At 50.2% G+C, this 48,977-nt stretch carries 42 protein-coding genes and 1 pseudogene (1 of these 43 only partly in view); 22 read left to right on the top strand and 21 right to left on the bottom strand.

Annotation, left to right across the window (positions count from 1 at the left end):
• On the bottom strand, nt 1-334 hold the start of the coding sequence (locus AB1757_23575; GenBank protein MEW6130036.1) for a 2-dehydropantoate 2-reductase. The gene continues 716 nt to the left of window position 1, outside the view; the window shows 334 of its 1,050 coding nt (coding positions 1-334); it begins with the start codon at nt 332-334; its stop codon lies off the left edge, out of view.
• A gap of 96 nt (nt 335-430) precedes the next feature.
• Here AB1757_23575 and AB1757_23580 point away from each other — a divergent pair, with 96 nt between their 5' ends.
• Nucleotides 431-1,120, top strand: coding sequence for a dienelactone hydrolase family protein (locus AB1757_23580; GenBank protein MEW6130037.1), 690 nt, complete (start codon nt 431-433; stop codon nt 1,118-1,120).
• 191 nt (nt 1,121-1,311) lie between these two features.
• Here the strand turns inward: AB1757_23580 and AB1757_23585 are convergent, their stop codons facing one another.
• Entirely contained in the window at nt 1,312-3,006 is a 1,695-nt protein-coding gene (locus AB1757_23585) for a glycosyltransferase family 39 protein (protein MEW6130038.1), read from the bottom strand.
• A gap of 316 nt (nt 3,007-3,322) precedes the next feature.
• On the opposite strand from AB1757_23585, the gene AB1757_23590 reads away from it, so the two are divergent.
• Nucleotides 3,323-4,540 (top strand): LeuA family protein, encoded by a 1,218-nt coding sequence (locus AB1757_23590; GenBank protein ID MEW6130039.1) that lies wholly within the window; start codon nt 3,323-3,325, stop codon nt 4,538-4,540.
• 111 nt (nt 4,541-4,651) lie between these two features.
• Nucleotides 4,652-5,881, top strand: a complete 1,230-nt coding sequence (locus tag AB1757_23595; GenBank protein ID MEW6130040.1) for a M20/M25/M40 family metallo-hydrolase — start codon at nt 4,652-4,654, stop codon at nt 5,879-5,881.
• Nucleotides 5,882-5,895: 14 nt separating this feature from the next.
• Here the strand turns inward: AB1757_23595 and AB1757_23600 are convergent, their stop codons facing one another.
• From AB1757_23600 to AB1757_23630, 7 genes are all read right to left on the bottom strand, one after another.
• The gene (locus tag AB1757_23600; protein ID MEW6130041.1) at nt 5,896-6,525 is read right to left on the bottom strand and encodes a hypothetical protein; all 630 of its coding nucleotides are present in this window, start codon (nt 6,523-6,525) and stop codon (nt 5,896-5,898) included.
• 66 nt (nt 6,526-6,591) lie between these two features.
• Nucleotides 6,592-8,724 (bottom strand): SpoIID/LytB domain-containing protein, encoded by a 2,133-nt coding sequence (locus tag AB1757_23605; protein ID MEW6130042.1) that lies wholly within the window; start codon nt 8,722-8,724, stop codon nt 6,592-6,594.
• Nucleotides 8,725-8,812: 88 nt separating this feature from the next.
• Nucleotides 8,813-9,898 (bottom strand): AAA family ATPase, encoded by a 1,086-nt coding sequence (locus AB1757_23610; protein ID MEW6130043.1) that lies wholly within the window; start codon nt 9,896-9,898, stop codon nt 8,813-8,815.
• Between the two features lie 429 nt (nt 9,899-10,327).
• Nucleotides 10,328-11,938, bottom strand: a complete 1,611-nt coding sequence (locus AB1757_23615; protein ID MEW6130044.1) for a D-aminoacylase — start codon at nt 11,936-11,938, stop codon at nt 10,328-10,330.
• Nucleotides 11,939-12,098: 160 nt separating this feature from the next.
• The gene (locus tag AB1757_23620) at nt 12,099-13,529 is read right to left on the bottom strand and encodes a hypothetical protein (protein MEW6130045.1); all 1,431 of its coding nucleotides are present in this window, start codon (nt 13,527-13,529) and stop codon (nt 12,099-12,101) included.
• Between the two features lie 180 nt (nt 13,530-13,709).
• Complete coding sequence (locus AB1757_23625; GenBank protein ID MEW6130046.1) at nt 13,710-14,186, bottom strand: flavin reductase family protein; 477 nt, start codon at nt 14,184-14,186, stop codon at nt 13,710-13,712.
• 70 nt (nt 14,187-14,256) lie between these two features.
• Nucleotides 14,257-15,276, bottom strand: coding sequence for a hypothetical protein (locus tag AB1757_23630; protein MEW6130047.1), 1,020 nt, complete (start codon nt 15,274-15,276; stop codon nt 14,257-14,259).
• A gap of 233 nt (nt 15,277-15,509) precedes the next feature.
• Between AB1757_23630 and AB1757_23635 the strand changes: the two genes are divergently transcribed.
• Entirely contained in the window at nt 15,510-16,676 is a 1,167-nt protein-coding gene (locus AB1757_23635; GenBank protein ID MEW6130048.1) for a tetratricopeptide repeat protein, read from the top strand.
• 113 nt (nt 16,677-16,789) lie between these two features.
• On the opposite strand, the gene AB1757_23640 is transcribed toward AB1757_23635, so the two are convergent.
• The 3 genes from AB1757_23640 to AB1757_23650 all read right to left on the bottom strand — a co-directional run bounded on the left by AB1757_23640 (nt 16,790) and on the right by AB1757_23650 (nt 18,325).
• Nucleotides 16,790-16,945, bottom strand: coding sequence for a hypothetical protein (locus tag AB1757_23640; GenBank protein ID MEW6130049.1), 156 nt, complete (start codon nt 16,943-16,945; stop codon nt 16,790-16,792).
• A gap of 49 nt (nt 16,946-16,994) precedes the next feature.
• Nucleotides 16,995-18,074 (bottom strand): aldose 1-epimerase, encoded by a 1,080-nt coding sequence (locus tag AB1757_23645; GenBank protein ID MEW6130050.1) that lies wholly within the window; start codon nt 18,072-18,074, stop codon nt 16,995-16,997.
• Nucleotides 18,075-18,151: 77 nt separating this feature from the next.
• Nucleotides 18,152-18,325, bottom strand: a complete 174-nt coding sequence (locus AB1757_23650; protein MEW6130051.1) for a hypothetical protein — start codon at nt 18,323-18,325, stop codon at nt 18,152-18,154.
• Nucleotides 18,326-18,436: 111 nt separating this feature from the next.
• On the opposite strand from AB1757_23650, the gene AB1757_23655 reads away from it, so the two are divergent.
• On the top strand, nt 18,437-18,913 hold the full coding sequence (locus AB1757_23655; GenBank protein ID MEW6130052.1) for a DNA N-6-adenine-methyltransferase: 477 nt from the start codon (nt 18,437-18,439) through the stop codon (nt 18,911-18,913).
• Here AB1757_23655 and AB1757_23660 read toward each other — a convergent pair whose 3' ends face one another.
• The 3 genes and pseudogenes from AB1757_23660 to AB1757_23670 form a co-directional block, all read right to left on the bottom strand.
• The gene (locus tag AB1757_23660; protein ID MEW6130053.1) at nt 18,914-19,114 is read right to left on the bottom strand and encodes a hypothetical protein; all 201 of its coding nucleotides are present in this window, start codon (nt 19,112-19,114) and stop codon (nt 18,914-18,916) included. It abuts the gene before it with no gap.
• Nucleotides 19,111-19,884, bottom strand: coding sequence for a DpnI domain-containing protein (locus tag AB1757_23665; GenBank protein ID MEW6130054.1), 774 nt, complete (start codon nt 19,882-19,884; stop codon nt 19,111-19,113). Before AB1757_23665 ends, AB1757_23660 begins: the two co-directional genes overlap by 4 nt.
• Nucleotides 19,884-20,054, bottom strand: a pseudogene (locus tag AB1757_23670) (DNA adenine methylase). Before AB1757_23670 ends, AB1757_23665 begins: the two are co-directional and overlap by 1 nt.
• Before the next feature lie 107 nt (nt 20,055-20,161).
• On the opposite strand from AB1757_23670, the gene queC reads away from it, so the two are divergent.
• Nucleotides 20,162-20,866: a 7-cyano-7-deazaguanine synthase QueC gene (gene queC, locus AB1757_23675; protein MEW6130055.1), complete on the top strand. Its 705-nt coding sequence runs from the start codon at nt 20,162-20,164 to the stop codon at nt 20,864-20,866.
• Nucleotides 20,867-21,023: 157 nt separating this feature from the next.
• Here queC and AB1757_23680 read toward each other — a convergent pair whose 3' ends face one another.
• From AB1757_23680 to AB1757_23695, 4 genes are all read right to left on the bottom strand, one after another.
• Nucleotides 21,024-21,815, bottom strand: coding sequence for an RDD family protein (locus AB1757_23680; GenBank protein MEW6130056.1), 792 nt, complete (start codon nt 21,813-21,815; stop codon nt 21,024-21,026).
• 108 nt (nt 21,816-21,923) lie between these two features.
• Nucleotides 21,924-22,652, bottom strand: coding sequence for a hypothetical protein (locus AB1757_23685; GenBank protein ID MEW6130057.1), 729 nt, complete (start codon nt 22,650-22,652; stop codon nt 21,924-21,926).
• A 245-nt stretch (nt 22,653-22,897) separates the two neighbouring features.
• Nucleotides 22,898-24,187: an alpha-L-fucosidase gene (locus AB1757_23690; GenBank protein MEW6130058.1), complete on the bottom strand. Its 1,290-nt coding sequence runs from the start codon at nt 24,185-24,187 to the stop codon at nt 22,898-22,900.
• Between the two features lie 164 nt (nt 24,188-24,351).
• The gene (locus AB1757_23695) at nt 24,352-25,170 is read right to left on the bottom strand and encodes a glycosyltransferase (protein MEW6130059.1); all 819 of its coding nucleotides are present in this window, start codon (nt 25,168-25,170) and stop codon (nt 24,352-24,354) included.
• Here AB1757_23695 and AB1757_23700 point away from each other — a divergent pair.
• Nucleotides 25,147-25,440: a hypothetical protein gene (locus AB1757_23700; protein ID MEW6130060.1), complete on the top strand. Its 294-nt coding sequence runs from the start codon at nt 25,147-25,149 to the stop codon at nt 25,438-25,440. The genes AB1757_23695 and AB1757_23700 overlap by 24 nt on opposite strands.
• Nucleotides 25,441-25,643: 203 nt before the next feature.
• On the opposite strand, the gene AB1757_23705 is transcribed toward AB1757_23700, so the two are convergent.
• On the bottom strand, nt 25,644-26,246 hold the full coding sequence (locus AB1757_23705; GenBank protein ID MEW6130061.1) for a hypothetical protein: 603 nt from the start codon (nt 26,244-26,246) through the stop codon (nt 25,644-25,646).
• A gap of 181 nt (nt 26,247-26,427) precedes the next feature.
• A complete protein-coding gene (locus AB1757_23710) occupies nt 26,428-26,790 on the bottom strand; it encodes a tRNA-binding protein (GenBank protein ID MEW6130062.1) in 363 nt (120 codons plus the stop codon).
• A gap of 95 nt (nt 26,791-26,885) precedes the next feature.
• Here AB1757_23710 and aroC point away from each other — a divergent pair, with 95 nt between their 5' ends.
• From aroC to AB1757_23785, 15 genes are all read left to right on the top strand, one after another.
• Nucleotides 26,886-28,058 carry a chorismate synthase gene (aroC, locus tag AB1757_23715; GenBank protein ID MEW6130063.1) on the top strand — a complete coding sequence of 391 codons (1,173 nt, stop codon included), beginning with the start codon at nt 26,886-26,888 and terminating at the stop codon, nt 28,056-28,058.
• 95 nt (nt 28,059-28,153) lie between these two features.
• Entirely contained in the window at nt 28,154-28,459 is a 306-nt protein-coding gene (locus tag AB1757_23720; protein MEW6130064.1) for a hypothetical protein, read from the top strand.
• Nucleotides 28,459-28,968 carry a peptide deformylase gene (def, locus tag AB1757_23725; protein MEW6130065.1) on the top strand — a complete coding sequence of 170 codons (510 nt, stop codon included), beginning with the start codon at nt 28,459-28,461 and terminating at the stop codon, nt 28,966-28,968. The genes AB1757_23720 and def overlap by 1 nt, the downstream gene beginning before the upstream one ends.
• 186 nt (nt 28,969-29,154) lie before the next feature.
• Nucleotides 29,155-32,304 carry a GAF domain-containing protein gene (locus AB1757_23730; GenBank protein MEW6130066.1) on the top strand — a complete coding sequence of 1,050 codons (3,150 nt, stop codon included), beginning with the start codon at nt 29,155-29,157 and terminating at the stop codon, nt 32,302-32,304.
• 242 nt (nt 32,305-32,546) lie between these two features.
• Nucleotides 32,547-32,846: a hypothetical protein gene (locus tag AB1757_23735; protein ID MEW6130067.1), complete on the top strand. Its 300-nt coding sequence runs from the start codon at nt 32,547-32,549 to the stop codon at nt 32,844-32,846.
• A 31-nt stretch (nt 32,847-32,877) separates the two neighbouring features.
• Nucleotides 32,878-34,236 carry a TolC family protein gene (locus AB1757_23740; GenBank protein MEW6130068.1) on the top strand — a complete coding sequence of 453 codons (1,359 nt, stop codon included), beginning with the start codon at nt 32,878-32,880 and terminating at the stop codon, nt 34,234-34,236.
• On the top strand, nt 34,233-35,525 hold the full coding sequence (locus tag AB1757_23745) for an efflux RND transporter periplasmic adaptor subunit (protein MEW6130069.1): 1,293 nt from the start codon (nt 34,233-34,235) through the stop codon (nt 35,523-35,525). Before AB1757_23740 ends, AB1757_23745 begins: the two co-directional genes overlap by 4 nt.
• A 90-nt stretch (nt 35,526-35,615) precedes the next feature.
• Entirely contained in the window at nt 35,616-39,248 is a 3,633-nt protein-coding gene (locus AB1757_23750) for an efflux RND transporter permease subunit (protein MEW6130070.1), read from the top strand.
• Nucleotides 39,249-39,577: 329 nt separating this feature from the next.
• Entirely contained in the window at nt 39,578-41,611 is a 2,034-nt protein-coding gene (locus AB1757_23755) for a PhoH family protein (protein MEW6130071.1), read from the top strand.
• A gap of 73 nt (nt 41,612-41,684) precedes the next feature.
• Nucleotides 41,685-41,807, top strand: coding sequence for a hypothetical protein (locus tag AB1757_23760; GenBank protein ID MEW6130072.1), 123 nt, complete (start codon nt 41,685-41,687; stop codon nt 41,805-41,807).
• Between the two features lie 3 nt (nt 41,808-41,810).
• A complete protein-coding gene (locus tag AB1757_23765) occupies nt 41,811-44,216 on the top strand; it encodes an HDIG domain-containing metalloprotein (GenBank protein MEW6130073.1) in 2,406 nt (801 codons plus the stop codon).
• Nucleotides 44,206-44,694 carry an rRNA maturation RNase YbeY gene (gene ybeY, locus AB1757_23770; protein ID MEW6130074.1) on the top strand — a complete coding sequence of 163 codons (489 nt, stop codon included), beginning with the start codon at nt 44,206-44,208 and terminating at the stop codon, nt 44,692-44,694. Before AB1757_23765 ends, ybeY begins: the two co-directional genes overlap by 11 nt.
• Nucleotides 44,695-44,808: 114 nt before the next feature.
• Entirely contained in the window at nt 44,809-46,083 is a 1,275-nt protein-coding gene (locus tag AB1757_23775; GenBank protein ID MEW6130075.1) for a hemolysin family protein, read from the top strand.
• A 77-nt stretch (nt 46,084-46,160) separates the two neighbouring features.
• Nucleotides 46,161-47,063, top strand: a complete 903-nt coding sequence (gene era / locus AB1757_23780; GenBank protein MEW6130076.1) for a GTPase Era — start codon at nt 46,161-46,163, stop codon at nt 47,061-47,063.
• A 266-nt stretch (nt 47,064-47,329) separates the two neighbouring features.
• Nucleotides 47,330-48,865, top strand: coding sequence for a M20/M25/M40 family metallo-hydrolase (locus tag AB1757_23785; GenBank protein MEW6130077.1), 1,536 nt, complete (start codon nt 47,330-47,332; stop codon nt 48,863-48,865).
• Nucleotides 48,866-48,977 lie beyond the last annotated feature (112 nt).

The following is a 48,977-nucleotide window of genomic DNA, read 5'->3' on the forward strand; positions in this document are numbered from 1 at the left end:
TCACGCCGTTTTGCAAACAGACAACCGGAATGCGTTTATCGCACGCGGCAGCGAGTTCTTCGATTGCCTCGCGCATCACCTGTGATTTGACGGTGACCACGACGACATCGCCCGGCTGATAGCGCAACTGATTGGCAGCGGTCACAGCCTCTGCCTGACAAAAAACTTCCCGGTCTTCCTGTTTGATGGTGACGCCGCGTTTTAAGGCATCGGCAAAAATCGGGCGCGCAATGAACGCGACGCGCTTGCCAAGGTTCAGCAACAGTGCGCCAACGGCTATGCCAATCGCGCCCGCTCCAAAAATGATGTAACGTTCAGGCTTTCCCTCGCTCATAGAATTTCGATAATATCGCATCTACGCGATGCAAAAACAAATCGCCAGGAAAAAGTTCAAGCCAAATTTCAACTCGAAGGTTTATCAATTGAAGCCATGATTATCGAACAATCCGTAGAACAAACCATCAAAATGCATTATGACCTCTATGTCCCTGAGCGCGAAGATGCGACGCAACCCTTGCCGTTGCTGATTGCTTTGCACGGGTACGAAGGCAATAAAGAGTCGATGATGAATCTCGCGCAAAAAATCAACGCCGAAGATTGCATCATTGCTTCTTTGCAAGCGCCGAATGGCTTTTTTATTCGTGAAGGCAGTGAAGGGGGAATGCCGCGCATCGGTTTCGGCTGGATGATGACCTACAAATCGCCCGAAACTATTTCCCTCCATCATCGCACAGTGACCGCGATGATTGAAAAGATTGCTGAGGAATATCCGATTAATCGCCAGCAGATTTTTTTGCTGGCGTTTTCCCAATCCTGTTCGCTCAATTATCGTTTTGCCTTCACGCATCCCAACCAGATTCGCGGTGTCGTCGCGGTTTGTGGTGGCATCCCCGGCGATTGGCAGGAAGACAAATATCAAAAGAGCGATACAGACATATTGATTATTGCCGGTGAAAGCGATGAATTTTATCCGATTGAACGTGTGCGAACTTTTCAACCGGCAATGCAGATGCGAGCTGGTCGGGTCGATTTCCAAAGCTTTCCCGTCGGTCATATTTTCATGCGCGAAGCCCTGCCGGTGATTAACCACTGGCTGCTTGAGCGAATCAACCAACGATAGCAGGAATTCACCACAGGGAAGAAGAAGGGGAGAAGGGGGGAAAGGGAGAAAGGGAGATAAAATTCTTCACGGCTTTTCTGATATTGATTGAGCAGAAGGTTTGTTTTTTTTGAGCAAAGGGATTAACCGTCTCCCCCTCTCCCCGTCTCCCCTTCTCCCTTTCTCCCCTTCTTCTTACAGTGTCTCGGTGGTTAAAAATTTTCTTTGAGTTGGTAAACCACGAACGGGCGTCCGGGTTCGACGCCGATTTCGGTGTCGCGCTCATAGTGGGTTTTGATGAAATCGGTGATTTCCCGAAAAGGCAAACGCAAAAAAGTATCCGACAAATCTAAAATAATTCGCGGGCGATGGCGTTTGAGGTCTTCGATGAACTGCGCGTGAGCCGGTGAATAGAAATTTTGATTGGTCTCAGCAACATCAAGGTTTGAATCGGTGAAATTGCCTGTGAGGTAGTAGGGTTGCAGATAACGCGAAGCCGGACGACACCCCGAACGCCAGTAAACATCCAGCGCGTAATCCCAGATGTAAAGCCGGTCGCCTGCATTCAAGCGTTCGCGCAGGCGCTTGGCGACAATTGCAGTTTCGCGCTCGCGCACCGTCATCCCCCAAGCTTCGCTGAGACGCGTGCGCGTGCCGGTCAAGGTTTCATAAGCGAGAATCGCCGTGCGATTATGCATTCGTACCAATCCGATAATGAAAAAAAACAGCAGTAACCCAGTCGCCAGCAAAGCGCGACGTTTGCGCCCGGGATTCTTTACCTGTTCAATCAACCACTCGCCACTACCAGCGGCGAGAATCGCCAGCGCCGGAAGCATTTGAATGAAGTAATGTCCGAAAAATCGCCCGCCAGTAAACGCGCCCGACCACGAAGCCAATGCCCACAGCCCGATTACCCCTTCAGGGTTGACGGCAAAAGATGGTTGAAATGATTTGCGGTTGTCTTTGCGCTTTATCACTCGCCGGATGGTACACGCTGCCAATGCCCACAGGGTTAAATTGAAAAAGATATAACCAAGGGTTCGCCCGACCATAAATTTCAACCACAAATCGCCTGGCAGTGAAGAGATGTAAAAGGTATTGACGACAAACACATTGCGCCAGAAATCGCCAAGCGACTCCGCCTGATAAAGCCATAAAAGGACGCAGGCAAAAACCACCACGACCCCGAGCGCAATCATTGCGAGGCGTTTACTTGATAGAAGAATTGCCTGAATGAGTGGTCGGGTTTTTCGCATCGCATAAATCAACCACAACTCGGTCAGGGTGAAACACAGCAAATTAAAAACGCCAATTTGTTTGAAAGCAATGGCAACCCCGGTCAAAAGTCCCGCGAAAAATAAATCAAGCGTGATGCGACGGTTTTCCGAATTTTGAGCGCGCAGAAAAAAATAAAATGAAGCCGAATAGGGAAGCGCCATCAATAGTTCGGTATTTGCCGCCATCATATCCTGCGTGAAATAGTTGGTGCTGAAATAGACGAAAACCAATGCTGACAAGAGGGCTGCACGCACCCCATAAATTTTTTTCGCGATTAAAAAAACAACGATTGCAGTAAAAAAATTCCAGACCGTAGCCGCCAGGTGAATCGCGTCCATTGACCGCCCAAAAAATTTAAACACCGCTGCATAAAAAAAGGTCGTCGCCGGCGGTTTGTCGGTCACAATGTCTACATAAAGCCGCGCCCCATCTAACCACTCGGTTGCCGTCAACGCGCGCACCGCTTCATCACCGTTGACGAAATCGAAACGCAGATAAAAAACTCTGAGCAAGAGATTTAAAATGAATAGACCCGCGAAGGCATAGAAAATGGTTTTCGTTGTGGGTATGGAGGCATCGGTTTTTTGATTTTCAGGCATCGTTTTGGTCGTCGTCATTTTGTTTTGCATAGTAGCATCGCCAATGTTTGATTGCACAGTATCCGCTAATTCGCCTGATGATTTTTTATTCACTTGAGGTTGGCATTAGCGGTTTCTGACGCCATTTGCGCGGCGCAGTTCCCGCCATAAACGTAGAAGGCAGCCGGTGAAGGAGTAAAGTTATCTTGGGATCGGGCGGATGAAGCGGATGAGGTTCGTTGTTCTGAGTTACTATGGTAAGCGAATTCACAACCAAATCGGCAATCCGCAATTGCCAGGTGCTTGACGCTTGCTTTGCGCGTTTGCTCTAATCGAATTCTCTAATTTTTTCAGAAAGACCGGCAGTATGAATAAAGAAGAATTGATTTATGATTGGAATCGCGTCGGCAGCGACCTACAGATCAACCGGCGTGTGCAGTTTGACGATGAAACCTTGCGCGACGGGCTGCAATCGCCCTCGGTGATTGACCCGCCGATTGAGAAAAAAATCGAACTCTTGCATTTGATGGATTCGCTGGGCATCGATTCGGCGGACATTGGACTGCCGGGCGCAGGTCCGCGCGTGGTTTCGGATGTCACCCGGCTCGCTAAAGAGATTGTCGATTGCAAACTCGATATTCAACCCAATTGCGCGGCGCGCACGGTGATTGCAGACATTCAACCCATCGTCGATATTTCGCAAAAAGTCGGTATGCCGATTGAAGCGGGAATGTTTATCGGTTCGAGTTTCATCCGCCAGTACGCTGAAGATTGGTCTCTGGAGCGGATGCTCACGCACACCGAAGAGGCGGTGAAATTCGCAACTTCGCACGGGCTTCCGGTGATGTATGTAACCGAAGACACCACGCGCGCCCATCCCGATACGATTCGCGCGTTGTACACCACGGCGATTGAAGCCGGAGCCAGGCGCATTTGCGTTTGCGACACGGTCGGTCACGCGACGCCCGAAGGCACGCGCGCCCTCATTCAATTCATTAAATCCATCATTGCCGATACCGGCGAAGACATCAAAGTTGACTGGCACGGTCATCAAGACCGTGGACTTGGAGTGATTAATTCCATCGCCGCTTTTGAAGCCGGGGCAGACCGTGTGCACGGTTCGGCGCTTGGCGTCGGCGAGCGCGTCGGCAATACGCCGATGGATCAACTGCTGGTGAATTTTCAATTGCTCGGCTATATCGAACGCGACCTCTCGAATCTGATGAAGTATTGCGAAACCGCAAGCGATGCTGTCGGCGTGCCGATTCCGATTAATTATCCTGTAGTCGGGCGCGATGCCTTTCGCACAGCGACCGGCGTTCATGCGGCGGCGGTGATTAAGGCTTTCAAAAAAGGCGATGAATGGCTGGTGGATGCGGTCTATTCAGGCGTCCCTGCAAAGATGTTCGGGCGCGAACAAGTGATTGAAATCGGCCCCATGAGCGGCAAATCGAATGTCGTGTTCTGGCTTGAACGCAAGGGTATCGAACCGACCGAAGAGCGCGTTGAAAAAATTTTCAATCATGCAAAGCAAGGCAACGCGACGCTCACCAATGAAGAAATCCTGAAGGTCATCGGATTGTAAGTTGCCAAATTTGATGGCTCGAATACAACAGCGAATTTTATCTTTCAATTAATGGGTAATCCTTTAAAATCAAAAGAGAATTTACATCGGAACTCGAAAACCGAAAATAAAATGACCCCGAATTACGCGACAAAACCAGGCACAATAACGGCGCAGAATTTAGTTTTTTATCCGCAGATGCAAGCGGCGTTTGCTTTCATAGACGACATGCACGATGAAGCCACCAGAGAGTTGATTCGCATCTGTGAAATTCCCGCGCCTCCCTTCAAAGAGGCTGTGAGAGCCGATTACATCCAGAACCGCTTTGCCGAAATCGGTCTCACAAACGTTCGCATCGACCGCGAAGGCAACGTCATTGCCGAACGTCGTGGGCAGGCAAAAAGTCCCAGCCTGATGGTTTCGGCGCACCTCGATACAGTATTTCCCGAAGGCACGGATGTGGCGGTTAAACGCGACGGGCGGAGGCTTTTTGCGCCCGGCATCAGCGATGACTCTTGCGGGGTGATGAGTCTGGTGATGCTGGCAAAGGCTTTGAATACCTGCGGCATTCAAACCGAAGGCACGATTTATTTTGTCGCCACTGTAGGCGAAGAAGGCGAAGGCGATTTGCGCGGTGTGCGCCATCTGTTTACCGAAGGCGAATTTCAAGCGGGCGTTGATGCCTTTGTCTCGCTTGATGGCCCGGGCGTTGAACGCATTACCAACCGCGCACTCGGTTCGCGGCGTTATCGTTTAACTATCAACGGACCCGGCGGGCATTCGTGGGGCGATTTCGGGGTGGTTAATCCCGTACATGCGCTCGGACGCGCGATTGCGAAATTCTCCAGCTATACAGCGCCACTGGCGCCGCGCACCGCTTATAACGTCGGTATCATCGAAGGTGGCAATTCGGTCAACTCGATTCCCGAATCGGCGAGCATGACGGTCGATATGCGCTCGGTGTCGCGTGAAGAGATTGATAAATTGGAAGAGCATCTGCGTCGCATGGTTGACCTTGCGGTGCGTGAAGAGAATGCCCAACGCGCCATGAGCGGTACGCAACTTTCTTACAATTTTGAACCGAAAGGCAATCGTCCGTCAGGCGAAACCGCTATCGATTCACGCATCGTGCAAACGGCGGTCGAATGTTCGCGCGCGCTTGGCATCGAACCGCGCCTCGACTGTTCTTCGACGGATTCCAACATCCCGATTTCGTTAGGCATTCCGGCAATCACCATCGGCGCGGGTGGGGTGTCGAGTAATTGTCACACTCTGGCGGAATGGTACGACCCCACGGGACGCGAATTGGGCTTGAAGCGATTGTTGTTACTCACGGTCGCACTCGCGGGACTCGCAAGCTAATCAAGCAAGGGAAATTAAAACGTCGGCGGTTTGGTTGGCGTGGGTTCAGGCGGTTTAATCGGACTCGGTTGCGGCGTCGGTGGTTTGGTTTGACTTTGCGGGTTTTGATTGGATTGAGGCGTTTGAGAATTGGGAACGATAGCCGGGTTGACCGGCGGCGGTTGATTGGGGTTTCGCCAGCTGTTTAAAAAGGTTTCGATTTCCGAGCGAATTTCCAAGTAAGGTTTATCGGCTATCAAATTGTCTTTGCCGTGCCAGCCTCTGATGATTTCTTCATTGATGACAAACATGCCATATTGAAAATTCTGGGTGCGATACAGACCGGCTTCGGAAACCAGAAAAACCAGAAGTTCCTGTCCCATGACATAAACATCATTGGCACAGGGCACATTCGATTTTGCCAGCACGTTGATTTGCTGTAGTGATGAATCGCCTTCAATCACTTCCACAGGTTGCAAAATCGCCAGTTGATAGAACTGCCCGCGCAGGTTCGCTTTGCTGACTTTCAAGACTTTCACACGACCAATCCAGGTTGAGGTGCGCACCAGTTCATCAAAAGGCATGATGCGCAAACAGTTGCGCGATTGCGCCATTCCCACAATGGTCAGAACGAATGGCGCGATAATACAGATGAGCTTCTTCATGAGCAAAAAAATTATCTCCTCAGCAAATCACTAATGCTAACACACGCAATATGCACGGGGAAGCGTTTAATCTTGGGGCGTTACTTCGTCAACGGCAAGCGAAGAAGAGTTACCTTTTTTTTTATAAAAATTTACTGCCCAAAAAACAATAATAATTAAAGCAACAGCCAATAAAACTTTCAGCCCTTGGCGTTTGATTAAATTCCACGCTTCATCACCGAATTGAATCGCCAACCAGCCTTCAACCAAAAAGCGAATCGCCCGTCCGATGAAAATTGCCAGGATAAACCGTTCGATTTTCAATTTGAAAACGCCCGCCGAAAGAATGAACGGTTTGAACGGAAAAGGCGGCGGCAACATCGCCGGCAACATCACCGCCAGCATATCGTAACGACCGAGCATATTTTCGAGGCGTTCGCGCCGTTCAGGCTTGATGCGTTTCAACGCCACCATCCCGGCGCGTCGCGCCATCAAATACAACATCGTGCAACCGAGAGTCGAACCCAAGGTTGCGGCAAGCGCATAAATCGGCATCTTTGCCGGGTCATTGGCGCTCAGAGCAATCATCACCAGGTCGGGACCGCTCGGCAACGGAATCAATGCCGAATCGAGAAGCGCGATAGCGAAAAGCCCGAATCCGCCAAACGCCATCAGCCATTCGCCGAGTTCAGCGAGTTTGCGACCCACTCCCCAAAAGGCAAAAGGCAAAAGGCTAAAGTTGATTGCGGATTGCGGATTGCGGATTGCGGATTGCAAATTCATATCTGAGAATTGCGGCTGTTCGTCCCGGTTTGCAATTTGAAGCCTCGTAGACTCTATTGTTTCTAATTGTCGATTATCTCTTGCTTGTGAACTCTGAATCCTGAATCCTGAATCCTGAATCCTGCTGTTTGCCTTGTGCTTTTTGCTTTCCAAATCCAGCTCCGTGTGTGGGTAATAAAATTCGAGGATGTCCCGATAGCGACGACCTGCTTTTGCCTGCGCGATGGTTCCTGCGACGCATAATCCTACCTGAGAGCCGAAACCCCTGCCACGAAAAATGAAAGAATTTCCGCGACGCTCTATCCTAAACGTTGGACTGAGCACTCTGTTCCAACCAATTCTGCGCCCGATAGCCCGACGAAAAGCTTCTGTATTTAACAGCCAACTGCGCGAATGGTCTGTGATGCGCACCGATTCGACGATGTCACCTTGCGGGTGGTTGATGACGGCGAGTTCCGTCGATGGCGATAAGTTGAAATTGAGCGCCATAGAGAGCGCCGCAAGGGTTGGCGCGACTTCGGCTTGTCGTTGCCAGGTTTTATAAGGCGACGCGGCGCACCACTGACAGGAGATCGATACGTAAGCCTCATTGCTTAGGGTCGCGCCGCCCCAGATGGTCGCAGGGGTTGCAGTATTTCCGCCGCAGGCGGCTGTGTAAAACGCTTCGATGACTTTGTGGTTAAAAGTCAAAACTTCGTTTACGGTTGATTCAACCGCGCCAGTGATGGTTGTTGAAACGCTTGAGGCGCGCAGGTCATCTTCGCCGCGATAGACCTGACAATGGGTGGTATCGCAAAAATCAAAGCCTTCGTCGCGGTGGCGCGATTGATGGGAAATCGTGAATGAACGCGCAACGACGGCGAGGGTTTTCAACGCTTCAATTTCGCGAGTGGCGCTCATTTCACCGGCGATGACCGATGCCACATAAGCTTCGCGGTCTGTGGTTAAGGTGATGCGCAAACTGACGCGCGATTTCAGATTTTGCGCGGCGATAGATAAGTTGCCATTAACCACGCGATGAATTTTTCCGGGGATAGTTAATAAGAATTGCGTTTCATTCAACGGTTCGATGCGTGCTTGAATGGAATGGGTTGAAAGTTTTACTTTGCCTGAAGCATCAATAACCGCGATGTTCAATTGATGATTGACTTTGCGAATGCGCAAAACATCTCCCGGAAAAATCGGTGTGTCCTGGATACTGCCAATTTGTAAAAACGCTTTTGTGCCGGAGGCGAGGCGAACCTGCAATTGCGGTGTTGCAAATAAATCAAAGAGACCGACGCGAATGGTTTGAGTTTTATCCAGAGAGGTTTGTGCCTTTACTGCGATTGAAAAAAAAGTGAATAGACACAGGAAAACCAGGGTATAGCGCAATTGAATGTGCAATGTGTTGCGGGTGTTGAAATTTCGACGGAGCCATCTTTTTAGGGTTTGCAAAAACATTGCGTACAACTTTGGTGAATGAAAAAGCCCGGAAGTGCGAAGGCTTGCCGGGCTTTTAAGCGATTCAAAACAATCAAGCCAATTATTTTTCGCTGGCAGTAAGCGGCGCGGTATTCAGTCCGCCGGAGGCTTCTGCGGCGATGGCTTGTTCGTCGGAGTTCTCTTCAAACATTTCCGGGTAGGAACTGCGATTGGTGTCGATGAGCGCGCCGCCTTCTTCTTTGGTAAAGACCAGCTTGCCCGATGAACCATCATAATCAATCATCACGAGGTCGCCGGTCGCCACCTGTTTGGTCGCCACCAGATTTGAAATCGAATAGACCAGGAAGCGTTCAATGGCGCGTTTCAAATGGCGCGCGCCGTATTTGAAATCAATGCCTTCATCCAACAGAAACTGCTTGGCGGCTTCCGAGCAACTGAAGACAAATTTTTCGCCGGTCCCTTTCATGATGCGGTTTTGCACTTGACGGAGTTCCAGTTCAAGAATCTGTTTTAGGTGATAATCCTTGAGGCTGCGGAAAACCACGACTTTATCAATGCGATTCATAAACTCCGGCGAAAATTTGCGCTTCGCCGCTTCAAGCGCGGTGCGATAAATCTTCTGGTCAACCTCGTCTTCCATTAAAGCTTTGCCGCGCGCCGGCGCAAATCCAATTGACCCGGTAATCAGTTCGCTCATCTCTTTCGCGCCGAGATTGGAGGTCAGGCAGATTAAACAATTGGAAAAATCGACGCGACGATTATCGCCAAGCGTGAGCGTCGCTTTGTCGAGAATGCCCAGCAACAATTGCCACAAAGCGTCCGACGCTTTTTCGATTTCGTCAAACAGAATGAACGTGAGCTTGTCGGCATCCGTGTGATATTTGTCGAGGTTTTCCTGCGTCAACATCGGTGAGGTTTCGCGATGTCCGAGATAACCGGGCGGCGAGCCGATGAGTTTGGCAATTTCATGCGAATGTTGAAATTCGGCGCAATCGATTTTAACCACCGCATTGGAATCGCTAAACAACACCTCGGCGGCGGCTTCGACGACGCGGGTTTTACCTGAACCCGTGGGTCCCAAAAACAGCATGGTGCCGATGGGTCTGCCGGGATTTTGCATACCGGCCAGATAAATTTGATAAAGCCCTGAAATACGCCGCACGGCGCGTTCCTGTCCCACAATCATAGCGCCCAATTTATCCTCGAACTCTTGCGCGCGTTGACTCTTGAGGTCAGGATTCAGAGGTATTCTATTTGAATGGTTATGACTTTTTTCCACTTCCGATACTCCCCAAAATCTAGTTAATGGAAAATTATCATTAAAAACGGTGGACGACAATTTCCATCAACTTAATGTTACTGAGAAAAAACCTATCGCAGTTCAACTAAACGCTGCTTGCAGGCAGTTTTAGGTTGTCAAAATAAAAACTAGACCCGGACTTGTGCGGCTTGAAAGGCACACACCGTTTTCCAATCAAACGGGGTTTTCTCTTTTGACGCAACTTTTATGCGAATGTCTTGGTTTTGTCAAGCTACATGCATTTTAAACCAATTTCGATAATTGCGTAACGGGAATTTTTTATCGCCTTTGAATGACTCGAAAGGCTTCAAAAAATTATTCGCGTGACGCGGTTTTGCCGCTGCCATACAGGGCGCGTCCGGCGCTCAACTTCATCGGTTCGCCATTGTCAATAACCGCTTTGCCATTGACCAGCACATAACTGAAGCCCTCGGCATATTGATGCGGTTTATCGAATGTGGCGCGGTCGCCGACCTGTTTTTCATCAAATATCACCAGGTCTGCAGCCATGCCTTTACGCAACAATCCTCTGTCCCACAGCCTGAAGGTCGCCGCCGGAAGCGAGGTCATTTTTCTGATGGCATCTTCGAGGGTAATGATTTTTTTTTCGCGAACGTAGCGCCCCAGCACGCGGGCATTGTTGCCATAACCTCTGGGATGAGGCACGCCGTTGCCCATTTTGATTACTCCGCTATCCGAAGCAATCATGGTATAGGGCTGCGCGATGATACGTTCAACATCAGGCTCAGCCATTTTGTGATAAATCATTCCGGCAGACCCCGCGAGATACATTTCAATAATCTGTTCAGCCTCTTCCATCGCGCCGCTTTTGCCACGCGCCTGACGGATAATTTCAGAAATGCTTTTCCCTTCAAATGACGGATTGGGGCGGAAACCCGCGACGACGGCATATGACCAATCTTTAAAACCGCTCGCTTTTATCGCGTCAATCATTTCGCGTTTGATTTTTTCGCGCATCGGCGGGTCAGTGAGCCGTTCTTTGGCTTTATCGCGTCCGCCTTCTAAAACCCAGGTTGGCAAAGCGGTATTCAAAGAAGTAGATGATGCGGTGTAAACATACTGGTCAACCGTAACCTGTTGCCCTCTAGCGCGGGCGTCGGCAACCATCTGGCAAGTTGTGAGGCTTGCGCCCCAACGCTTCTTTGAAGAAACCTTGAAGTGGGAAATATCGACGGGCAAGTGTGCCTGTTCGCCAATCGTTAACGTTTCTTTGATGGAATCGAAAACCTGATTGCCTTCGTCGCGCATATGGGTGGCGTAAATGCCGCCATGTTTGGCGACCATTTTAGCCAGTTCGACGATTTCATCGGTTTTTGCATAAGTGCCCGGCACATAAATCAAACCGGTTGACATGCCGACCGCGCCATCGCGCATGGCTTGCTCGACAATCTCGCGCATGCGTTGCATTTCATCGGCTGACGGCGCGCGGGCTTCTTCCTTCATCACTTCGCGGCGCACCGAACCATGTCCGATGAGCGTGGCAACATTGATAGAAATACCCTGCCGTTCCGCATCCGAGAGATATTTTCCGGCATCAACTGATGAGGAGCCGCAATTGCCGGTGACAATCGACGTTACCCCCATGCGTAAAAAATTATCGGCAGTCGGCGTGCCGCTTAAAGAGCCTTCGACGTGTGTGTGAACATCAATAAAACCGGGCGCCACGATTTGCCCGCGCGCGTCAATTACCCGGGCGGCGCGGCTGGCGTCGATTGCGCCAATGTCAGCGATGCGGTCGCCTTTGATGGCAACTGCGCCGTAAAACCAGGGGTTGCCGGTTCCATCAATAATGCGTCCGTTGATAATCACCAAATCGAAATCCGGCGAAACCGCGCCCGTTGGGAAAATCGGCGTTAAGGTGACCAGCAACAGCGCAACAACGAGAGAGGAAAATTGTTTGAGCAAGGTTATACTCCTTCGTCTCAGGGTTTTAAATGCCGAAGAGCATAACACAAGTGGCTTTTGATTATCAGCAGCGTATGCGCAAAGCCGTAAGGAAGCGGATGAAAGTAAAAAGGCGTGAAGTTAATCACGCCTTTTCAAATGGTTGATTTTTATTTTCGCCCTATTCGCGGTCGGGAAGTTGAACGATGATGATGCTGCCCGAATGATTTTCACCGCGAAACCCGCTTTCGCCAATCAAGGCGCGATTGAATTGAGTGTCAATGCCAACCGAAAGCGGATTGATGCCCGAAGGCAAAGGCAATTCGGCGCGCAAGATGAACGTTGCCAGATCGACAACATACAACATATTGAGATTGCGGTTGGCTACCACAGCCATATTGGTTTGCGGATTGATGGCGACACTAGTGTCGTTATAATCCGAACTCACAAAGCGCACCGGAATTCTGGCAATCTCCTGTCCCGCGCCAATGTCGAAAAGAAAAATCGCGGATTCGCGCAGATTGACAGCAATGGCGATGTTGTTGGTCGGGTTGACCGCAACTTTATCGAAGATTGAACCGGCTCTCGCGGATGAAGGAATCTCTTTCACTTTGCGAAAAGGCGACGCGCCGTTATAGATGAAAAGCGCCGGTGGTTTGCCATCATCTGCGCCCGCAAAGATGAATTCGTTGGTGATGGAATTTCCGGTTGAAGCAAACAGCGCGAGATTTTCTTCTCGTGTCGTCAGATTGCCGGAATCGGTGTCCATAAAATAAGCGCGACGGTTTTGCGGATAATACAGGGTTGTAAAAGCGATGGCGCGGCTGTTTGATAATCCTGCAAGTGAAGTCGGATGCATATCACTGGCAAGAATAAAATTGCGCATCGAACTGTTATTGATATTGATTACCGCAAGGCTGCCGCTGGTTTGTTTGGTCGAGTTGCCTTGATTGATGGCCACCAGATTTTGCGAAGTCGAATCCCAACAAACCGATAACGTACCGGCATTGCCGGAAATCGAATCGCTATCGAGATTGTCAAAGCTCCGTGTGACACGCGCATCGGCAACATCGAATTCAATCACCGAATCATTCAAGCCATCAGCCAGGTAAGCGCGGTGCGAAGCCGAATCAACGCTGATGCCATAGATGTACCCGATGCCGGACTGCGCGGAATCGAAATTGCCATCGTCGGGACTGTTCAACAAGGTTGTGCGCGTCGGTTCAACATTGACTTTGATGAATCCGTCAGCCACGCCGCCTTTCATTACAATGGTCAATTGATTTTGCGATTGCAAGCGCACGGCGGCAACGAATGACCCCTGGCTGCGATTAAATACCCATTCTTGTCCGTTGAGGATAATGGTAATTTTTTTGACCCGTTGCGACCCGTCGCGATTGCCATGCGTGACCGATAAGCTGTAAGGAATCGTCGTGTCCGGGGCACTGAAGGCGCGTGAAAATTTTGCTTTGTTATTTTCGCCCCTCGGAAAAGTTTCAGGTCCAAAGACCGCGCCGGATTGCGCAAGAGCTTGGTGGGGGGGCACGCCAAAGCCCGGCAGAAGCGCTAGGAAAATTGCCGACGCCATCAAATAAACGAAAACTTTTTTCATAACTGTTTTGACCTTCTGAATCAATATGCGCAGAACTTGAACGTTCTATTCGTATGAGAGAAAACCGTAATGGCGATGCATTTCCAGAAATTTTCTCAACTCAGGTGGGTTTTTATCAGGAAAGGCTGCGGTGTTGGGATAAGCCACGAGACAGCTTACCCCAACACCGCCGCAATTTGATTAAGCCAATTTTTGATAACCGCCGTGATAATAGAGCAAGGGGTTTTGATTGCCGACGGCGACGGCTTCAACTTCGCCGACAATAATGGTGTGGTCACCGCCCGGATAGTTATACGCGACTTTGCATTCGAGATACGCGAGTGCGCCTTCCAGCAAAGGCGTTTGACTGGTTTCACCGAAAGTAAAATTGGTGCCTTCAAACCGGTTCGGGTCTTTTGACGCAAAGCGATTGGAAAGCGCCTGCTGGGATTCATCTAAAATATTGACTGCGAAAAAACAACCTTCAGCCAGATGTTCCAGTGATGATGAGCGATTATCTATGCAAACCAGAATCAACGGCGGGTTTAATGAAACGGAAGCGAAGGCGCTCACCGTCAATCCATGCAAACCATTTTCTTTATCTTTGGTGGTGACAATCGTGACGCCGCTTGCAAAACGACCGAGCGCGGCGCGAAATTCTTCATTGTTGACAGCCATCCGTTTTCCTCTTTTTGGTCATTGGTCTTTAAACGCCATCCGTTCACTACAAACCAATAACCAATGACCATTACTGCTTTTTATATTTGTTAATCAATTCCTGCAAACCGTCCAATGAGCCTTTGCGCGCCTGGTAATAGGTTTTCAAATCTTCCATGAGTTGGTCGTGCAGCGCCTGATAGGCAGTGTTGCCTTCGGCTAGTCCCACGGCATGAGCAAAGTAATCAATCACCGCATCCATTTTCGTGTGGGCGCGCTTTAAGGCTTCATCTTTTACGGGTCCTGCCATCAGATTTTTATATTGCTGCGCGTACTTTTGATATTCATCATTGGCGAGCGTGCCCAGAATGGCATAGGTGAACGGGTCATTGGGATTGAGTGAAGCGGCTTTTTCAAGCTTCGCCTGGGCATCATCGGTGTTTTTCATCATGTAAGAGACAATGCCGAGCGATTGATAAAGTTGCGGCAGCCAGCGGGTCTTATATTCTGTCCAGGTGGCGGCTTCAAAATTTTCCGGCATTTTATCGGCTTCGATTAATTCGATGGCTTTGGCTCCGTAAGTCTGCGATTGCTGAACGAAATTGGCGTTTCCGCGTTTTGCCTGTTCAATACCGAAAATCGAGAGTTGCGTCAGGATGGCAACATCGCCGGGGGCTTTTTCGAGATGCGTAGCGCCGACGCGAAAGGCATCCTCACCGCGCGTCGCTTTAACATAACCGTCGATTAAAATACCTGAAATTAACAGCGTTTCTTTAGGGTCATTAAATATCGTCATCAAGGTTTCCGATGAAGAAATCTGGGTTGCCGCGTCGGTGGATTTGGCTACTTCGGCGACCATATACTGCGCCAGTTTGAAACGCTCGACGCCTTTGGAATATTTCTTCATATACTCTTTGGCAGCTTCCAGTTTAGCCGCCAGCGTCGGCGCATTTTGCACTTTACTTAAAGCTTTTTGTTCATCGGCGGATGGTTGTGCCGGTTTATTTTTATCTTGAATCGAATAAGCAAGAGCCGGAACACTCATTGCTATAGCCGCAAGCAGACCTACAGCAAATATCCGCCTCGCGGAAATAATCAATTGTTTCATCATTAAACCTCTTTCTCGTATTTATGGGGATAGGGTATCGGTTGCGAACCACTCATCACAACGAACCGTTATTGTGCTTGATTGCCGCAGGGCTTGGCAAGCGCACAAAATGTCTGGTCGGGCAACGAAAATTCGGGTTTCGCACTTCTCAGCTTTGACTGAGGGCACTACGCCTTGAGTTGCTCGTTCAAAGAAGAATAAAATTTCACCAGACTGCAAGAATGGAGAGAAGTACAATGATGAAAAAATTATCCTGGCTTTTGGCGGCGTTTGCGGTTGTCGTCTTCACTCAGACTTTCGCGGCGGCGCAGGATTGGGACAGCGCCATCTCGCTTTACAATCAAAAACAATATCGTCAGGCAGCACAGGCGTTTCACGCGGTGCTCAAAGCCAACCCGAATTACTGGCAAGCGTGGTATTACATCGGCGCAAGCCATTACAACCTGCAAGGCTACGAAGATGCCATTGACGCCTTCACCAATTATTTGAAGAGCGCCGAAAAGGATGAAAAAGGTCAGGCGGCGGCGCATTACTACATAGGGTTTTCTGAGTACCAGCTTAAACATTACGACAAAGCGATTCCATCGCTCGCGCAATACCTAACGCTGACGGAAAAATTGCAACAGAAAGTTGAACCGAATGCCCGCGCCGCGCTGGGTCGCGCCTACATCTACACGGAAAAATATAACGAAGCGATTCCGGCGCTCACCGCCAGCATCAACGAACTCAAAACCAACACCAGCAATTATTACTATCTGGCATACGCGCATCAAAAACTGGCGCATCCCGATCAAGCCATCACCGCGTTGAATCAGGGACTCGCGGTTGAACCGAAAGACGCCGATTTGCTCACCATGCTTTGTGAACTCTATCTCGCGCAAAGCGCGAAAAATCCGCCGATGCTCAAACAAGCCATCAGTGTCGGTGAACGACTTGTTGCCGTCAAAGATGATGAAACGGTCTGGCGGTTACTCGGTCAGTCTTATCTGGTCGATAAGCAATACGCCAAAGCCGCGCCACTGCTTGATAAATATGCCCGCGCCCACACCGACCAGAGCAGCGCGTGGATTAATCTGGGCATTGCTTATTCGCGTTCGTCGCAATGGAAAAAAGCCGCTGAAGCGTTGGAGCAGGCGGTAAAGCTTGCGCCGACCAATGTGCCGGTGATGAACGAACTCGGTTATGTTTATGAAAGCGATAAAGAGTTGGACAAAGCCTTGAGCGTTTACGAAAAGGCGTTTCAGGCATCCGCGCAAAAAGATGAAACCGCCAGGCAGGGCATCGAACGGGTGAAATACCTCAAGCAACAACCGGCAACTGCAACACCGCAACCGACAACCACGAAAAAGCCAACGCCGACGAAACCATCTGCAACCACAACCTCGCGTTCAGGCAAACGGTAAAAACATTTGAGGCGCGAAATCGGCTACTGTAGCCAGTTTCGCGCCTTTTCACAGACTCACAAAAATAGTTACGGTTTAAATTTTATAAATGCGCCGCGCCGTGCAGTGATTAGTTATAAAACTTCTGGCGGCTGTGCCGCTTTGATGTGCGGCGGTGGCTTTGCCCCGCCGAGACCATTCGCCAACGGTTCGGGGCTACGCTCCAAATTGGCGGCGTAGCCGCAAGCGTTGGGTGGCAAGGCGCTCGGAAAGGCTCTGCCTTTCCGCACATCAAAGCGGCACAGCCGCCGGAGGTTTTTAAAGATTGTCCTAATTGGTTTACCCGCCAATGATTGAACCATCTTCGGCAACGCGCTCGACCATCGATATGCCTTCATAAGCGATTGCCAATAACTCGACTGCTAAACTTTCTCCCGCTTCAAGCATCAACGCTTCGCCGTTACTTACGGCTTCATGCAATTTCGGCAAAGCCACACAAGGTTCAAGCGCGATATTGTAAGTGGCGCTCCACCAGGGGTAATTGCGCCCACCGCGAAAAATTTGCCAGTACCACAGCACTTTAAAAATTTCTGCCGGGTAACGCATCGCAAAACCGACGCGCTTATCGGTATTGGTCACTGCAAACCACCCGTCCGCGATGCCTTCCAGGAAAATCATGTCTGCCGATTCAACTTCGGGCGGCGGAATTTTCGATAAATCAACGCTCCAATCTTCGCGCCCTTCGCCAAGCGGCCACTTTGAATTCTGGTCGGCAACCAGCCGCGAAGTCTCGCCGGTGTATTCCTTCATCGTGCGTATACGACAAGGCGGCGCGTCTACGCGACAACTCTCATCGATGAACGGATGCCCCAAAGCCGGGTGATGTCCCCAGATAAATTCCGCCGGTTGTCCGCCTTCGTTAGTGACGCGCTCGTGTATGCGCAAAATGGCTTCGTGACGTTTTAAAGTCAAAGTCTTGGCTAAATGAAAAGGCGTGCGAATGGCGCGCACCTCGAAACGCACGGCGATTTCATCCACTTCATCTTTGATAATCGTGTAACGCCAGGGGAGTGCGGCGATCTCGCCATGTTGACCGATTTCCGCGCCTTGATAAGTAGAAAAATTGCCGCAATTGGGAAACAATTCCTGCCACCCGCCTTCGTAATTGTCCATAAAGGTTCCCGACCCGCGAATGTGTTGCGGCAGGTAGCGCGGGCGCAAACCTTCACGGGTGCGCCACATGAAATCCACATCCTGCGGTTTATAGAGAAACTCGAAAATATCCGTGCCTTTATCGGCAAGGACGGTGACGCGCAGCTTTTCATTTTCGAGCGTAATGGCGCGATAGCCTTCATAAATAAATTCGGTGAGGCGGCAACCATAATTGCGATTGTGATGATAGGTTTGATAATCGGTCATTGAGGATTCGTCCTTTGTCCGGGCATTTTGCAGCAGTCTTTATAATGCAAAAAGTTTGCGCCGCAAAGCGCGTTCGGTCAGGGCGCAAACGACTCTTCAGATAAAAGGCTCGATAAATCCTGTTTGCCGAATCCTTCGATGCGGCGCAGAAATTCAGCATGAAGGCTTGGCGACCGGGTAGCGATTTTGCGCCGTTTGCTGAGTTGCAAATAGGCTTCTTCCAAATCAATTCCTAAAAATCTTCTGATCATCGGAAGTCGTCGGAAAACCGTTTTGAAATTTCCTCTAAATTGTTGATTTTGATCGGGTTGTTGGTTGATCTGGATGTGAAAGGGATCGTATGATGAGATGCAAAGAAAACTATGGACACTTCATTTGAGAGATGCAAACTCACGAAAGTCGAATGGCTGACGCCGCCTTATTTGGTTAAAAAACTGGGCGCGTTCGACCTGGACCCTTGCAGTCCGGTCAATGCGCCTTTCCTACACGCCAGAGTAAATTACACGATTGAAGATAACGGATTAGAAAAAGCGTGGTTCGGCAGAGTTTATTGCAATCCGCCTTATGGAAAAGATTTATATTTGTGGTTGGAAAAACTCAAAAATCATGGAAACGGCATCGCGCTAATTTTTGCAAGAACCGAGACCAAATGTTTCTTTGACCATGTTTGGAATTCGGCAGACGCTTTGCTTTTTGTAAAAGGCAGAATTCGTTTTTATCACGTTTCAGGAAAACAAGGGGGCACGTCTGGAGCGCCGAGCGTTTTTGTGGCTTATGGAAAAGAGAATGCCAGTGCTTTGAAAAACAGCGGCATTGAAGGCAGGTATTTGGAGTTGTGATTAAAGAATTTCGTAGGTGATAAATTCGGCGACATTAAATTCGGCATCGAAAATCCAGGTATTTTCTTGCAGCAGTTTTTTGAGGGCTTCATCTTCATCGCTGACATTTTCAACGATGCCGATGACTTGCATATTTTCAACCTGACTGCCATTTGGAGCCGTTGTTTCACCTTCGGGTGTAATGAAGATAAATTTTTTCATCGTGACACTCTTCTGTATTTACCTCTTGCCACAAAGTCGATGATATTCTTATCCCGTAAAATTTGTAGTTGCTGTCTGATTTTGTCTTTAATGAAATTGTTATCGGGATGTTTTAGTTTCAGTTCTTCTTCAAATCTATAAACCTCATTCAGAGAAAATTCCTGTGAACTGATTCGGTCAAGACATTTCAAAACATCTAAAGTCCAGCCTTTGGCTTCATCCGATTTGTCACGCAGAAAAACCGTTTTATTCCAGGTTTCAATCACTTGAGTTTTACTGAGCACAATTGAATTTTTAATAAGAAAGATGCGTCCTAATTCAGGAATGCGTTGCAAATCAATGTTGCACCCGACCCATCCTGCGCGTCTAGCCCTTGCTGCCAAGGGCTTTCTTTTTTCAATAATTTCCGATTGAAAAAAGTGTTTTGGAATAATGAGAAAATTATTAACCGACCATTGCGGTTTACGATAGGTTAAGAAAAAAAAGTTGGGATTATTGTCAGAGGTTATTCTTGCAATCATCGTCGAATATGCCCCGTCATTGATTTTTTTCCCGAGATTTCCGTTTTTGCTTTTCAGTTCAAAATCTTCATTGCAAGAGGCGCAGAAAAAATCAGCAACAGGTTTATTGTTCTGATATTCAATCAGATTTTCTTTACCGCAATTCGGACAATAAGAATTTTCTTTGACCCAATTTTCGGTCAAAACTCTGGCAATTTGCGAAGAACTTGAATATGAATTTGCCAAGCTGATGTTAAATTTGAGATTCATAAAAACAACACTGCGCCGCTGCCGACGAAGGGTTCAACGTAAGTGAAGCGGTTGTCTGAAACCAACGCGGGCAGCGCGCCTTGGATTTCTCGAAGCAATTGCGTCTTGCCGCCCGCCCACTTCAAAAAGGGTCTGGCGCGCAAACCTTTCCGGTTTTTGTCGTTCTTCATAGTTATCGAAAATTTGCCGTTGTGATTCTAACGGAAGTTGGCTTTTATGGCGATTGCATATTATAGAGAGTGTAGTTGATAAATTGACAGCTAAGGACGAATGACTGATGACCAATGATAAAAAAGCCGTCGTCTTACTGAGCGGCGGACTCGATTCGACAACCACCCTGGCGATTGCCAAATCACAAGGCTATAGGATTTTTGCGATCTCCTTCGCTTACGGGCAACGCCACTTAATCGAAATGGAAAATGCGCGTCGCGTCGCCCAAGCCCTGGGCGTGCAAAAACATTTGATTGTGAATGTGGATTTACGCGCCATCGGCGGCTCGGCGCTAACCGATGACATCGCGGTTCCCAAACACGCCTCGGTCGAAGAAATCGCCAGCCATATTCCGATCACTTATGTTCCGGCGCGCAACACCATTTTTCTTTCCTATGCGTTGGCGTTTGCCGAGACCCTCGAAGCCGCCAACCTGTTCATCGGCGTCAATGCGCTCGATTACAGCGGCTACCCCGATTGCCGTCCCGAATACATCGAGGCATTTGAACGCATGGCGAATTTAGCGACGCGCGCCGGAGTCGAAGGCACATTGAAAATCAAAATTCACGCGCCGCTGATGAAAATGACCAAAGCCGAAATTATCAAAACCGGACTCGCGCTCGGCGTTGATTACGCGCTCACGCATAGCTGTTACGACCCGACGCCCGCAGGTTTGTCGTGCGGCAGTTGCGATAGCTGCTTGCTGCGCCTGAAAGGTTTTGCCGAAGCCGGAGCCGAAGACCCGGTTGAATACGCAGGAAAGGCAAGGTGAGGATGCAGGATTCAGAAACAGGAAGTCAGAAGTCAGAAGTCAGAATGGTAACGACCCGCTCATCACCGCTGCGGCATCATCCAGTCCAACAACAGAAAATCAGTCCTCAACTTCAGGCATCGCGACTCCAGACGCCAGACTCCAGACTCTCGACTTCTTAATCGATATATCGCGATTGGACGCGGTGCTGGCGTTCGATTTCTTCGAGCACCGCTTCGGGTGAAAGCTGGATGTTGGGAATATTGAGTTTGGCGGCAATCGGTTGGACGATGCGCATAGCAAGCATCGAACGATTCGGCTCAACCAGTTCATAGCGACGATTGAGAAAGGTTTCGATGGCTTGCAATTCGCGGTCGGTGAGCATTCGGGTATTGGCTTTGAAAGGCGCAGGCGAAGTGCGCGCCAGTTTTCGTTCCTCGGCTTCCGATAGCTTGATGATTTCATCAAGCGACGGGGCTTCCGACGAGCGTTCTTTCACTACCACGGTTCCCGCGACCAAATCACCGATGCGTTTTGAACGCGGACTGAAAATAATCGACACCACGCCGATGGCATAAGAAATCGGCGGCGAAATATCAATGATGCGCAAGAGATTTCTGACGAAGGCTTCAAAGAAACGAATCGGGCGACCATCTTCGCGCACCACGCGCAATTTCATGATTCGCTTGCCCGGCGTCTGTCCGTTCCAGACAGTTTCAAAGAGCACGAAGTAGCCCCAGTAAATCGTAAATACCGCTAAGACCGCAATCGCTGCCGCCCAGACGCCGAGCGCCGCGCCGAACAGATTCCAGTTTCCGAACCCTTCGATAAGGAGCACCACGATGACCGCCAGTAGAATTTGAATGAGGTGGTCGATGATTGCCGCCAGAAAGCGATTGCCGACATTGGCAAGCACGTAATGCAACTCGACGCGCTCAGGGGTTTCGATTAACAGTTCATCATCCAGCATAAGTTGAAATCGATTTCCAGGGTTTGTTGATTAGTAAATCATCACCGTTTGATTGAGCGAAACGAAACCGTCAGTACCGCTTTCGTGAACCGGCAGGTCGCTTTGAATTCAAAACGACAGCGGCACGGTGTCGCGCATCATATGATAAAAATTCGCCGATGTGCGCGCGATGGAACCATACTCTTTCGCCAGTTCCCATTTTTTGTGCATCTTGAACATCCGGGTATTGAATGAACCAATCAAAGGAATTTCGAGTAAATCTTCATCGGGCGCGCCATTGATGTAAAGCGGATTGAAGACATCGAAATGAACTTCGGCGGCTCCGTTTTCAAACACGCCGACGTGCAACGCCGCCATCCCCGCATCGGTTTCCATCCAGCCTTTCACCCAGCCTTTGTGATTGCGGAAATTCAAATAGGCGAATAAGCCTTCACCGATGCGGCATTGGATATACGGGTCATCATCGCGGGTTGATTTGGCATCGAGGATATTGATTAAACCTTGCGCGTCCTGATTGCGCGGCGTGAAGAAAAAGCCGCCGTCCCAGGGCCAATCGTTGATTGTGCCGACGTAATCGAGCCAGCCTTCGTGGCAAATTTTATCAATCAACAAACCGACGGAACGTTGATAACTGTTGGGTAAACCATCCCATTTTTCGCGGGCTGTGAGTTCATCATCAGTGTCTGCAACGATGCGCGAAACCTGAGCAATCATCTCCGGGTTGCGCGTATCAACACTGCGCGTCACCTGTTCCCAGGTTGGAACCGGCGTGTCTTCGTTGGTATGGCGCAAGATGTCCGGGAAATCATCCGGCAAGCTAATACATTCGTCTGTCATGGTTCATCCTTAAAATAAGCATCCGGGTCACGCGGTTTTCACTTATAAAATCAATCGCTCAGTCATGAGCGGTGAAAATTTATCCTCGGATTGCACGGATAAAACGGATTGCGCGGATTCAGCAATTTATCCGCTTCATCCACCTGAGCCGAAGATGAATCTATCATTTAAGAAACGCACCTGCTCTCAGCGAAAACGGCATAGCCCTATGCTATCGAAAAGTGAAGTGTATGTGAATCCGTTTATCAAGTATAGCTTTCGCCCGATTCAATAACGATGACGGTATTGGCTGAACTCCAGCCGCGATTTTTCGCTTCAAAACGAATGACTTCGGTTTTGCCATCATCGGAAACCGATTTGCGGCGAAACGGAAAAGCCGCGCCGCTTTCCAGAATATAGACTTTTTTAATCGGGCGCTTCACCACTAAATCGAGACTGAGTCCGGTGTTTGGTTGCCAGTTGAAAATGTGAAAGTAAAGTTTATTGCCGCGAGCCGTGGTCGCGGTGTTGTAATTGTAACTGCGCAGCGCGGCTCGCGTGCCATAAATGGCTTCGCCGTTTTGCTTGAGCCAGTTACCAACCGCGTACAGACGGGTGATGAATTCGCTCTGTATTTCGCCTGTCGGTTTCGGCGCGACATTCAACAACAAATTGCTATCGCTGTTAGCGGCAAGCGCCAGCAATTGAATCAACTCGGCTGCGGATTTATAACGCCCGTCGGTTACGGCATACCCCCAGTTGTCATTGATGGTCATACAGGCTTCACGCAGATGGTTGTCAATCGCTTTCGGTTTTGCGCCGATTTCCTGCTCATAGGTAGAAAAATCTGCCGGTAAGCCGGTGCGGTTGTTGACCAATGCCTGGGGTTGCAGTTGATAAATCAAATTTAAAATCTCTTGCGAATGCCAGTCTGCGGAGGTGTGATCCCAGTCGCCGTCAAACCAGAAACCGGCAACGCGACCATAGTTGGTGCAGAGTTCCCTGATTTGCCCTTTGAGATAAGCGATAAATTCATTGGTAACCGGCGAACCGCTTTTCACGCTTGATTGATAAGCCGGGTGATGCCAATCCATCAATGAATAATAAAAAAAGATGGGCATATTTTGCCGGTGACATTCATCGGCTAACTCTTTAATCAAATCGCGCCCGAACGGCGTGCGGGTGATGTGGTAATCGGTCAAACGGCTTTCAAACAGACAAAACCCGTCGTGATGTTTGGTGGTGATGGTGATGTAGCGTTGACCTGCGGCTTTGGCTAAGGCGACCCATTCGCGCGCTTTGAATTTTGTCGGATTGAATTTCGTCGCGAGGTTTTCGTATTCGCCATAAGGGATGTTTTCGCTGCGCATAATCCATTCGCCGCGTCCATAAGTCGAATACAAGCCGAAATGAATGAACAAACCGAAACGCGCTTCGCGAAACCAGTCGCCGCGATTGGGTTGAGGCTTTTCCTGAGCCGGGCACAAAATGCTTAGCCGGTTATTTGCCGTTAAAGCCGCAACCATCGAGAGAGCGAATTCGCGCCGGGTTAACATAGGCGGAGTTTATGTTTGACGTGCTTTATCGTCAATACAAACCGTGCCGAATAAGGGAAATTTTACCTGTTTTATCCAGTCAGTTAATTTTCACCGGAACCGCTAAATCCTCACTCGCGCAAAGCAAGATTGCCCTCTAAAAATTTTCGTGTGCATTGGCAAATTCAGGACAGCAGCTTTCGCCAATCCTCGGCAATCGCCTGCCAGGAAAACTTTTCGGAATTTGCATAAGCGAAGGCACGCGCCGATAAACTGTCAAGCAACTGCCGGTCTTGATAAAGGCTTTGCAAAACCATTGCGGCATCAGCAATCGCAATCTCATTTTTCACATCTGAAGTTTTGTTGAGTTCAACGAGATAACCGTAGTCGCGCCAGAGTTCCGCACCGGCGGAATGCGCGGGGACGATTTGCGCCGCGCCGGTTGCCGCGTGTTCAAAAGCCACAAGTCCCCAACCTTCACCCAGCGAAGTGTTGATGCCAATATCGCAGGCGTTATAAATCACATTCAACTGTTCATCTGAAATTGTGGGCTTTTCGGTTTCTTCAGTGGCGCGTAACAAGCGGTCGTCCAGGTTTAATTTTTCCGTCAGCGCCGGAATGTCATAACCGTAATCGCGCATTCCCATGTGCAGGTAAAGGTAAGCGTCAGGTTTATCTTTGGCGAATTCGGCAAACGCCTGCATGGTCAAATCCACGCGCTTGCGTTTGTTATTGCGATTGGCATTTAACACGATGAAGGCATCTTCGAGATGCGGTCGGTCGGGAAATAATTGTAAGCGGGCTTGTTTGCGACTTTGCGAAAAATCATTTTCGACGAGCGGATGAAAAATCGTGGTATCGACGCCGTGCGGCAAAATGTGCATCGGTGGTTGAGGGGTGAGGTTGAGCGATTGAAATGCCGATTCGACCACCCGCAAGCCGAACTCAGTGTAGAAGACCAGCTCATCTACATCGGCTAAATGTTTAAAATTAGCGGCAGGCATCTCGGCGAATTCGATGGGGCAATAAAAAAAGACTTTGGCGGCGGGCGATTGTTCGCGATACGTCGCCAGCGCCGGGTGATGTACCGCATAAAAATCGCAATCGTGACAAAGCAGAATGCATTGAGGTTGAAAGCGGGTGAGGATTTCCGGCAGTTGGTCGCGCCCCAGAATATCGCCGATGCGATGGTTGGGCAGAATACGATAATTGCTGTCAATCGCTTCGCCGCGATAGTTGATGGCGAAATAGAGAATCTCGAACGACTCGGATAAATATTTTGCGAGGGTTTGCAGGACTCTGGCGAAACCTGTGGGGCGGATGGCTTGACCGATGATGAGCAGGCGCGGCCTGTCGCTTTGTCGCGCTTGAATAAAAGACTGTTCAAACTCGTTGTAGAGTGACAGACCGCGCTCCTTTTATTTACCTGCCGTCAGTCGAAAATAATTGACTGATTGCCGATTCACTGTGCCTGTGGTTAAACAGGATTTTGCAAGGTTACGGACAATGTAGAGACGATGGAACTTTCACCGGTTTCCTGCTTTTCGTAGCCTTCACCGTACCCGTAGTTGCTCATGCCGACAAACAGATAATTAGCCGGTTGATTGACCCAGTTCATGGGTCCGCCCATGCTGCCCGCGTCGCAATGGGTTTCCCAATTTTGTAAGGTTGCACCGGCTCCCAGTCCGAGTAACATCTGATAGGCATCATTTGACGGTGGCATATTATTATCCAAGCCGTAACTGGCAAGGAGAATCAGTTGTTGTTCGATGTTGCCCCCGTTTAATTGCTGAAACAGCATCCCCGCATACATATATTGATAGGTGCTAGACCACCAGGTGGTGTTTTCCTGAGGAAACAACATCAGGTATTCATTTATCAGAATGCTGGCGGGATTGGTGTAATCCTGTGATGAGTTAATCACCACGATCTGGTATCCGGTCGGGCTATTTGGCGTATAACCCGGCGACGGAATCGGCGTACCATTCAAAGTGATTTTCGGCACTTGCGCTGGGGTATTGTAGTTCATCGCTTGAGATTGTGTGGCAATCTCGATTAAAACTTGCGAGGGGGGAGTCATAGTGTTTTTTTCCTTTCTTTGAAAATCGGTTAATAGAAACGAAAAGTGATTTGCGAAAAATTAAATCTACTTTTCGCGAGCCTGCTTTGAGCGGGCAGCTACTATATCATGGCTTCATAAAATTGCCACTTCGTGAAAGGCGGTTATTAAGCTGAACGGCGTAAATTTTTTGCGAAATAATTTAACCGGCGCGCGTGCCGTTGGGAACTTGGGCTTCCGGTACGGCGAGCATTGGCGTAATGCCATCGGCGTAACCGAGGTCAAACAGCATGCCTTCCGATAATTCGCCGAGCATTTTTTTCGGCTCAAGGTTGACCACAAAAAGCGCCTGTCTGCCGACGATTTCCTGCACATTGGCGCGTTCTTTTTTCATCCCGGCAAGGATGCGGCGTTTATGGTCGCCGAAATCAACCGTCAGGCGCACAAGTTTATTCGAGCCGGCTACGTCTTCGACCAGTTCAATGGTGCCGACGCGAATATCAATCTGGTTGAGAATATCGAAGGTGATGAGCGGTTTGAGGGGCGCGGGATTGATTGCTGACATAGAACTTTCCTCCGGCGCGATTACAGCAGTTGAAGGTATCAAGCGTCAATCAACACATGGTTGCATCTCAGATACGGCATCTGTAACCTATGCTCATGTTCAAATTCAGCACAGCCGGTGAATCGCACGGCAAATGCCTGGTCGCCATCATTGAAGGCTTGCCCGCAGGGCTTGGCGTAGATTTGTCTTTCATCAATCACGAACTCTGGCGCAGGCAACAAGGGTATGGGCGCGGCGGACGCATGAAAATCGAACGCGATGAGGTCGAGATTATTTCAGGTGTGCGGCACGGAAAAACCCTGGGGTCGCCGGTGGCGCTGCTGGTTCACAACCGCGATTTTGAAAACTGGGTTGAGGTGATGAATGTTGAACCGCGCGAATTTACTGAAGAAAAACGCGCCCGCCGGGTCTCGCGCCCGCGTCCCGGTCACACCGATTTAGCCGGTGGGTTGAAATATGACACCCATGATTTGCGCGACATCCTCGAACGCGCCAGCGCCCGCGAAACTACGGCGCGCGTCGCCGTCGGCGCTTTCGCGAAATTACTGGTTCGCGAAATCGGCATCGAAGTTTTAAGCCATGTAATGATGATTGGCGGCATACCCGATGAACCGATTGAAGCGAGTTGGGAAACCATCAAAGCCTTGCCCGATGATTCGCCGCTACGTTGCGTTGACGACGACGCCCAACAACGCATGATCGAACTCATTGACCAGACCAAAGAGGACAAAGACACCCTCGGCGGCATCTTTGAAGTGGTCGCCCATAATGTGGTTGCCGGATTGGGTTCGCACGTGCAATGGAATCGCAAACTCGATGGTCGTCTGGCGCAGGCAATTATGTGTATTCATGCGGTAAAAGCCGTTGAAATCGGTATGGGCGCGCAGGTCAGCCGAACCACAGGGTCGCAAGTGCATGATGAAATCGGCTATAATCAAACGGAACGGCGATTCACGCGACCGACCAATCGCGCGGGCGGCATTGAAGGCGGCATTACCAACGGCGAAGAGGTTCGCATTCGCGGGCATTTGAAACCGATTTCGACATTGAGACGACCTCTGATGAGCGTTGATGTTTTAACCAAAGCGGAATCGGCGGCGGCTTTCGAGCGTTCCGATATTGTTGCCGTGACTGCCGCAGGCGTCATCGGTGAAGCGATGGTCGCCATCGTCCTGGCTGATGCCGCGCGCGAAAAATTCGGCGGCGATAGCCTTGGGGAAATGAAGCGAAATTTTGAAGGTTACAGCGAACAGTTGAAAAATTATTGATGCGGATTTTCTTTGCAAAAGCCGGTAAGTCAATGGCTGTTTCAAATCAAAAGGCGTTGGCTCGCCTCAGCGCTTAACGCAACCTTTCGACAGTTATGAAACATCTTGATGAAATCGAAAGCGAAGTCAGTGAGTTAAAACGCTCACTCAACGCCAGTCGCGCACACGGCATTCTCTATTACTTTCTGCTGGTGGTGTTGATGCTGGTGGGCTTTGCCATCGGTTATGCTACGCATAGTCTTGTCGGAGCCGCTATAATAGGAATTGGTTTGGCGGTGGTTGCCTGGCGGGAAGTAACGCATTTCAGGGCGCGGAGCAAAATTCTCGCGCATGTGTTGGCGGAAAAACGCGCCGAGCAACGACAGATTGAAGAGATACATAAGGAGTTTGAAGTAAAGTAATGAAACTGGAAATTGTAAAATACGGCGACCCGGTTTTGACTCAACGCGCCGAAGAAGTGACCGAATTTAATCAGGAATTACATAAATTGATTGATGATATGTTTGAAACCATGTACGGCGCGCCGGGGGTTGGGCTTGCCGCGCCGCAGGTGGGAGTTTTGAAAAGATTATTTGTGATGGATTGCAGCGGCGGGAAAAATCCCAAACAGAAAGTCGCCCTGATTAATCCGGTGATTGAGATTGAAGAAGGCGACCAGACCGGCGATGAAGGCTGCTTGAGTTTTCCGGGCATCTACGTTCAGGTCAAACGTCCGCAACGTGTCGTGGTGCGCGCTCAGGATATTAATGGCAGCCAGTTCAAACTTGATGTGATGGATTTGGAAGCGCGTTGTGTCGAACACGAAACCGACCATCTTGACGGCGAATTGTTTATCGAGTATCTGAGTCCGCTTAAAAAAGATTTGGTGAAGCGCAAAATTAAAAAGCGCATCAAGCAGGGCGATTGGTAATCATTTTGCAAACCATTGATTCGACGAACAGCCCGGTATGAATATCGGGCTTATCCTAAAGTACGAATTTTATTCAAACCCATTCTGCATTCATAAATTTACTTGCTTAAAAATTAGACAGCCGAAATCAGTTCGATTTATTTTCCGTTCAAGTCATCACGGGTTGATCAACTTGGGAATTGCCTTATGTTCAATGCGCCACAACGCACCGATGCGCTGATTTTGAAATATCGCGCTTTGCTTGACGTATCAAAAGCGCTGGCGACGCATTACGATCTTGCCGGACTGTTTCGCAACCTTTCGGAACAACTGCGTCTGGTGGTCGATTTTGAAGCGGTGATTATCACGCTTTACGATGCGCAAAAACATCTGATGCGCCGCTATTTATTGGAGTCGAACATTGCCGAACTCGCCGATTTGACTGCCGAAGCGGCGGTTGAAAATTCCTTAGCCGGATTGGTGTGGAAAACCCAGAAAGCTTATTTGCTCAATCGCCCGGAAGATGCCGCAGCCTATCCGCCGCTGATGAAATCGCTGCAAAAGAATGGCATTCAATCCGCCTGCATCTTGCCGCTCACTTCATCAGGGCATCGCCTCGGCACTATTGGATTTGGAAGTCGCCGCGTAGCCGCCTATAGCGACGACCAGCTCGAATTTTTACAACTGCTCGCCAATCAGGTCGCGGTTGCCATCGACAATACGCGCAATTTTGAACAGGCGCGCGAAGCGGAACAGCAGGCAAAACGGCAATCCGAACACGAACGGTTGATGCTGGAAATCAATAACGCGGTGGTTTCGCAACTTGATTTGGCAGAACTGCTGCAAATCGTTTCTCCCAGCATTCGCAAGGTCATCGGCAGCGATACGGTCGGCGTTCTCTTGTATGACCAGGAGCGTAATCAATTGCGCGCCTTTATGACCGATTTTCCGCCCGACCATCCGCTCGCTCAAAAAGGCTTACCTATCGACCTCGAAGGCAGTCCGAGCGGTCTGGCATTCACCACCGGGCAACCGGTTTACGTTGAAAAACCGGATTTAGAACGCTTCGATTCCGATTTGGCAAAACGGGTTTTTGACGAAGGCACGCAATCGGGCGTCTGCATTCCGCTGATTGCCAAAGGGCACAAATTGGGTGTTTTGGGCGTGACCAGCAAGCATGAGAATGCGTTCTCCGATGAGGACAAAGCGTTATTGATTCAAATCGCCAATCAAGTGGCGATTGCCGTGGATAATGCGCTCAATTTTGAACGGGCGCGCCGGGCTGAGCAGGAAGTCAAACGCCAGCTTGAACGCGAACGCCTGATGCTCAAAATCAATAACGCGGTGGTTTCGCAACTCGACTTGCTGGAACTGGTGCGCGTGATTTCATCCTCTCTTCGCGAAACCCTGGAACTCGACATCGCCAGCGTTTCGCTGTATGACCCGGAAAGCCATCAACTGCGCGCTTACTGGTTCGACCTGTCAGAAACTCTGCCGCCGGTTGAAGAAGGAACGGTCTTTCCACTTGAAGGAAATGTCGGCGGGGTGGCGTTTACGACTGGCAAAGCGCTCTTTATCAATCGCACCGATCCCGAAAAAGCTTACTCGGATTTTGACCAACGATTGATTGAAGCAGGCATCCGCTCAGGTGGTTGCATCCCGCTAATTGTGCAGGAGCGTAAACTCGGCATTCTGGCAATCGGCAGTTTTCGTGAAGATGCGTTTTCCCCAGCCGATCAGGAATTGCTCATTCATATTGCCAATCAAATCGCCATCGCTGTTGAGAATGCGCTGAATTTTAAACGCGCCCGGCTTGCCGAACGACAGGCTGGCGAAGAGCGTGACCGCGCCAACCTTTTGCTTGATGTCAACAATGCCATCATTTCCCATCTTGACCTCAATGAACTGGTCAAACGGATTTCCGCCAGCCTGCTTGATGCGCTTCCGCACGATGCCGCCGGAATTGCGCTCTACGACGCTGAGAACAATTATTTGCGCGAATATGCCAGCATCGCTTATCCGGGTTATGATGCGTATCCGCAAGGCGAAATTTTTCGGCTTACCGGAACCGCCGTCGGGCTGGTGTTTACCTCGGGCGAGCCGCTGCTACTCAGGCGACCGGACGCTGAGCGTTTTCCCGCAGACCGCCTGCCGCTTCCGGGCGAAAATATGCCGCGTTCTGCCTGTCTGGTGCCGCTCATTTCTCACGGACGAAAACTTGGAGTTCTCGGCGTCGGCAGCAATCAAGAAGACAGGTTCGCCCAGTCCGACCTCGACCGCTTCGCGCAAATTGCCGGTCAAGTCGCCATCGCTGTCGAAAATGCCCTGGCTTATCGCGAGATTGAATCACTTAAAAATAAACTCGCAAGCGAAAAGCTTTACCTTGAACAAGAGATTCAAACCGAATATAACTTCGCAGAAATCATCGGGCAGAGTCTCACTTTAAAGCGCATTCTCAAACAGGTCGAAACCGTCGCGCCTACCGATTCCGTGGTTTTGATTCAAGGCGAAACCGGAACCGGCAAAGAACTCATTGCCCGCGCCATTCATAACTTGAGCAACCGCAGCGAACGCACCATGGTAAAACTCAACTGCGCGGCAATTCCGACGGGACTGCTCGAAAGCGAACTTTTCGGACATGAAAAAGGCGCGTTTACCGGCGCTGTCGCGCAACGCATCGGGCGTTTTGAACTGGCGCATCGCGGCACCCTTTTTTTGGATGAAGTCGGCGACATTCCGCTTGAATTACAACCGAAACTTTTGCGCGTCTTGCAGGAATCGGAATTTGAGCGACTCGGCAGTTCGCGCACCCTGCGCGTCGATGTGCGACTGATTGCCGCGACCAATTGCGACCTGGCGCAGATGGTCGAAGAGAAAAAATATCGCGGCGATCTGTTTTATCGCTTGAATGTTTTTCCGTTGCGAATTCCACCGCTTCGCGAACGCGCCGAAGATATTCCACTACTGGTCGGCTACTTCATTCAAAAACATTCGCGTCGCATGAATAAACGCATCGAGTCGGTGCGCGCCGAAGATATGCAGGCGCTCATCGCTTACCATTGGTCTGGTAATGTCCGGGAGTTGGAAAATTTCATTGAACGCGCCGTGATTCTTTCAAAAGGGAGTCAACTGGAAGTCCCGCTTTCGGAACTCCGAAAACCAAGTGAAACAATCCCTCATCAAACAACCACGATGCCCACCAAACTGGTTTCCCTCGAAGACCATGAACGCCAATACATTCAAGAGGTGTTGCGTCAGACAAACGGCGTCATCGGCGGCAAAGGCGGCGCGGCGGAAATCCTCGACCTGCCGATTTCTACCCTTCGCAGCCGCATGAAAAAACTCGGTTTGAAATAAATTGACTTCTCATTCCTGATGCGACATTTCGTTCTCGATGCGATATTTCGCATCGAATCCGCTTTTCTTTTTCCTGTCAACTGCAACTCAAAAACACCTTCACACACTACTTTCATTGATTGATTTCAATAACTTAATTGACCACAGCACGCCTGATGAAATCTTTGGTCTGGTCATTGCACTAAGCCGAGTCGCCTGCGTCAACCCGACAACGGCAATAAAAGGCAAGGAAATTAAGCAAGATGACAACACGCATCACTCAGGTTAATGGACGAACCAAAACCATTTTGAAAATCGAAGGCACACTGATTCTCGAAGAAGCTTTGCTGCTGGCGCAAATCTGCGCCGATTTACGCCGGCAAAGCGACCAGGACATTGCGCTGGCTCTCGACGACCTGGTTTTTCTCGATACCTCAAGCGCCTATGTGCTCAACCGCCTCAAACACGAAGCCGGCATCACGCTCGAAGGCGCAGGTTTTTTTGTCCATCAAGTGCTTGAGTTGGTCGAACAACAGTCTCTGAATCAATCGGGACAACAATAGATTTTCACCCTTCGCAACAGGAGAAACCGTTATGACGAACCGCGCATGTTTATTGATTTTTACGCTGCTGTTATTAGGTAGCACAACGAACGCTTTCGCTCAACAACCCGTATCATCTGCGGTTGAAACCTTGACGCTGGAGCAGGCTATCAACCTGGCGCTCAATGACAATCGCCAACTGAAAAACAGCGATATTGAAGTGAAAAAATATGGCGACCGTATTGCCGCGACGCGCACCCTCAAACTGCCGTCGTTCAAAGTCGATGTGCAGGCATCACAACTGCTCACGCCGCTCAATTTCACTTTCGATAAAGGCACCTTCGGCACCTTTGAAGCGACCGGGCCCATACCGAACGAAGACACCACCATCAGTACGGCAAGAAAACCGACATTGATTGTCATCGGACAGGTGACGCAACCGCTTTCGCAACTCTATCGCATCAACCTCAACCTCAAACAACTCAACGTTGGTCGCGAAATTGCCGAGCAACAATCACGCGCCCAGAAACAAACCATCGTTAATCAGGTCAAACGCGCTTACTACGCCGTTTTGCAAACCCAGAGCGCGCTCCTGGCGATAGAAGAATCGCTCAAGCTGTACGAAGAGCTTGAGCGCGTGACCACGGATTACGTCGCCCAACAAGTGGCGCTTAAATCAGAAAATCTTGATGTCAAAACGCGCTATGCAAAAGCCGAATATGATGCCCTCAATTTGCGCAACACGCTGGCGACGCAAAAAGAACAACTCAACCACCTGATGGGTCGCGACATTCGCGCCGAATTCACCTTGAACGCGGTGCCCGAAGCCACCAGCTTTGAAAATAATCTGGCGGCGGCGCGCACCCGCGCCATTGAACAACGTCCCGAAGTGCAGGAAGGGCGCTTGAAAATTAAACAGGCGGAACTCGACCGGCGCATCAAAAAATCGGAATTCATTCCTGATGTCGGACTCGGACTGACTTATATCTCGCCGCTCAATCTCAATTCGATTGTGCCGAAAACCATTGCGACGTTTGGCGTGACCTTCAGTTGGGAAATTTTCGATTGGGGCAAGAAACGGCGCGAACTCGACGAAAAGAGTCGAATCATTGAACAGGCAACCAATGGTTTAGCCGATGTTGAAAGTCAGGTATTGATGGACGTCAATAATCGCCACCGGCAATTGCAACAGACGCGGCAAAGTTTGCGCATCGCTTTACTTTCGCAGGACACCGCGCGTGAACAGTTGCGCGTCGTGAGCCATAAGTACCGTGTGCAAATGGCGCTTTTGAAGGATGTGCTGGAAGTGCAAACGCGCCTTGCCGATGCCAACAACCAATATCAACAGGCGCTGCTCGCTTATTGGAGCGCCAAAGCTGATTTCGAGAAAGCCATAGGAGAAGACAAATGAAAAATCAGGAATTGAAATTCATCGCTATCATTTTTGCCTTGAGCGTGACGGTCGGGTGCAAGGTTCAAGCCGTTGAAAAAGCGCCTGTGCCGGTGAAAGTAAAAACCATTGAACTGGCGTCAAACACTGGCGGGATGCGCTATTCGGCAAGCATCGTTCCGCGCACAGAGGTACAGCTTGCCTTCAGAGTCAGCGGTTATATTGATGCGCTTCATCAAGTGCGCGGCGTTGACGGGCAGTGGCGTAATGTGCAGGAAGGGGATGTCATTCCCAGAGGCACTGTGCTGGCGCAAGTGCGCCGCAGCGATTATGCGGTCAAAGTCACGCAAGCCGAATCGCAGACCGCCGAAGCGCGCGCCGGTGTCGATTCCAGTAAAGCGCAACTGGCAGAGGCTGAATCATCGCTCGCTTCAGCGAAAGCGCAACTCGCCGAAGCCGAAGCCGCTTATGAACGCGCCAAATTAGATTTTGAACGCGCTAAAAATCTTTATGAAGGTCAAAGTCTGACCAAAGCCGATTATGACGCGGCGAAATCGCAATATGACATGGCGCAGGCGAAACTCAACAGCGCGAAATCACAGGTCGCCGTGGTCAACGCTAAAATTCAGGTGGCGCGCGCGGTCATTGATTCTTATGACGCGAAGGTCAAGGGAGCCAAAGCCGTGGTTGCGGAAGCCGCCATTCCCTTGCAGGACACCGCGCTGAGAGCGCCGATGAATTGTGTGGTGCTGCAAAAATCGGTTGAAGTGGGAACCCTGGTGTCACCCGGCGCTGCGGCTTTTGTTATCGCCGACACCTCATCAGTCAAAGCCATCTTCGGGGTTCCCGATTTGATGGTGAAACAAATGAAACTCGGAAATACCTTGAAGGTGACGACAGAGGCGGCGCTCGGCGAAGATTTTCAAGGGCAGATTACCGCCATCTCGCCAGCCGCCGACCCCAAGAGTCGCGTCTTCGATATTGAAGTCACCATTCCCAATGCGCAGAATTTATTGAAAGTCGGCATGATTGCTGCGCTCACCGTTGAAGGGGAGACCAACCCATCTGAAGCCATCCCGGTTGTGCCATTGAACGCCATCGTAAAATCCGGCAATCACGAAAACCCTTACGCGGTCTTTGTGATTGAAGAGCACAGCGGCAGAACGATAGCGCGACAACGCCCGCTCAAACTGGGCGAAACTCTGGGTAACACCGTAGCTGTCATTGACGGGTTGAAGGCGGGTGAGCGCGTCATCACCACCGGAGCCAACCTGATTCAAAACAACGATAGCGTTCAAATCATTCCATAAGGAGACGATGAACGATGAAGTATGAATGATGAACAAATAGATTTTCCGTTCATCGTTCACACTTCATCGTTTCCGAGAAGGAGAAACACTATGGCACACCTGAAAAGCGACGACGAAATGATTAAAAAAACACATAATACGGCGCGATTTTTTGTTGAAACGCGCCACATCTCCTGGGTCTTGTTAATTGCCACCTGCATCTGGGGCATCTATGGTTATTTCAATATGCCGCAGCGCAAAGACCCGGATATTCCTGTGCGGGTGGCGGTGGCGCTCACCCCTTGGCCCGGTTCGAGCGCCGAAAAGATTGAGAATCTGGTCACTAAAAGAATCGAAGCCAAGATTGCCGAAAACGCCAAGGTGACGAAGATTGAATCCATTTCGCGAACCAGCATCTCAGTGGTTTACCTGGAGCTTGACGAAAATATTAAAGAGACCGGCAAAGAACTGGATGACATCAAGCTGAAACTTGACAGCATCACCGATTTGCCGGACGGCGCGGGACCTATCAATTTCATTAAAGATTTTGGCGACACTGCGGCGTTGATGCTCACGGTCGCAAGCCCCAAAGTAAATGAGGTGGAAATCGCTTTGCGTTCCGATGCCGTGCAAAAAGCGATTAGCGAAACGCGCGCCCAGGCGTCAACGGCAACGAATAATAATCGCTTCACGATCATTCAAAATGTTCCCCCATCATTCAGTTTAAGCACTATTCGCGCGGCGCTTGACCTGTTGGTTCGCTTCGCCAAAGAGAAGGGGTTTGCTGAGGATATTCGCCTAATTGAAACCGCAGGATTTGTGGGACTGGATGGCGCATCAAGTGAAAGCGAAGAAAAATTGCAGGAATACACCCAACAATTCATTCGCGAGAAATTGCAAGCCGCAGAATTTGACCCCGACGTCTGGCAATCGGTGGTAATCAAAGACCCGCAAGAGACGCGCGCGAAAATAACCGCGATAGTGGGCGAAAAATACAGCTATCGTCAGATGGACGATTTTACGGACATCATCGAAAAGACACTGAAAACGATTCCTGCGGTTTCCAAAGTTTCTCGCTCCGGCATCCTGCAAGAGAAAGTGTTTTTGGAATACTCGCAGGAACGATTGGCGGCGTACAATCTGGAAAGTCAAAGCCTGCAAAACATTCTCAAAGCGCGCAACATCACCTTGCCGGGCGGACAGTTGCAGGTTGACGACAAGAATTTAACCATTGACCCATCGGGCGAATTCAAAAGCGAAAAAGAGATTGCCGATGTGGTGGTCGGCGCTTCGGCAAGCGGCGTGCCGGTCTATTTGCGCGACCTCGTTGACATCGTTCGCAGTTATGATAACCCGCCGCGCTTTTTAAATTTTTATAACTGGCGCGATGCCAACGGCGATTGGCAGCGCACCCGCGCCATCACCCTTTCGGTGCAGATGCGCGCCGGCGAAAAGATTGGTGATTTCGGTAAGACCGTCGATGAGACGCTTAACGAACTCAAGAAACGTCTGCCCGAAGATTTAATTTTAGCGCGCACCAGTGACCAGCCATTGCAGGTGACCGAAAGCGTTGACCTCTTTATGACCAGTCTCTATGAAGCCATCGTTCTGGTCGTGCTGGTTTCGTTAGTCGGTTTTTGGGAATGGCGTTCGGCGCTGCTGATGGCATTTTCGATTCCCATCACCTTAGCAATGACCTTTGGGTTGATGTCGTTTCTCGGCATCGACCTGCAACAAATTTCCATCGGCACGCTCATCATTGCGCTGGGGTTGTTGGTTGATGACCCGGTGGTTGCGGGCGATGCCATCAAACGCGATTTGGCATCGGGACATACGCCGCTGGTTTCTGCGTGGCTGGGACCGACCAAACTGGCAACTGCGATTATGTATGCCACAGTCACCAACATCGTCGCTTACTTGCCGTTTCTCTTGCTTACGGGCGACACCGGAAAATTTTTATATAGCTTGCCGGTGGTGCTCGCCTGTTCGCTCGTGGCATCGAGATTGGTTTCGATGACCTTCATTCCCTTGCTGGGATTTTATTTGCTCAAACCGAAAGCCGAACGACCAATTGAAGAACGGCGCAAAAAAGGTTTCGCGGCGTTTTATTACCGCATTGGAACCTGGGCAATCCAACACCGCTGGAAAGTGCTGGCAGGTTCATTGGCGTTCCTCGCGCTTGGCGGATTTTTCCTGAGTCAGTTGAAACAACAGTTCTTTCCCAAAGACCTTTCCTATCTCTCTTATGTCGATGTGTGGTTGCCGGAAGATGCGCCGCTGTTTGCGACTAATGAAGCCGCCAGACAGGCAGAAGAGACGATCAGAGATGTGGTGAAAGAGTACGAACTGGAACTCGCCGCAAAGACCGGTGAGTCGCGTCCGGCGCTTGAGTCGTTGACGACTTTTGTTGGCGGTGGTGGCCCGCGTTTCTGGTTTTCGCTGTCACCTGAACAGCAGCAGTTGAACTATGCGCAGATTATCATTCAGACAAAAGATAAACACGACACCAATCATTTGATTGCGCCATTGCAGAAAGCCTTATCCGCGCGGGTTGCCGGGGCGCGCATCGATGTGCGACAACTGGAATCGGGCGCTGCCGTAGGGCTTCCGGTTGCCATCAGATTATCGGGCGACGATATAGGGACGCTCAGGGCTTACGCCGAGCAGTTGAAAGAAATTTTGCGCGCCGTACCGACGGCAGCGCGTGTGCGCGATGATTGGGGCGACGAAAGCTTTATGGTCAAACTGCAAACCGACGCCGACCGCGCCAATATGGCTGGCGTATCGAATATGGATGTTGCGTCTTCTTCGGTTGCGGGCATGACCGGAGCCTCTATGACGACGTTGCGCGAAGGCGATAAACAAATACCTGTAGTGGTGCGCATGCGTATGGAAGAACGCGCCCAACTCGGCGACATCAAAAATCTCTACGTCTATTCGCAAACCAACGGGCGACGCATCCCGCTGCAACAGGTCTCTTCGATTGATTACCAACTGGAGACCGAAAAGCTCAGAAGGCGCAATCAATTTCGCACCATCACGGTTTCATGTATGCCGGAAGGCGACACCCTGCCATCCGAAATTATGACAGCGGCGCGTCCGCAACTCGAAGAATTGCAGAAACAGTTGCCGCCGGGTTACAAACTGGAAATCGGCGGCGAAGAAGCCGAGCAGGTGAAAGGGTTCAAACAACTGACGATTGTGATGGCAATATCGGTCGCGGTCATCTTTCTGGCGCTGGTTTTTCAATTCAAACACGCCATCAAACCCTTCATCGTGTTTGCGGCGATTCCCTATGGCATTGTCGGAGCTTTAGGCGTGTTGTGGATGATGGGCGCGCCATTTGGCTTCATGGCTTTTTTGGGAATTGTCAGTTTAATCGGCGTCATTGTCAGCCACATCATCGTGCTCTTTGATTTTATCGAAGAGAAACATGCCGAAGGTGAACCATTGATTGAAGCGTTGCTCGACGCAGGGATTATGCGACTGAGACCCGTGTTGATTACGGTCGGCGCAACCGTGATTGCATTGTTTCCGCTGGCAGCGCACGGCGGTCCCTTGTGGGAGCCGCTTTGTTACGCGCAGATTGGCGGTTTGTGCGCGGCAACGGTCGTCACCTTGTTGATGGTTCCGGTGATTTACTCCATCTTCGTTTTGGATTTGAAGTTGGTGAAATGGGACAGCACCCCTGAGCCTTCTAATCAGGAGGTCTCTGATGTTGAAGTGGTCGCCATCACCAATTGATTAAACCTGAAACGATAGAACAGTCCGCATAAACCGGAATCAAGGATAACGCTATTCATCTATTTATGCGGTTGTGGGAGATGTCTCGAATACTTGCTGCGTCTGAGCGCAACGCATAAAAAATTAAGCCTGATGTCGTGCGCGGCGTCAGGCTTTTTTGTTTTGCTGAATGGAAATCGTCTCTTGCTTGTTTTCAGCCTCTAACTGTAGTAGTTTTTTGACAGCCGATGAAAACGATGTAAACACGATGAATCACAACCGAATCGACCGCGCTTGTCACCGAGAAAGGAAACGAGCGCATTTTTTGTATGTCAGGAAATTTACCAGCAGTGAAAACCGTAAGTTTACCCGAAGAAGCCATCAGGTCTCTATTTGGACCTTATGATGAAAATATCAAGCAACTGGAAAGTCTTATTCCGGTGCGCGTCAACCTGCGCGGCAATGAGTTGATCATTGAAGGCGAAGAAGCCGACGCTCATGTGGTTGAGCAAATCCTCACCGACTACGCGGCGCTTTTTAAAGAAGGTCAGCGCATGTCGAATGATGAGTTGAAGTCCGCCTTCAAACAGATTGCCGAAGACCGCGCTTATCGGTTGCGCGATTACTTTACCAAAGCGCGCATCAATCCGGCGGGCAAAAAACAGGTGGTCGCGAAATCCTTCAATCAACGCCGCTACCTCGAAGCCATCGAGAAAAGCGACATTGTTTTCGGTATCGGTCCCGCCGGAACCGGCAAAACTTTTCTTGCGGTGGCGATGGCTGTGCAAGCCTTGATGCAAAAGCGCGTCAATCGCATTGTGCTGGCGCGACCGGCGGTTGAAGCCGGTGAAAAACTCGGATTTTTGCCCGGCGACTTGCAAGACAAAGTCGACCCTTATTTGCGCCCGCTTTACGATTCGCTATTTGATCTGGTCGATTATGAACGGGTGACCAAATTACTCGAAAAGCGTGTCATCGAAGTCGCGCCGCTGGCATTTATGCGCGGGCGGGCGCAACCCCTGAATAGTTTACTCATGACACCGACGGGTTGGCGCAAGATGGGTGATATTGAAGTCGGTGATTTTGTTATTGGCTCTGATGGCAAACCGACAATGGTGACCGGCGTTTTCCCGCAAGGCAAAAAAGCGGTTTACCGCTTGACGATGACTGACGGTTCAAGCGCGATTGCCTGCGCGGAACACCTCTGGCAAGTCAAAACTCTGGAAGATAAACAGCGCAACCGACCTGCGAGAGTTTTAGAGACTCAGGAAATGCTCGGCAATTATCGCCGTAATCAGCAATATCGTTATGAACTGCCATTGCTTTCCGCGCCGATTGAATGGGCAGAGCAAGCGATTCCGCTTGACCCTTATGCGCTTGGCTTGATGCTCGGTGATGGTTGTATTTCGGATAAAACCTCGCCATCTTTTGCAACCGCCGATACGGAACTGGTTTCGTCACTCAGCGCGGCCTTTTCGGGTAAGAGTTTGAACATTCGCCGTAAATCAGCGGGTGATTATGTCATCGTAAATCCGTTAGCCGGAAAAGGCGGCAACAAGTTTACCCCGGTTCGTAATCCGCTCACCGTAGCGTTACGCGAATTGCAATTATCCGGCACCTATTCGAGCACAAAATTTATTCCCGAAACGTATCTTTATAACCGCGCAGAAATTCGCATCGCGGTTTTGCAAGGGTTGTTGGATACAGATGGTGGTCCGGTTTCACAGGAAGGGCGAACCTGTCGCATTCAATACTCAACTACATCTGAACGACTGAAAGACGATGTAGTTTTTCTGGTACGTTCGCTGGGCGGTGTCGCGCACTGGCGTAAACCGGGATTCGCTAACGGCAGACCGGTTGCTTATCGCAATGACGCATACATTCTGGATATTCGTTTGCCTGAGCGCATCAAACCGTTCCGCTTAAAACGGAAAGCAGAAATATATGAAGCCGCAGGCGGCGGTCGTCCCATGCGATTTATCAAAAACATCGACTATGTAGGTGAGCAGGAAACGCAGTGCATTCGCGTCGCTGCAAGCGATTCGCTTTACCTGACCGATGATTTTATTCTGACCCATAACACCCTGGGGGATGCGTTTATCATTTTGGATGAAGCGCAAAATACCACCACCGAGCAGATGAAAATGTTTTTGACGCGCATCGGGTTTGGTTCGCAGGCGGTCATCACCGGCGACGTGACGCAAATTGATTTACCTACAGGAAAACGTTCGGGGCTGGTCGAAGCGCAAAATATTTTAAAAGGCATCGAAGGCATCGAATTCATTTATTTCAACGAAAAAGATGTGGTGCGCCATCAACTGGTACAGATGATTATTCAGGCTTACGAGCGCAGCACGAAGACCAATTTTGAAGAAAAACTCTGATAAATGCGAATTGCGGATTGCGGATTGCAACAGGTGTCATTGTCTTTCAGCAATTCGCAGGCAAGCGATGGGTATGAAAATGAAAAAAGGTAAAGCGATGAAAAAGCAAATCCGCCATCCGCAATCCAACTGGGCGTGGACGGAATTTGCCAGTGCATCCGCAATCCGCAATCCGCAATCCGCAATCCGCAATTAAGTTATGCCCAAGCCCGCAACAACTCGTTCCCCGCGCGCGACTAAAGCCCTTGATGGCGTGAAGCGATTTTCTGCGACCATTTCCGATCAGGCGTTTATTGATGCAGGCGTTGGCATCTTTATTATCGTGGCGCTTTCCATGCTGTTGCTCAAAAGTTATCAGCAACCGCAAATCCAACCGCTGCCCGCCGGAACCACTGCGCCTGCCGACATCATCGCGCCACAGGATTTACGGGTTGAAGACCACACCGAAACCGAACGATTGCGCGCGGAAGCCGCCGCCGCCGTATTGCCGGTTTACGATTATGTGCAAAAAGATGTGCGCGATATGCGCAGCCGGGTTGCCCAGATGTTTGAAATCGGGCGCACCGCTGAACCGGAAATCACCAATGATCAACTGAGCGAAAAAATCCAACAGGAAACCGGCATCATTGTGGATGACGAACAATTGCAGACCCTGTTGCGACATCGCTTCGGGTTTGAGTTGGAGAAATTGTTGATTGATCATTTTGAATCGGTGATGGCTGCCGGTGTGGTGACCAATCGCAGTCAACTCATGAAATATGGAACCTCGGGCATCATTCGTCGTGACCGGCGCGATAATACGGAAACCACCATCACCGATATTTCGGGAATTAAAGATTTGATAACCGCGCGCGCCCAACTGCGTTCGGAAAAACTGGTCTGGCCTGCCGATTATCATGCCGGAGAACGGAAACTGTTGGGCGAAATCCTCGGCTCGATTGTCGTCACCAATCTCGAATATAACGAAGCCGAAACCGAAACCCGGCGTCAGGCGATGCGCGAAGAAATTCCCACGGTGATTTTTAGAGTGGATAAAGGTCAGCGGGTGGTTGAGCGCGGCGAACTCGTCACCCCGCCCAAAGCGTCGCTTCTGGAAGCTGCTTCGACACTGCGACCGACCGGACAACGGGCGATTGAATTTGCCGGCACCATAGTCATTGTGATGATGCTGGTGCTGGTTTTGTGGCAATATCTGGGACGTTATCAAAGCCGTCACGTGCGCGTGCGTCGCCATTTTCTTTTGCAGGTCACGGCGTTTGTGGTCACGCTTGGACTGGCGCGATTGTTTTTCGCGCTCGCTTCGATGATCAGCAATTCGGTATCAACCGCGCCGTTTAACTCCGAAATCGGTTACAAATATCTCGCGCCGCTGGCGGTCGGCGCGGCGCTCGTCACGATTTTGACAGATTCCCATGCGGCGTTTGTTTTTGCGGCGATTCTCGGCGTGTTTATCGGCATTCTTTCGGGCAATATTTATCTGGCGGTTTACACCCTGGTCACTTCGGTTGCGGCGCTCTATTACCTGCAAAATTGTCGTGACCGCACGGAACTGGTGATGGGCGGTTTGTGGATTGGACTGGTGAATGCCGCGGCTGCCCTGGCGCTTGATTTACTGGGCGCGGCTGAAGCCGGTTTACTGAATACGGGTGGCTGGAACTGGCTGTTTATTGCGCTCTTTCACGCCGTGTGCGGTTTTGCCAGCGGCGTGCTCTCGTCGATGTTCGCCTCCATTCTGTTGCCCTTGTTTGAGTGGTTGTTTGAAATCACCACCAACATTAAATTGCTTGAACTGTCGAATTTGAATTTGCCCTTACTCAAGCAACTCGCTGAACAAGCGCCCGGCACTTATCATCATTCGATTATGGTCGGTTTGCTTTCCGCCAAAGCCGCCGAAGCGATTGGCGGCGACCCGCTGTTTACCCGCGTTGCCTGTCTCTACCACGACATCGGTAAAAGCATTCGCCCGACCTACTTCATCGAAAACCAGACCTTTTCCGGCAACCCGCACGATAGGCTCGAACCGAAAATGTCTTCGATTATTCTGGCAAATCATGTCAAACAAGGCATCGAACTCGCCAAACAATACAAACTGCCGCCGCGTCTCATCGCAGTTATCCCGCAACATCACGGCACCGGGTTGATGAAATATTTTTACTATAAAGCCAAAGCGGTCGCGTCTGACCCGGAATCGGCGGCGCTTGAAAAAGAGTTTCGTTATCCGGGACCCAAACCGCAAACCAAAGAAGCCGGAATTATTATGATTGCCGATTCCGTCGAAGCCGCTTCGCGCACCGTGCAGGAACCGACCCCGGCGAAATTTAAAAACATGATCGATATGATCATCACCCGGCTTCAGGATGATGGACAACTTGATGAATGCGACATCACCTTGCGCGAATTGAATCTCGTCGCCGAAAGTTTCACCAAGACCTTGCTGGCGATTCAGCATCATCGCATCAGCTATCCGGGATACGATTTCGATAAAGCCCCGACTCAGGCTGCGAAAAATATCGAAACCAATCAAAAGATCGGCGCAGCCAATCCGATTCCGGTAATAACAGATTCGCCGCCCAAGGCGATTGGGAAAGAAGCGCTTGGCGATTGACATTATCAACAAACAGCGATTGCTTAAAATCAACCGGCGTACATTCAGCGAACTGGCGCGCGCAACCCAGCAATCGCTGGCGCAAATTGATCATCTCCATCGCGCCGATGCACAATTATCAATTGTTTTTGTGCGCGACCCGAAGATGCGCCAGTTGAACCGGCTGTATCGGGGCAAAGATTACGCCACTGACGTGTTATCCTTTCAAAGCGGTGGCGAACCGCATGCCGCCGGGGATTTCGTTGATGAAAATTATTTAGGTGATATAGTCATTTCAACCGATACGGCGCTCAGGCAAGCGCAAGCTGCCGGGCTTTCAGTTGAGCGCGAAATACAGGAGTTGATCATTCACGGCATCTTGCATTTGAACGGTTATGACCACGAAACCGATAACGGCGAAATGCATCGCCTGGAATTGCAGTTGAGGAAACGGCTACTAAAGAAGTCTGGAGTCTGGAGTCTGGAGTCTGGAGTCTAAATCGAAGAGAAAGGATTTTATGCTCAAGATTTATTGCTCTGAAATTTTCAGTCTTCCGTTTCCAAAATGGTTTGGAGTTGAGGACTCCAGACTCCGGACTCCAGACTCTGGACTATGATTACTGAATTGTTATTGACCGGTGTGGCGCTCGTTGTGCTGGTCATTCTTTCAATCGTAAAAACCGCGTATGAATCGTTGAGCGAAGTGACGCTCAGGGTGATGGTGAGCGAACGCGAAGCCAGTCACCGGGCGCGCTTTTTTCGCGAAGTGCTCGAACATCGCCAGAAATTTGAATTGATTCTCGTGCTCGGCACCCAGCTTTCCATTGCGCTCATCGCCATCCTGCTCACCCACGCTTTAACGACCTCAAAATTGCAATCACCCCTGCTCATTGCCTTTGTGACGATTCTTACGGTCATTTTATTGTTTCGCCAGTTTGTGCCGCGCCTGATTGTTCAGAACCGCCCGGAGCGTATGCTCTGGTTGATGTTGCCGCCATTTGAGATTTTCTATCGCGCCTTTTCGATTTTCGTGATGCCGCTGGTGCGCTTGCTGGAAAAATTCAAGACCGATGAAATCGAAGAATCGCTCACCGAAGAGGTTGATGAAGACGAAGCCGCCCAGGAGGTCGAAGCCTTCATCGAAGTCGCCGAAGAAGAAGGCATCATCGAAGAGGACGAAGGCGAGTTGATTCAATCGGTAATTGAATTTGGCGATACCCTGGTCGGCGAAGTCATGCGCCCGCGCACTCAAATTGTCGCCATTTCGATTAATGCTACGGTCGAAGATGCGCGACGGTTGATTATGGAGAAAAAGTATTCGCGCATTCCGGTTTATCAGGAAAGCATCGATGACATCAAGGGCATCGTTTATGTGCGCGATTTGCTCGCCTTTTGCGAACCCGATAAATTGCACACCCCGGTCAGTGAAGTCATGCGCGATGTTCATAATGTCCCGGAGAGTAAACCGATTGCCGATTTGCTCGAAGATATGCAACGCGAAAAGGTGCAGATGGCAATCGTCATTGATGAATATGGCGGGGTTGCCGGACTCATCACCGTCGAAGACATGATTGAAGAGGTGATGGGCGAGATTGAAGACGAAGACCGCGCTCACATCGATAAGCCGATTGAGCAACTCGCAGATGGTTCATATGAACTCGACGGCAGCACCGAAATCAGGGTTGTCGAAAATTTATTTGAACGCGATATTGAAGCCGACGATTTCACGACGCTTGCCGGGTTGTTGATGAATGAAATGAATCGCGTGCCGCACGTCGGCGAAAAGCTGGAATTCAAAGGTATCGAGTTTGAAGTTGTTGATGCGGATGGGCAGAAGGTCAATCGCATCCGGTTACGCGCGGTTCAACCTATTCATCTCGATAAGTAGCCGACTCGATTAACCGCGCCAATTTGCTGTTGAGCAAAAAGGTCGGTGACCGGATAGGTCAGCTAAGGAAAAAAATATTGGCTCAGAAAAATCGTAAACAGAAATCGGGATTTGTCGCTTTTATCGGGCGTCCCAACGCCGGTAAATCAACCTTGTTGAATAGACTGGTGGGCGAAAAAATCGCCATCGTCTCCGATAAACCGCAAACCACCCGCACACGTATTCGCGGCATTTTGACCAAACCCGAAGGTCAAGTGGTGTTTCTCGATACGCCGGGCATTCATAAACCGGGCTACAAATTGAACCGGCGAATGATGACTGTGGTTGCCGACGCTTTGCTTTCGGTAGACCTGTTGTTGCTGATGGTTGACGCGACGCAAGCCAAAGGCGCGGGCGACAAATTCGTGCTCGATATGCTCAGACACGTCGAAAAGCCGGTATTTTTGCTGCTCAATAAAATCGATAAAATCGCCGATAAGAGCCGCTTGCTCAGTTTAATTAAAAGTTACACGGCTGAACGCGAATTTGCCGAAGTGATTCCGCTATCCGCGCTCAAAAAAGATAATGTTGATTTGTTGCTCGAAAAAATTTTTGCGTATCTGCCCGAAGGCGAACCGTTTTATGAAGCCGACGATTTGACCGACCAACCCGAACGTGTGCTGGTTGCCGAACTGGTGCGCGAAAAAATTTTGCAGGTCACCAAAGAAGAGTTGCCTTATGTGACGGCAGTAGTAACCGAACGTTGGGAAGAGACCGATGAGTCATTGAAAATTTATTGTTTGATTTATGTGGAAAAGGCTTCGCATAAATCCATCATCATCGGGCGCGGCGGCGAACGTCTGAAAGAGATCGGCACGGCGGCGCGACAGGAAATCGAAAAGTTTCTGGGACGCAAAATCTTTTTAGGCTTGCACGTCAAGGTGCGCGAACACTGGCGCGATGATGAACGTGTACTCGACGAACTCGGCATTCAGGAATGAGCTTTAATGCGCGGTATCCGGTTGCAGCAATTGATCAAGGTGATGATGGAAGACCGGATTGAGCCAAAGGTGCCACATTGATTTCCCGGCGAATGTGGCGGATCGAGATTGATTATCCCCGTGAATCGGTTTCATCCGTTTAATCCGAGGGTAAGTTTAACCTTTGAATTGATAACCCTGGGTTTTCGTAAACGAAATTTTAATTCTAAGTTACGCTCAGCCTTGCTCAGATAGCATCAATCTGCAACTCATGGTTCGGAGAAATTATGAAGCGAATCGCACTGGTTATTTGTTTAAGCGTGTTTGTTTTTCAATCGGTCATTGTCATCAACGCACAATCGAAAATCACAAGTGTGCGCAGTTTTCGTGAAGCGCGTGAAGTCGAAATCCTCAATGAATTCGCGGATTTTCTGGCAATTCCCAACGTCGCATCCGACAGCGTCAACATTCGCCGCAATGCCGAGCAGTTGATGCGGATGATGCGGCGGCGCGGCATTGAAACCAGACTTTTGGAAGGCAACGGCCCGCCTGTGGTTTTCGGGGAATTGAAAGCGGCAGGCGCAACCCAGACGATTTGCATCTACGCGCATTACGACGGGCAACCGGCGGATGCCTCGAAATGGGCAAACGACCCGTTCAAACCGACATTGCGTGATAAGCCACTGGAAGCGGGCGGGCAGGTTATCGGGTTTCCAAAAACCGGTGAAAAAATCAATCCCGAATGGCGGCTCTATGCGCGTTCGGCGTCCGATGATAAAGCGCCGATTATCGCTGTGCTTGCGGCGCTTGACGCTTTACAGGCGATGAACCGGAAGCCAACCGTGAATTTGAAATTCTTCTTTGAAGGCGAAGAAGAAGCCGGTTCGCCAAACCTCGAAGAACTGGTCAAACGCCATGCGGAATTCCTCAAAGCCGACGTGTGGATTTGCGCCGATGGTCCCGTGCATCAAACCCGCAAACAGCAAATCGTTTTCGGGGTGCGCGGCGTGGTGTCGCTCACCGTGACGCTTTACGGAGCCGAACGCGGTTTGCATAGCGGGCATTATGGTAACTGGGCGCCCAATCCCGCTTTGCGACTGGTCAGATTACTCGCCAGTATGAAAGACGATAAAGAGCGTGTCCTGGTCGATGGTTTCTATGACGATGTTGAACCATTAGGTGAAGCCGAAAAAACCGCTTTAAAAGCGATGCCCGCGATTGATGAAGAGTTGAAGCGCGAATTAGGCATTGGGCGAACGGAAGGCGGCGGGCGGGCGCTTGCCGAACTCATCAACGAGCCATCGCTTAACATTGACGGCATACGCAGTGAATATGTCGGCGAGCAAGCGCGAACGATTATTCCATCGGAAGCGACCGCGACGATTGATTTGCGATTGGTAAAAGGCATTGACCCGCGTCGTCAGGTTGAGCGGGTGATTGCCCACATCAAAAAACAGGGCTATGTTGTGACCGCCGATGAACCGACGCGCGAGATGCGGTTTAAACACCCGCTGATTGCGCGGGTCGTGAGCGCAGGTGGCTACAGGGCTGTGCGAACTTCGATGACCTTGCCGGTGTCGCAAAAAATCATTCGCGCCGTCGAATCGGCATTGAGTTATCAGCCGGTTTTGACGCCGACATTGGGCGGCAGTGTGCCGCTTTATATTTTTGAATCGGCGACCGGCGCGCCGCAAATCGCTTTGCCGATTGTCAATCACGACAACAATCAACACGCCGCCAATGAGAATGTGCGGTTACAGAATTTGTGGGATGGCATCGAAATATTCGCCGCATTGATGATGATGAATGGCTTTGTTGCATAAATAAAAATGGAAACAATCTTCCACAAGGTTATACTAGAAAACGCTTCATACGGCATAGCTGTCGGGCATTCCCAGATGGGTCATCCGGTTCAATGCCGCACAGCGCAACAGC

It is taken from the genome of Acidobacteriota bacterium (genome assembly GCA_040754075.1).
GTDB lineage: Bacteria > Acidobacteriota > Blastocatellia > UBA7656 > UBA7656 > JBFMDH01.

Excerpts from the sequence above, each read along its gene's own strand:
- AB1757_23580 (MEW6130037.1), top strand. The coding sequence starts at position 431 with ATGATTATCGAACAATCCGTAGAACAAACCATCAAAATGCATTATGAC.
- AB1757_23585 (MEW6130038.1), bottom strand. The coding sequence starts at position 3,006 with ATGCAAAACAAAATGACGACGACCAAAACGATGCCTGAAAATCAAAAA.
- AB1757_23590 (MEW6130039.1), top strand. The coding sequence starts at position 3,323 with ATGAATAAAGAAGAATTGATTTATGATTGGAATCGCGTCGGCAGCGAC.
- AB1757_23595 (MEW6130040.1), top strand. The coding sequence starts at position 4,652 with ATGACCCCGAATTACGCGACAAAACCAGGCACAATAACGGCGCAGAAT.
- AB1757_23600 (MEW6130041.1), bottom strand. The coding sequence starts at position 6,525 with ATGAAGAAGCTCATCTGTATTATCGCGCCATTCGTTCTGACCATTGTG.
- AB1757_23610 (MEW6130043.1), bottom strand. The coding sequence starts at position 9,898 with ATGATTGTGGGACAGGAACGCGCCGTGCGGCGTATTTCAGGGCTTTAT.
- AB1757_23620 (MEW6130045.1), bottom strand. The coding sequence starts at position 13,529 with ATGAAAAAAGTTTTCGTTTATTTGATGGCGTCGGCAATTTTCCTAGCG.
- AB1757_23625 (MEW6130046.1), bottom strand. The coding sequence starts at position 14,186 with ATGGCTGTCAACAATGAAGAATTTCGCGCCGCGCTCGGTCGTTTTGCA.
- AB1757_23630 (MEW6130047.1), bottom strand. The coding sequence starts at position 15,276 with ATGATGAAACAATTGATTATTTCCGCGAGGCGGATATTTGCTGTAGGT.
- AB1757_23635 (MEW6130048.1), top strand. The coding sequence starts at position 15,510 with ATGATGAAAAAATTATCCTGGCTTTTGGCGGCGTTTGCGGTTGTCGTC.
- AB1757_23645 (MEW6130050.1), bottom strand. The coding sequence starts at position 18,074 with ATGACCGATTATCAAACCTATCATCACAATCGCAATTATGGTTGCCGC.
- AB1757_23650 (MEW6130051.1), bottom strand. The coding sequence starts at position 18,325 with ATGATCAGAAGATTTTTAGGAATTGATTTGGAAGAAGCCTATTTGCAA.
- AB1757_23655 (MEW6130052.1), top strand. The coding sequence starts at position 18,437 with ATGGACACTTCATTTGAGAGATGCAAACTCACGAAAGTCGAATGGCTG.
- AB1757_23660 (MEW6130053.1), bottom strand. The coding sequence starts at position 19,114 with ATGAAAAAATTTATCTTCATTACACCCGAAGGTGAAACAACGGCTCCA.
- AB1757_23665 (MEW6130054.1), bottom strand. The coding sequence starts at position 19,884 with ATGAATCTCAAATTTAACATCAGCTTGGCAAATTCATATTCAAGTTCT.
- queC (MEW6130055.1), top strand. The coding sequence starts at position 20,162 with ATGACCAATGATAAAAAAGCCGTCGTCTTACTGAGCGGCGGACTCGAT.
- AB1757_23680 (MEW6130056.1), bottom strand. The coding sequence starts at position 21,815 with ATGCTGGATGATGAACTGTTAATCGAAACCCCTGAGCGCGTCGAGTTG.
- AB1757_23685 (MEW6130057.1), bottom strand. The coding sequence starts at position 22,652 with ATGACAGACGAATGTATTAGCTTGCCGGATGATTTCCCGGACATCTTG.
- AB1757_23690 (MEW6130058.1), bottom strand. The coding sequence starts at position 24,187 with ATGTTAACCCGGCGCGAATTCGCTCTCTCGATGGTTGCGGCTTTAACG.
- AB1757_23700 (MEW6130060.1), top strand. The coding sequence starts at position 25,147 with ATGTTTAAAATTAGCGGCAGGCATCTCGGCGAATTCGATGGGGCAATA.
- AB1757_23695 (MEW6130059.1), bottom strand. The coding sequence starts at position 25,170 with ATGCCTGCCGCTAATTTTAAACATTTAGCCGATGTAGATGAGCTGGTC.
- AB1757_23705 (MEW6130061.1), bottom strand. The coding sequence starts at position 26,246 with ATGACTCCCCCCTCGCAAGTTTTAATCGAGATTGCCACACAATCTCAA.
- AB1757_23710 (MEW6130062.1), bottom strand. The coding sequence starts at position 26,790 with ATGTCAGCAATCAATCCCGCGCCCCTCAAACCGCTCATCACCTTCGAT.
- aroC (MEW6130063.1), top strand. The coding sequence starts at position 26,886 with ATGTTCAAATTCAGCACAGCCGGTGAATCGCACGGCAAATGCCTGGTC.
- AB1757_23720 (MEW6130064.1), top strand. The coding sequence starts at position 28,154 with ATGAAACATCTTGATGAAATCGAAAGCGAAGTCAGTGAGTTAAAACGC.
- def (MEW6130065.1), top strand. The coding sequence starts at position 28,459 with ATGAAACTGGAAATTGTAAAATACGGCGACCCGGTTTTGACTCAACGC.
- AB1757_23730 (MEW6130066.1), top strand. The coding sequence starts at position 29,155 with ATGTTCAATGCGCCACAACGCACCGATGCGCTGATTTTGAAATATCGC.
- AB1757_23735 (MEW6130067.1), top strand. The coding sequence starts at position 32,547 with ATGACAACACGCATCACTCAGGTTAATGGACGAACCAAAACCATTTTG.
- AB1757_23740 (MEW6130068.1), top strand. The coding sequence starts at position 32,878 with ATGACGAACCGCGCATGTTTATTGATTTTTACGCTGCTGTTATTAGGT.
- AB1757_23745 (MEW6130069.1), top strand. The coding sequence starts at position 34,233 with ATGAAAAATCAGGAATTGAAATTCATCGCTATCATTTTTGCCTTGAGC.
- AB1757_23750 (MEW6130070.1), top strand. The coding sequence starts at position 35,616 with ATGGCACACCTGAAAAGCGACGACGAAATGATTAAAAAAACACATAAT.
- AB1757_23760 (MEW6130072.1), top strand. The coding sequence starts at position 41,685 with ATGAAAATGAAAAAAGGTAAAGCGATGAAAAAGCAAATCCGCCATCCG.
- AB1757_23765 (MEW6130073.1), top strand. The coding sequence starts at position 41,811 with ATGCCCAAGCCCGCAACAACTCGTTCCCCGCGCGCGACTAAAGCCCTT.
- AB1757_23775 (MEW6130075.1), top strand. The coding sequence starts at position 44,809 with ATGATTACTGAATTGTTATTGACCGGTGTGGCGCTCGTTGTGCTGGTC.
- AB1757_23785 (MEW6130077.1), top strand. The coding sequence starts at position 47,330 with ATGAAGCGAATCGCACTGGTTATTTGTTTAAGCGTGTTTGTTTTTCAA.